This window comes from Lysinibacillus sp. FJAT-14222, assembly GCF_001278875.1.
GTDB classification, from domain to species: Bacteria; Bacillota; Bacilli; order Bacillales_A; family Planococcaceae; genus Lysinibacillus; species Lysinibacillus agricola.
The window spans coordinates 20,538-78,208 of the sequence record NZ_LIYL01000025.1; the positions used below are offsets into that span (position 1 = coordinate 20,538).

General features: G+C 37.5%; 54 protein-coding genes and 2 riboswitches (1 of these 56 only partly in view). Of the genes, 38 read left to right on the plus strand and 16 right to left on the minus strand.

Going from position 1 to position 57,671, the window contains the following annotated elements; genetic code table 11:
* The coding region (locus tag AN161_RS29675; RefSeq protein ID WP_158003025.1) for a hypothetical protein at window positions 1-194 on the minus strand (194 nt) is incomplete at its 3' end.
* Between the two features lie 44 nt (window positions 195-238).
* A complete protein-coding gene (locus tag AN161_RS30150) occupies window positions 239-724 on the minus strand; it encodes a hypothetical protein (RefSeq protein WP_198926882.1) in 486 nt (161 codons plus the stop codon).
* 177 nt (window positions 725-901) lie between these two features.
* On the opposite strand from AN161_RS30150, the gene AN161_RS13205 reads away from it, so the two are divergent.
* The gene (locus AN161_RS13205) at window positions 902-2,239 is read left to right on the plus strand and encodes an AAA family ATPase (protein ID WP_053594828.1); all 1,338 of its coding nucleotides are present in this window, start codon (window positions 902-904) and stop codon (window positions 2,237-2,239) included.
* Window positions 2,232-2,963, plus strand: a complete 732-nt coding sequence (locus tag AN161_RS13210; protein ID WP_053594829.1) for a hypothetical protein — start codon at window positions 2,232-2,234, stop codon at window positions 2,961-2,963. Before AN161_RS13205 ends, AN161_RS13210 begins: the two co-directional genes overlap by 8 nt.
* Before the next feature lie 490 nt (window positions 2,964-3,453).
* Here the strand turns inward: AN161_RS13210 and AN161_RS13215 are convergent, their stop codons facing one another.
* Together AN161_RS13215 and AN161_RS13220 are read right to left on the minus strand one after the other, a co-directional pair.
* Entirely contained in the window at window positions 3,454-8,547 is a 5,094-nt protein-coding gene (locus AN161_RS13215) for a DUF4132 domain-containing protein (RefSeq protein WP_053594830.1), read from the minus strand.
* Window positions 8,548-8,563: 16 nt separating this feature from the next.
* Window positions 8,564-8,980, minus strand: a complete 417-nt coding sequence (locus AN161_RS13220) for a hypothetical protein (RefSeq protein ID WP_053594831.1) — start codon at window positions 8,978-8,980, stop codon at window positions 8,564-8,566.
* A 155-nt stretch (window positions 8,981-9,135) separates the two neighbouring features.
* Here AN161_RS13220 and AN161_RS13225 point away from each other — a divergent pair, with 155 nt between their 5' ends.
* The 9 genes from AN161_RS13225 to AN161_RS13265 all read left to right on the plus strand — a co-directional run bounded on the left by AN161_RS13225 (window position 9,136) and on the right by AN161_RS13265 (window position 17,463).
* Window positions 9,136-9,645, plus strand: coding sequence for an RNA polymerase sigma factor (locus AN161_RS13225; protein WP_053594832.1), 510 nt, complete (start codon window positions 9,136-9,138; stop codon window positions 9,643-9,645).
* A complete protein-coding gene (locus AN161_RS13230) occupies window positions 9,645-10,190 on the plus strand; it encodes a hypothetical protein (RefSeq protein WP_053594833.1) in 546 nt (181 codons plus the stop codon). The genes AN161_RS13225 and AN161_RS13230 overlap by 1 nt, the downstream gene beginning before the upstream one ends.
* On the plus strand, window positions 10,190-10,747 hold the full coding sequence (locus AN161_RS13235; protein WP_053594834.1) for a hypothetical protein: 558 nt from the start codon (window positions 10,190-10,192) through the stop codon (window positions 10,745-10,747). Before AN161_RS13230 ends, AN161_RS13235 begins: the two co-directional genes overlap by 1 nt.
* A 117-nt stretch (window positions 10,748-10,864) precedes the next feature.
* Complete coding sequence (locus AN161_RS13240) at window positions 10,865-12,154, plus strand: glycoside hydrolase family 18 protein (protein WP_075807243.1); 1,290 nt, start codon at window positions 10,865-10,867, stop codon at window positions 12,152-12,154.
* Window positions 12,155-12,290: 136 nt separating this feature from the next.
* The gene (locus AN161_RS13245) at window positions 12,291-14,528 is read left to right on the plus strand and encodes a YcdB/YcdC domain-containing protein (RefSeq protein WP_053594835.1); all 2,238 of its coding nucleotides are present in this window, start codon (window positions 12,291-12,293) and stop codon (window positions 14,526-14,528) included.
* Between the two features lie 152 nt (window positions 14,529-14,680).
* On the plus strand, window positions 14,681-15,115 hold the full coding sequence (locus AN161_RS13250; RefSeq protein ID WP_053594836.1) for a MarR family transcriptional regulator: 435 nt from the start codon (window positions 14,681-14,683) through the stop codon (window positions 15,113-15,115).
* Between the two features lie 50 nt (window positions 15,116-15,165).
* Window positions 15,166-16,149, plus strand: coding sequence for a ring-cleaving dioxygenase (locus AN161_RS13255; RefSeq protein ID WP_053594837.1), 984 nt, complete (start codon window positions 15,166-15,168; stop codon window positions 16,147-16,149).
* A gap of 90 nt (window positions 16,150-16,239) precedes the next feature.
* Window positions 16,240-16,857, plus strand: coding sequence for a nitroreductase family protein (locus tag AN161_RS13260; RefSeq protein ID WP_053594838.1), 618 nt, complete (start codon window positions 16,240-16,242; stop codon window positions 16,855-16,857).
* A 63-nt stretch (window positions 16,858-16,920) separates the two neighbouring features.
* Window positions 16,921-17,463: an NADPH-dependent FMN reductase gene (locus AN161_RS13265; RefSeq protein ID WP_053594839.1), complete on the plus strand. Its 543-nt coding sequence runs from the start codon at window positions 16,921-16,923 to the stop codon at window positions 17,461-17,463.
* Here AN161_RS13265 and AN161_RS28860 read toward each other — a convergent pair.
* Together AN161_RS28860 and AN161_RS13270 are read right to left on the minus strand one after the other, a co-directional pair.
* Entirely contained in the window at window positions 17,460-17,639 is a 180-nt protein-coding gene (locus tag AN161_RS28860; protein ID WP_143114792.1) for a hypothetical protein, read from the minus strand. The genes AN161_RS13265 and AN161_RS28860 overlap by 4 nt on opposite strands.
* Before the next feature lie 196 nt (window positions 17,640-17,835).
* Entirely contained in the window at window positions 17,836-18,432 is a 597-nt protein-coding gene (locus AN161_RS13270) for a biotin transporter BioY (protein ID WP_053594840.1), read from the minus strand.
* A 173-nt stretch (window positions 18,433-18,605) separates the two neighbouring features.
* Window positions 18,606-18,798, plus strand: a riboswitch (cobalamin riboswitch).
* 144 nt (window positions 18,799-18,942) lie between these two features.
* Here AN161_RS13270 and AN161_RS13275 point away from each other — a divergent pair.
* Together AN161_RS13275 and AN161_RS13280 are read left to right on the plus strand one after the other, a co-directional pair.
* Complete coding sequence (locus tag AN161_RS13275; protein WP_053594841.1) at window positions 18,943-19,989, plus strand: iron ABC transporter permease; 1,047 nt, start codon at window positions 18,943-18,945, stop codon at window positions 19,987-19,989.
* 5 nt (window positions 19,990-19,994) lie between these two features.
* Complete coding sequence (locus AN161_RS13280; protein ID WP_053594842.1) at window positions 19,995-20,789, plus strand: heme ABC transporter ATP-binding protein; 795 nt, start codon at window positions 19,995-19,997, stop codon at window positions 20,787-20,789.
* 391 nt (window positions 20,790-21,180) lie between these two features.
* Here the strand turns inward: AN161_RS13280 and AN161_RS13285 are convergent, their stop codons facing one another.
* The 3 genes from AN161_RS13285 to AN161_RS13295 form a co-directional block, all read right to left on the minus strand.
* Window positions 21,181-21,495, minus strand: coding sequence for an SMR family transporter (locus AN161_RS13285; protein ID WP_053594843.1), 315 nt, complete (start codon window positions 21,493-21,495; stop codon window positions 21,181-21,183).
* Window positions 21,495-21,848 carry an SMR family transporter gene (locus tag AN161_RS13290; protein ID WP_053594844.1) on the minus strand — a complete coding sequence of 118 codons (354 nt, stop codon included), beginning with the start codon at window positions 21,846-21,848 and terminating at the stop codon, window positions 21,495-21,497. The genes AN161_RS13285 and AN161_RS13290 overlap by 1 nt, the downstream gene beginning before the upstream one ends.
* Window positions 21,849-21,920: 72 nt before the next feature.
* The gene (locus AN161_RS13295) at window positions 21,921-22,499 is read right to left on the minus strand and encodes a TetR family transcriptional regulator (protein ID WP_053594845.1); all 579 of its coding nucleotides are present in this window, start codon (window positions 22,497-22,499) and stop codon (window positions 21,921-21,923) included.
* 146 nt (window positions 22,500-22,645) lie between these two features.
* On the opposite strand from AN161_RS13295, the gene AN161_RS30155 reads away from it, so the two are divergent.
* The 4 genes from AN161_RS30155 (at window position 22,646) to AN161_RS13310 (ending at window position 26,474) form a co-directional block, all read left to right on the plus strand.
* Window positions 22,646-22,816, plus strand: a complete 171-nt coding sequence (locus AN161_RS30155) for a hypothetical protein (protein WP_198926883.1) — start codon at window positions 22,646-22,648, stop codon at window positions 22,814-22,816.
* A gap of 74 nt (window positions 22,817-22,890) precedes the next feature.
* A complete protein-coding gene (locus AN161_RS13300; RefSeq protein ID WP_053594884.1) occupies window positions 22,891-24,057 on the plus strand; it encodes an endonuclease Q family protein in 1,167 nt (388 codons plus the stop codon).
* 83 nt (window positions 24,058-24,140) lie between these two features.
* On the plus strand, window positions 24,141-25,763 hold the full coding sequence (locus tag AN161_RS13305; RefSeq protein WP_053594846.1) for an S-layer homology domain-containing protein: 1,623 nt from the start codon (window positions 24,141-24,143) through the stop codon (window positions 25,761-25,763).
* Window positions 25,764-26,105: 342 nt separating this feature from the next.
* Complete coding sequence (locus AN161_RS13310; protein ID WP_053594847.1) at window positions 26,106-26,474, plus strand: potassium channel family protein; 369 nt, start codon at window positions 26,106-26,108, stop codon at window positions 26,472-26,474.
* A gap of 53 nt (window positions 26,475-26,527) precedes the next feature.
* Here the strand turns inward: AN161_RS13310 and AN161_RS13315 are convergent, their stop codons facing one another.
* Window positions 26,528-26,815, minus strand: a complete 288-nt coding sequence (locus AN161_RS13315) for a DUF2653 family protein (protein WP_053594848.1) — start codon at window positions 26,813-26,815, stop codon at window positions 26,528-26,530.
* Window positions 26,803-27,276: a hypothetical protein gene (locus AN161_RS13320; protein WP_053594849.1), complete on the minus strand. Its 474-nt coding sequence runs from the start codon at window positions 27,274-27,276 to the stop codon at window positions 26,803-26,805. The genes AN161_RS13315 and AN161_RS13320 overlap by 13 nt, the downstream gene beginning before the upstream one ends.
* Before the next feature lie 322 nt (window positions 27,277-27,598).
* Between AN161_RS13320 and AN161_RS13330 the strand changes: the two genes are divergently transcribed.
* The 11 genes from AN161_RS13330 to AN161_RS13380 all read left to right on the plus strand — a co-directional run bounded on the left by AN161_RS13330 (window position 27,599) and on the right by AN161_RS13380 (window position 44,588).
* Window positions 27,599-28,615, plus strand: coding sequence for a YdcF family protein (locus AN161_RS13330; RefSeq protein ID WP_053594851.1), 1,017 nt, complete (start codon window positions 27,599-27,601; stop codon window positions 28,613-28,615).
* A gap of 167 nt (window positions 28,616-28,782) precedes the next feature.
* Window positions 28,783-30,066, plus strand: coding sequence for a tetratricopeptide repeat protein (locus AN161_RS13335; protein WP_053594852.1), 1,284 nt, complete (start codon window positions 28,783-28,785; stop codon window positions 30,064-30,066).
* A gap of 1,100 nt (window positions 30,067-31,166) precedes the next feature.
* Window positions 31,167-32,453, plus strand: coding sequence for a globin-coupled sensor protein (locus AN161_RS13340; RefSeq protein ID WP_053594853.1), 1,287 nt, complete (start codon window positions 31,167-31,169; stop codon window positions 32,451-32,453).
* 149 nt (window positions 32,454-32,602) lie between these two features.
* Complete coding sequence (locus tag AN161_RS13345) at window positions 32,603-33,991, plus strand: protoporphyrinogen oxidase (RefSeq protein WP_053594854.1); 1,389 nt, start codon at window positions 32,603-32,605, stop codon at window positions 33,989-33,991.
* A gap of 125 nt (window positions 33,992-34,116) precedes the next feature.
* A riboswitch (SAM riboswitch) is annotated at window positions 34,117-34,216 on the plus strand.
* 92 nt (window positions 34,217-34,308) lie between these two features.
* Entirely contained in the window at window positions 34,309-36,156 is a 1,848-nt protein-coding gene (locus tag AN161_RS13350; protein WP_053594885.1) for a bifunctional homocysteine S-methyltransferase/methylenetetrahydrofolate reductase, read from the plus strand.
* Window positions 36,149-39,580 carry a methionine synthase gene (gene metH, locus AN161_RS13355; RefSeq protein ID WP_053594855.1) on the plus strand — a complete coding sequence of 1,144 codons (3,432 nt, stop codon included), beginning with the start codon at window positions 36,149-36,151 and terminating at the stop codon, window positions 39,578-39,580. The genes AN161_RS13350 and metH overlap by 8 nt, the downstream gene beginning before the upstream one ends.
* A 92-nt stretch (window positions 39,581-39,672) precedes the next feature.
* On the plus strand, window positions 39,673-40,173 hold the full coding sequence (locus AN161_RS13360; protein WP_053594856.1) for a GNAT family N-acetyltransferase: 501 nt from the start codon (window positions 39,673-39,675) through the stop codon (window positions 40,171-40,173).
* 505 nt (window positions 40,174-40,678) lie between these two features.
* Window positions 40,679-41,710, plus strand: a complete 1,032-nt coding sequence (locus AN161_RS13365) for a fatty acid desaturase (RefSeq protein WP_053594857.1) — start codon at window positions 40,679-40,681, stop codon at window positions 41,708-41,710.
* 502 nt (window positions 41,711-42,212) lie between these two features.
* Window positions 42,213-43,220 (plus strand): sensor histidine kinase, encoded by a 1,008-nt coding sequence (locus AN161_RS13370; protein WP_198926884.1) that lies wholly within the window; start codon window positions 42,213-42,215, stop codon window positions 43,218-43,220.
* A 16-nt stretch (window positions 43,221-43,236) separates the two neighbouring features.
* Window positions 43,237-43,848 (plus strand): response regulator transcription factor, encoded by a 612-nt coding sequence (locus tag AN161_RS13375; protein WP_053594859.1) that lies wholly within the window; start codon window positions 43,237-43,239, stop codon window positions 43,846-43,848.
* Between the two features lie 185 nt (window positions 43,849-44,033).
* A complete protein-coding gene (locus AN161_RS13380; protein WP_075807240.1) occupies window positions 44,034-44,588 on the plus strand; it encodes a hypothetical protein in 555 nt (184 codons plus the stop codon).
* 342 nt (window positions 44,589-44,930) lie between these two features.
* Here the strand turns inward: AN161_RS13380 and AN161_RS13385 are convergent, their stop codons facing one another.
* The 3 genes from AN161_RS13385 to AN161_RS13395 form a co-directional block, all read right to left on the minus strand.
* The gene (locus AN161_RS13385; protein WP_053594861.1) at window positions 44,931-45,905 is read right to left on the minus strand and encodes a proline dehydrogenase family protein; all 975 of its coding nucleotides are present in this window, start codon (window positions 45,903-45,905) and stop codon (window positions 44,931-44,933) included.
* Between the two features lie 75 nt (window positions 45,906-45,980).
* Window positions 45,981-46,733 (minus strand): iron export ABC transporter permease subunit FetB, encoded by a 753-nt coding sequence (fetB, locus tag AN161_RS13390; protein WP_053594862.1) that lies wholly within the window; start codon window positions 46,731-46,733, stop codon window positions 45,981-45,983.
* A complete protein-coding gene (locus AN161_RS13395) occupies window positions 46,730-47,461 on the minus strand; it encodes a phosphate ABC transporter ATP-binding protein (RefSeq protein WP_053594863.1) in 732 nt (243 codons plus the stop codon). Before AN161_RS13395 ends, fetB begins: the two co-directional genes overlap by 4 nt.
* Before the next feature lie 106 nt (window positions 47,462-47,567).
* Between AN161_RS13395 and AN161_RS13400 the strand changes: the two genes are divergently transcribed.
* Window positions 47,568-48,068 (plus strand): methylated-DNA--[protein]-cysteine S-methyltransferase, encoded by a 501-nt coding sequence (locus AN161_RS13400; RefSeq protein WP_053594864.1) that lies wholly within the window; start codon window positions 47,568-47,570, stop codon window positions 48,066-48,068.
* Between the two features lie 205 nt (window positions 48,069-48,273).
* Here the strand turns inward: AN161_RS13400 and AN161_RS13405 are convergent, their stop codons facing one another.
* Both AN161_RS13405 and AN161_RS13410 read right to left on the minus strand, forming a co-directional pair.
* Complete coding sequence (locus AN161_RS13405) at window positions 48,274-49,569, minus strand: ammonium transporter (RefSeq protein ID WP_053594865.1); 1,296 nt, start codon at window positions 49,567-49,569, stop codon at window positions 48,274-48,276.
* A gap of 13 nt (window positions 49,570-49,582) precedes the next feature.
* The gene (locus AN161_RS13410) at window positions 49,583-49,924 is read right to left on the minus strand and encodes a P-II family nitrogen regulator (RefSeq protein WP_053594866.1); all 342 of its coding nucleotides are present in this window, start codon (window positions 49,922-49,924) and stop codon (window positions 49,583-49,585) included.
* Between the two features lie 312 nt (window positions 49,925-50,236).
* Between AN161_RS13410 and AN161_RS13415 the strand changes: the two genes are divergently transcribed.
* From AN161_RS13415 to AN161_RS13450, 9 genes are all read left to right on the plus strand, one after another.
* Window positions 50,237-51,697 carry a nicotinate phosphoribosyltransferase gene (locus tag AN161_RS13415; protein ID WP_075807241.1) on the plus strand — a complete coding sequence of 487 codons (1,461 nt, stop codon included), beginning with the start codon at window positions 50,237-50,239 and terminating at the stop codon, window positions 51,695-51,697.
* Window positions 51,698-51,718: 21 nt separating this feature from the next.
* Complete coding sequence (nadE, locus tag AN161_RS13420) at window positions 51,719-52,543, plus strand: ammonia-dependent NAD(+) synthetase (protein WP_053594867.1); 825 nt, start codon at window positions 51,719-51,721, stop codon at window positions 52,541-52,543.
* A 170-nt stretch (window positions 52,544-52,713) separates the two neighbouring features.
* Complete coding sequence (locus AN161_RS31040) at window positions 52,714-52,836, plus strand: hypothetical protein (RefSeq protein ID WP_277815943.1); 123 nt, start codon at window positions 52,714-52,716, stop codon at window positions 52,834-52,836.
* Between the two features lie 160 nt (window positions 52,837-52,996).
* Window positions 52,997-53,317 (plus strand): hypothetical protein, encoded by a 321-nt coding sequence (locus AN161_RS13425; RefSeq protein ID WP_053594868.1) that lies wholly within the window; start codon window positions 52,997-52,999, stop codon window positions 53,315-53,317.
* Window positions 53,318-53,899: 582 nt separating this feature from the next.
* Complete coding sequence (locus AN161_RS13430) at window positions 53,900-54,544, plus strand: nitrous oxide reductase accessory protein NosL (RefSeq protein ID WP_053594869.1); 645 nt, start codon at window positions 53,900-53,902, stop codon at window positions 54,542-54,544.
* Between the two features lie 60 nt (window positions 54,545-54,604).
* Window positions 54,605-55,876 carry a NosD domain-containing protein gene (locus tag AN161_RS13435; protein ID WP_241774562.1) on the plus strand — a complete coding sequence of 424 codons (1,272 nt, stop codon included), beginning with the start codon at window positions 54,605-54,607 and terminating at the stop codon, window positions 55,874-55,876.
* Entirely contained in the window at window positions 55,873-56,325 is a 453-nt protein-coding gene (locus AN161_RS13440; protein ID WP_053594870.1) for a nitrous oxide reductase accessory protein NosL, read from the plus strand. The genes AN161_RS13435 and AN161_RS13440 overlap by 4 nt, the downstream gene beginning before the upstream one ends.
* Window positions 56,325-57,134, plus strand: a complete 810-nt coding sequence (locus AN161_RS13445; protein ID WP_241774561.1) for an ABC transporter permease subunit — start codon at window positions 56,325-56,327, stop codon at window positions 57,132-57,134. The genes AN161_RS13440 and AN161_RS13445 overlap by 1 nt, the downstream gene beginning before the upstream one ends.
* On the plus strand, window positions 57,131-57,671 hold the 5' portion of the coding sequence (locus tag AN161_RS13450; protein WP_053594871.1) for an ABC transporter ATP-binding protein. Its footprint extends 140 nt past the window's final position; the window shows 541 of its 681 coding nt (coding positions 1-541); it begins with the start codon at window positions 57,131-57,133; the stop codon falls past the right edge of the window. The genes AN161_RS13445 and AN161_RS13450 overlap by 4 nt, the downstream gene beginning before the upstream one ends.

A 57,671-nucleotide genomic window follows, 5' to 3' on the forward strand; every position in this document is an offset into this window, starting at 1 on the left:
AAAACATTGTACGCTACGCTTTCGCACAGATAAAAGATTGTTGCTGACGCTACGCTTTCGCACAGATAAAACATTGTTGCTGACGCTACGCTTTCGCACAGATAAAACATTGTTGCTGTCGCTTCCCTTTCGCGCAGAGCAAAGCTTCCTGGGGGCGTCCGATGAGCCAAGTAATAGATAAAAAGGCTATCCACTAGTTCGTATTGGAACTTATGGATAGCCTTTTTGTTACGTCTATTTAGCTTGGATTACCAAAGATTCCAGGTAACATATTTGGCATTCCTGGTAGGTTTAAGCCTGGGAAACTAGGATATTGCCCGCCTGGATATGGCATAGGTTGTTGCGGATATGGCTGCATAGGACGCGTTGGATAAGGTTGTTGCGGATAAGGTTGCATAGGACGTGATGGGAATGGTTGTTGCGGATATGGCTGCATAGGACGCGTTGGATAAGGTTGTTGTGGATATGGCTGCATAGGACGTGATGGGTAAGGTTGTTGTGGATATGGCTGCATAGGACGTGATGGGTAAGGTTGTTGTGGATATGGCTGCATAGGACGCGTTGGATAAGGTTGTTGTGGATATGGCTGCATAGGACGCGTTGGGAATGGTTGTTGCGGATATGGCTGCATAGGGCGTGTTGGATACGGGCTACTAGAAGGCATGGTAGGGTGAAACGGAATGTTAACATCTACATCTTCGGGATTTAATCTAGGATTGAACAATGAAACACACCTTTCTTCTTTTTTCTTTTCTAACATATGCCCACTATTATGTTTGTCATAGGCATTAAACTAGCAGAATGATTGATAAGGGTATAATTCATTAAAATAGAAAATGTTATAAAATATATCAAATTTAATTATAATAGAAGTAAATAGCATTAAAGGATGTTTAAATAAATGGCCATTATAAAAATCAAGAAAATAAAAGTACAAAATTTACGAAATGTTCGTCATGGTGAAATTGTGTTAGCGGTGAATTTCGAGACGTTTTTTAAGGCAAATGTTGTTGGTTTATACGGACAAAACGGTTCAGGGAAAACAACTATAGTTGATGCATTTGGCTTATTAAAAGCACTTATCTCCGGCTGGGTCGCTGAAGTTAAATTACCATCTCAAGAAAAGCGATTAATTATGGCAGGGGAGGATACGGCAAGTATTGAGTTCGAGTTTCTAGTAGAAAATCCACTAGGCACATTTTTTCTCAATTATTATGCAGAGTTACAAGAGGATGAAAACAGACTGTACACAACGGTTGAACGTATAGCTTACAGAGAAAACGAGAAAGGGAAGCGTTCGAAGATTCTAGTTTATGTTACAGAGGAAGATATACAGATCCGCAAAGCAAAAATTTCTGAGATGAATGAAAAAACACGTATCCAATTACTAGTCATTCATCAATTAGCAAAAAAACAATATACGTCTTTTGTCTTTCATAAAGATTTAAAGCCATTATTACAGGACAGATTATCAGAGCTAGAAATGCAATTGCTTCATAATTTAGCAATAGATTTTAATCGCGATTTACATGTCGTTAATAATCAAAATATCGCACCATTATTTGAGGAGCGTATCATGCCGTTTAGTATCCATCTAGAAAAAACTCGAGGTTCTATTCCCTATGATTTGAAGGGTCCCGCGTTATTGCCAGAGAATGCGTTTTACGTGTTATGTGAAGTAATTGAGCAAAGTAATCGTGTATTATCAGCAATTATTCCAGGTCTGATTATAAAGATTAATGTGATTACAAAACAAACTATGGATAATGGGGAAAAAGGAATCCGTTTTGAATTTTTATCTCAGCGAGGGGAGCGCGAATTACCACTTCGGACAGAGTCAGAGGGGATATTGAAAATTATTTCTATGCTCAGTGTGCTCATTGCAGTTTATAATAACCCAAATGCTTGCGTAGTAATTGATGAATTAGATTCTGGTGTTTTTGAATACTTACTAGGCGAGTTGTTAACAGTAATTGATGAGGATGGAAAAGGACAGCTTATTTTCACGTCTCATAATTTACGTGTGTTAGAGGTGCTTGCTATTAAAAACTTATGGTTTACGACAACGAATGAGAATCATCGTTATATGCAGCTAAAGGGTATAAAAGAGATAAATAATGCTCGAGATGTTTATTTACGTGCAATTCAGTTGGGCGGACAGGATGAAGAAGTTTATAAGGAAACGAAGATATTTAAAATTAAGCGTGCCTTTAGAAAAGCGGGTGTCCAGCGTGACTAAAAAGGTTCTATTAATAATTGTAGAGGGGCAGACAGAGCAAATTATTTTAGAAGATTATCTAGATGAACATTTTGCAAGTTCCACGATTCGTTTCGATGTACAGCGGGAGGATATTTTAACGAAGTGGGATGCTAAAAAACGAATACCTAATATTAAAAATAGTGTTGCACGAGTGATTCAGAACTATTTGGAGAAATATAAATTTTTAGCGAAGGATTTAACCGCTGTCGTTCATATTACTGATGCAGACGGTTGTTTTATCGCCCCCGAATTTGTCAAGGTGAAGGAAGATATTGAACAAAATTTATATTATACAAAAGAGGCAATATTGGTGAAATCTGAGAAGCGTAAGGAGCAAATCGAGCAACGCAATGAAATGAAGGCAAATAACGCTAAAATCTTAGTGGCGAATGATCATTTTAGCATTCAACGATTAAAAATACCGTATCAGCTATTTTATTTTTCTACAAATTTGGAGCATGTACTATGGAATGAACGCAATGAAGTAGCAACGGAAAAGGTCCAAAAAGCTGATGAATTTATGGAAGGTTTATCGAGCTCTATAGAAGAACATTTAAAAGAATTTCTTCCTGTTAATTCAGAGCTTCCATATAAAGAAAAAATGAAAATGAGCTGGTCATTTTTAATGGAGGACTGTAATTCGTTACAGCGCGGAACGAATGTACCGTTATTATTTGAAATGATTAAATCGGATGTACAATAAAATGCCCTCCGATGCTCAGTGGAGGGCATTGATGTTGACTATCATTTCGATGAAATTAAGGTGTCATAGTATAGCTCTTCGGCAAAACGAGTGGTTGATTTCCGTTCCGACTGGGCGCTTTCCTGGGGGGCGTCCGATGAGCCGCTTCACTCGCGTTGCTCGTTCCAGGGTCTCATCTGTGACGCTGATCCCCAAGGAGTCGCCCAGTCTCCACTCCAATCAACCACTTCACTTAGCATGTCACTCTAATTCATAGGGAACCTCAGTAACAATTTTGTGCGAAAGCGTAGTGCTAGCAACAAAAAATGTACGAGTAGCCTGGGACGGAGTCACCTTTATTTAAAGAGCCACAACATGCACAAAAAACTCTCTAACCATTTTGTTTCTTAACACTATAAATGCCCTCCAATATTAAAACGAAGGGCATTGGAAATTTAACAACTGAGTAGGATCACTAGCGGCCGTTTCCTGCTTTTATGCACAAATGTCTTTAATGCGTTTGTTCATAGTTGCGAATATGTCCTAAAATAGCTGGATCTTTAATTTTTGTATCTTCACTTAACAGTAAAAGCTTTGACATGATTTCAGCTGTGCGTGGGTCGTCATCCACCATAGGTAAGAAAATACGTCCTCGGTGCTGAGATGGTACGGCGATGATTGGAATCATTGAGCCACCCACTTGATGGACAACACCACTGCCTAAGTGTAGTGAATAGCTAGCAAGCTTGCCTTCAATGAGTGCATGTTGTTTTTTCACTTCAACATTTGTTAGCTTTAATAACTTCGTTAATTCCTCTAAAATGACACTACGCATATCAATTGTAGAATGGCTTGCCTCAGGATCGACACCACCAACATGGGCAACACTCACAACGAGGTCAATATCTCGCATCACTTCAGAAAATATCGTTGCAGGAATGTTATCTAATACTAAGTCTTTACCTGTTAGACGATTGTAGAAATAGACGCCCTCAATAGCTGGAGCTTCGATATCTGCTGGCGTAAACCAATCTGCTTGCGCATACAAGGAGGCAACGATGTTTTCCTTATAATACACTTTTCGTGGTCCTTCATCATGACTAATTTGCCATCCTCGTGTTTTTAGGAGGGCAACCGTTTGGGATGGATTTACTTGGTGTCCCGCATAGCGCAATGATCTTTTTTGTCCTTTTTCATCTGCATTCTTCACATACAGCTCGCGGAATATTTGCTTAAATGGCTGTTTTATTTTGTGTTCAAACATATATGCTTGCCATTGTCGCCATTGTCCACTTTCAAGCAGGTGATACGGATGAGCAATTGTTAATGTTGCTGTCGGAGCAAGCGATACTATCTCATCTGATAGTAGCTTTAGACCATCCTTAGTTAGCAATCCGAAATGCTCTTCGCTTTTAAAGACGAGTTTTTGGAGAAGCGGAGCTAAAATCGGGTGCTCTAATAAATTGATTAGCTCTTCGGCAGAGAATCTAGTTTCAAGCTCCATCGCCTGTTCAAGTGCTGGACGTGCCCGTTTATATTGCTCCTGCAATTCTTTTCTTGCCTCTTGTAATGCTAAAACTTGCTCCTGTTTTTTCAGTGCGGCAGGAATATTTTTTAGTCGTTTCCCATCTTTTTCAACGATAATCGTAACATTTGCATCTTCTTCAATTTGTAGATGTGCAGTGATATGTTCGATTTGTTGTGCGTCGAATAAGTGCTTTATGTCTGTAAAGGCTGACAGCTCCATGCGCCATGTGAAGCGCGTTGTTTCACCATCTCCTGCATTTCTCGCTAAATTTTCAAGCGCAATGCTGGCTGCACGTGCTTCACTTGCACGACGCTGTGCTCCAAATTGTTTGCTTTCCTTTAAAAACTGTTGGATGAATTGATAGCGCGTTAGTGCATCCTTTTGATCCGATTGTTTCAGTGGAATAAGTCCGAGTGCGCGTAGTTTATCTTTATTGCGTTTATCACGAATTTCTTCCATTAACGGTTTTGGGCTAAGCTTGCCTATTGCTGTATCTGCATAAAGCTGTGCTCGACGGTGGTTAGCTCCCTCCGATGCATATTTGGCTGCATCATATACGAGCTTGAATTTTTTTGCACCTAGTGTTTGGTACGCGCTTTGGAACCAAGCTAAATCAAATGCACCATCACGGAAATCGTCAGCAGTAATGCCTGAGAAAAGGGCTATTTGATCTTTAGCAAAGTCCGATAAATAGTCGGTTGTATGGGCGATAAAGTACCATGCTGATTCTTTTAATCCTTCCCAGCCAATCACCTCGCTAACAAGGTCTACCCAATGCTGGTTATACATCATTGCTTCAATTAAGCGTTCTTTTGAAATATCTGTTTTTTCCCACGCATCTTTCAATTGCTGCGCAGTTTCATCCTTTTTAGGATAACAGCTTGCGAGTAGGCGAGAAAAAACATCCTTTTTCGTTTCTGCTTGCCAAATATAGCCACGAGCAAGCTTTTCACCATCGAGTGCTTGTAAAATCTTTAAGAAGTAATCAATACCCTCTACATAGGAAATACTACTAGCGAGCTTCGTTACTGCTGTAGGAATATCGCCACGCATAAGCTCTATTTCTAAAATTCGATCAATGGCCTGTTCACGAACAGCAAGGAAATTCGATAAATCCTCAAATGACTGTTGATAACGCTCCGTTAATTTGTTTGGTTCAACAAGTATCTCAGAAGCTAATGTATTCGTGAAGATGGTTTCAAATAAATGATCCTTTGTGAATAAGCCTGCATTAAAAGCATCTAAATATTGGAATAAGTTTAAATTGTATATATTTGGGCTATATTGCTCTTCCTGCATCCTCTTTGTTAACTCTTCATTGACGGCAAGCATTTTGACATATTCGCCGTAAGTTGTATAGTCAGAGAAACATCGATCAACAAAAGCATTGATAACATCTAAATCTACTATAGTTGAAGTAGAGCGATAATAATAATAGTCCATATCTCGTACCTCAAGCTTCCACTGTTCGGCAGATATTTGCGTTAAAAGCTGAAGCATAATACCAATTGCTTGTTCAAAAGCGTTAAACTCTGGAGCATGTTGTTCTAGTAATGCGACAGCCTCTTTATGAAGCTCCTTCTCTCCAGTAATTTTATCTAAATCTTGTGAAAGTACAGTGAAAATTCGTTCCAGTGTTCGCTGATACTTTAATGTTTGGAACTTAGCAATGAGATCTTTTATATCTGCATAATTAAAGAATGGAGCGATTAAGGTTTGTGCTGCTTCGCTAAGCTCATGTGCCGCAGGATATTCAGATAGATTGTTGTAAAAGTTAAAATAAGCTAGATCCTCTGCACTGAATCTTGACGTCTTGATCCACTGGAGAATTTCATCTGGTATTGGATATACATCAAGACTTGCGTTTCGATTATTTTCTGTTTTCGTAGCAACGATGTTAAATGTTTGTCCTAAAGTTGTTGTGATCGGTGTATCATTCCATTGATATGTTTCGTACTCATAGTGAGCATTAGCATCAAGAATTTGAATCAGTTGCTCAAGCTTTAACAAAAGCTTATCTATATCATAATCAAAGAATTTTTCAAGCGGCATTGTTGCCTGTAAATATAAAGGAACAAGCTGCTGCCATGCATCTTCACCATTCATATTAATATCTATATTTGAGATGTTATTGTATTGAATAGGAGGGTGAGGCGTATATAAACCAAAGCCATTTTCCTCGTTATATTCTGGTACATCACTAGTCAACAATTGATTTAACAGCACTTGCTCAGTCTTCGTTATTTTCGGAAGCAGGTCGCATAATGCTGTTATTTGCTCGTTAGTTAGGTGATATTCTTTAGAGGCCTCCAACAACAACTCAAGCCCACCAAGTCGCTTTAACTGTTTCTTGTCCTTTATGAGTCGCTCGGCACTTTGCAATGTTTTCTTCTGCGACTGCAGCTTTAAGAGTGAAATGGCTTCTTTACGAAGTGAGCCTGATTTATTCGCTAAAAGGTCCTCAATTTTTAAAATTTCATTATCTGTAGGTGTTAGTGATTGTATCTTTTTCAATGCAAGAGAACGATTAATGGAGCTTCGATCTCGTAAAGCGCTAAATAGAAATTCGCGCTTCCCTTGTGTAGTATTGTCGAGACAATAAATATTAAGAAGACCGATTCTACTTGTAGGAGAGTAAGAAGAATCTGCATTCGTAATAATACGTTGAAATAGCTCTTCATCTTGTAAATGGTGAGCCAAAATGATTTGTGTTGAAATTAAATCTTCTAATGATAAGTGTGCATATACGAATGATAAAGGCTTTCCTGTAATTGTTATACCATCTTTCGTAAGTTCGCTCTTTACCCATTCAAGCTGTTCAAATAGAGGGTATTCAATGCCTTGTAATTGGGTATTTTCCTGCATGAACTTTTGTAAATCCTTAACCCAATCGTTATCCCTGGCATATTCACTATTAATATAGTTATTTGCATAGAGGAAATTTCCCCAAGCAAATGTAAATAGTTCTATATCCTTTGTTGTTAAAATGAGATCCTTGACAAACTGTGCAGTGAAGGAAGTTTTCCCTAGATTTTTCAAAAACGCGAGTGTGGTAAGTTGGATATGCTTTTCACGTTTTAACAACTCCGGCAAAATAGTACCAAGCTTCGTATAATCCTTTGTAGAAATTGTCCAAAGTGCCACGTAAATATCGATTGTTCGCTCACTTCTTAGTAACTCAAGAGCGAAATGATCGTCTTCAATTGCTTGAATCGCTAACGACAATACTTCCTCTGTTACTTTTTGATTTTCAAAGCTATTATAGCCAAGCCCCATCCATGTATCGACTGCTCGAATAACTGAGGAGAAGCGAGTTAACTGATGCTCCTGAATAAGCTTCATAATGGTAAGCTGTGCATCTAATGTGCCGTGATCAATATTTTCTACAATGGCTTGGCGTAGTCCCTCTTGATGTGCAGCAGCAACTAATAGTTTACCAAGTGCTTCATGTAGACGAGCATTTGTTGATTTGAAAATACCTCTTATTAGTGGATAGCCAAAAAAGCTACCTTGATGCTCGTCAAATAATATATTTTCAACGGCTTCTTCAATAACAGGACTTTGTAATGACAGTTCGTCAGCAAGCATTTGTTCAAAAACATTAAAAGGCATTACCTTCGTATTCTCATTTTTAATGACAAAGGAGTTGTAGTTAGGGTATGTACCATTCTCATATTGACTGTGATTCATCAATAATTCCTGCAGATTCATTTCTTCAAATGTCAGCATCTCTTCCATCAATTGTAAGCATTGAAAAAGGTGGTCCTGTACGGGCTGTGCAGAACGAAATGATCTACGCATAATGCCAGTCTGAAACATTGTTGTATCATAACGTAATGCTAGTTTTTTAATAGTTAGAGCACGCTCTTGTGAGGAGAATAGTGTCAGTACATCAAAAAGTGGCCCGGTCAATAGCTCCTCAAGCGTTGTGATCTTCAAATCAGCAATTTGTTGCTCAATACCATAATCTCGTGTATCCATATATTGAAGTAATGTTGTAGCTAGTGGTTGAATGGCTGTTGGTGCAGTATCTATTTTACTTTGAAAATGTTTTTTTTGATCGTTTGATAGTGTCATGGGAATCCGCTCCTTATCAAATGCGTCCTGCTAGCATTGTCAGTTTAATAAATGTAAAAACATCATCTTCTCGTATTGCTAAAGGTGCAATAAGTGAATTTAACTGCTCCTCGTTCTGTAGTACTAAAAAAAGCTCGTCTTCAAAGGCTTGAAGAACTGTAGATATTGCTTGGTCCACAGACTGCACGGAGGGGCTTTTTTTCTCACCAAAATGTACTTTACCGTGTTGCGCTGCATCCTCTAGCTGCTGATCAGTTATATACATATGAAGCGGAGTATCCATCGCCTTTTCGTTATAATTATGAACCTCTTGTGTTACTAGTTGCATAAGTAAATCTTTCAAAGTATGGACAGGCTCTTCAATCGCAAATGGAATTTTTTGAAGTTTACGCGATTTTTTGCCGATTATTTTTTGTTGGTAAAATAAACGCAATCTAACACCTCCTTACAGTAATTTCATTATACAAGAGAGGTAACAGTGAAAAGAATGAGGCATTTTGCGCTAGTTGTGTAAAAAAAATTGGGAAAAGTGTAACAAATAATTTGATGCGACGACTTATTTGTGAGTGTAGAAGGTGGGGTGAAGTTTTGCATAATGGTAAATTGAAAATAGAACATTTGTACGATTGTTATCACCGTGATGTGTATCATTTTGCGCTTTATTATACAAATAGCAAACAAGAGGCAGAAGATATTACGCAAGAAACGTTTTTTAAAGCGATGAAGCAGTTAGACAATTTACAGGATAAAGATAAAGTAAAAACTTGGATTTTATCAATTGCACGAAATACAGCAGTGGATATACATAGAAGGCAGAAAATAAAGCGTCTATTAACAGAAAAGCTTAGCAGGCAGCCTGTAGTGAAAGAAGTTCCCAAGCCACTAGACATTGTCGAACAACATGAACAATGGCAAATAGTACAGCAGGCATTAACGACATTAAAACCACATGATCGGACAATTATTATTTGCCGAATGTTAAAAGACTACACGATTCAAGAAACAGCTGCGATTTTAGGTATCTCAGAAGTTAAGGTACGTGTTGATTTTCACCGAGCAATGGCAAGACTTCGAAAAAAGGTAGGGAGGGATGAGTGATGGAAGAACGTGATTACGAGTTATTGGACGCATTAAAAAAACGCCCTGATATAGATCCAGATGTAGATTTCTCAAATCAATTACGTCAAAGGCTCCAAACGAGTCATCTAAAGAAAACAAAACGATTTTCTATTACAACCATACTAACCGTTCCAGTGACAATGGCTGTTCTTCTATTTGTATTTATGATTGGAACGGGGCAATCGTTCGAATTGAAAAATGCAGCACAATTAACCACCGAATTGGAAGAAGATCTTACCATTATGGTGTGCATTTTCCTTATGCTTGCGCTCTCATCATTTATTTTGTTCGTTTATTACAAGGGGCTTACGAAGGGAAGACTTGTCTACATGACATTTTCTTTGTCTTTCTTGGCATGGGTAGGGAACTTAGTATATGCAGAGCATCAAAATATTGATGAGCCTATTGTGCTACCAAGCTATAGCGAATCTTACGATTATACGAGCAAGCAAGAGAGTATAGATGAAATTCAACAGAAACAGGATGGCTACTTGATGAAAACAGATGAGGGAGGTATAAAATAATGAAAAATCCTTACGATTATTTATTTAGTGGCATGGGTTTTGTTTTTATAGATTTAAGTTCTTTTGGATTACCTGATATATTACCAGATTTCATTGGCTATCTATTCTTTGCATACGGTATTCATCTGTTGCCGTCTTTTCATAACTTAAAACGTTGGTCGAAAAACTTCGCCATTATTTTAATGGTAATGTCCTTTTTCGTGGAGCTAGATCAATGGCTAGGTTATCAGATACTAGGGGAAATTGGGATACAGTTTATGCAATTTTTATTCATCATCTTTATGTATTATGTTTTTCAGTTATTATTACACATTCATAATAATAAAGCTCTTGAAGTTAAAACATTTAAAACATACCAGAAATTCATGGCATTTATGCTTTGCGGCTTCGTGATACAGGCATTTTCAATAAACTTTGATGCGAGCATGCGGGAAAATGTTCATTTAATAGGTTCTTTATTACAGTTGTTTTCCTTTGTCTTATTTATAAACCTTTGTCGAACGTGTCATGAATATTTTAAGAAAATCAAAGAAAATAAGGTCCATTCGCTAGAATAAGCGATGGATCTTTTTTTGTTTCAGGAAAACTGTTCTTGCTGAGCAATGACATCTTTTCATTTCCTAATTCATAAGCTTTATAGGTGTGATTTTATCAAGCTAGAAGGAGGTACTGACATTCAAATACATGTTGTACGGGCAGGGGAGTCCATATATGGTATTGCGCAGGCTTACGGGACAACAGTTCAAAGTATTGTAGATGCCAATCAAATTCCTGAACCAAATCGATTAGTTGTAGGGCAAGCGCTTGTAATACCGATTGTTGGAAATTTCTATTATGTGCAGTCAGGAGATAGTCTATATTCAATCGGTCAACGCTTTGGCATAAATTATTTAACGCTTGCTCAAGTCAACAATATTAATCCGAGTCAGCCTTTATCGATTGGTATGCGGCTTTATATTCCACCTCAACCGAAAACAAGAGCTGAAACATTGGCATACTTAGAGCCGAGAGGGACATTCGTTAGTGAGGCATTACTGAGTCAAGCAAGAGAAGCGGGTCCATTTTTAACATATCTCGCTCTATTTAGCTATGAGGCAAGGCGAGATGGAACGCTTAAGGTACCACCGAGCCAAGGTGTGGCGCAAATTGCAAATGATACAGGTGCTTCTCTAGCAATGGTTGTCTCAAATTTGGAGAATTTTAGTTTTAGCGGTGATTTAGCGAGAGATATTTTTCAAAGTACAGCCGTACAGGATTTGCTCTTCAATAATATTCTTGAAGAGGCAAAGCGTTTAGGAACCGTTAAAGATATTCATTTTGATTTTGAAAATTTACCAGGCGATCAACGACAGGCGTATAACAATTTTTTAAGGAGAGCTGTAAGTCGATTCCATCCGCAGGGATATACCGTATCGACAGCGCTAGCTCCGAAAACAAGTGCTAGTGAGCGAGGTCCATGGACGGAGGGGCATGATTATAAAGCACATGGAGAAATAGTGGATTTTGTTATGTTAATGACTTATGAATGGGGGTATTCTGCAGGGCCGCCTATGGCAGTATCACCACTTCCAGAGGTAGAAGCGGTTGTTAAATATGCAATAAGTGAGATACCACGTAATAAGATTATACTTGGACAGAATTTATATGGGTATAACTGGACACTACCTTTTGTAAAAGGGGGACCAAATGCAGAAGCAATTAGTCCGCAAAAAGCAATCGAGATTGCTAAGAAATATAATGCTGCTATTCAGTATGATTTGAGATCTCAAGCACCGTTCTTTGAATACTATGATGAGCAAGGTAAAGCACATGTGGTATGGTTCGAGGATGCAAGATCCATTCAAGCGAAGTTTAATTTAATCAAACAGTACAAACTTCGAGGGGTAGGCTATTGGAAGTTAGGTCTACCATTCCCACAAAATTGGTTATTAATTGGTTCGAATTTTGATGTAGTGAAGAAATGAGAAACTTAAAGAGCAATAAAATAGCTCTATGTCCATTCTATTTTCTTATAAACACAAATAATCTGAAAACTCCATTTCTATTTCTGGTAATCTATATTATAATTATGGTAAATGATGATATTTTAGGAGGTATATTTTGGGTAAATTTAAAAAGTTAGGTATCATACTAACGTCTACTGCATTTTCAGTGGGTGTACTTTCGCCAATGGCACAGGCTTCAACAAATGTAAAAGAACCGCAAGAGAGAGTTGCGATCCAAGTTGCTTCAACAGAAACAAAAGTTACAAAAAGTATGCTTATTAAACAATTGAATACATTATTCCCTGACAAGTTCAAATTTGTAACAGAGAAGGATTTCTCAATGGGGGAAGCGCATTACTTTAATGATGATAAAACAATACGCTATAACTTAAGCTTCCACAAGACAATCAACGGCAAAGACGTTTATGGTGATTTTACTTTTAAAGGCGAAGATTTAGAATTAGAATATTTCGACTATCAACCTGCCAATATAGCAGAAGCATTGTATCCAGTGAAGTATTCAGAGAGTGAGGCAAAGAAAATTGCCCAAAACTTCCTAAAGAAATTGCCGAATACTGCGAATTACAAGCTTCGTGAAGACAATTGGTATGGTGATTTTGGTTTTAGTTTTAGTAGACCTTTATCTGAACCAATTACGTATTCATTCGCTTATTCGCCAACACATAATGGTGTACCACTAAGTAATGAGAATCTCAATATTACAGTTCTAGCAAATGGTGAAGTTACAAGTATGTATCGTCATACTGAGTCAACTAGTAAGGCAACATTTGATAACTTAGATCAGAAAAAGAATGAATCAGATATACTTGCACAGGTTCGTGAAAATTTATCAGTTGATTTACGTTTTATGATTGACACTAACTACCAAACAGGTGAATCTATTGCTAAGCTTGTGTATATGCCGCCAACAAGCTTCACTGGTGTACATGCACTAAATGGGCAGTGGCATACAATGAATGGTTTTACTTCTCAAGTACCAACGGCAAAAGGTGTAGAAAAACTGGCATCGCAACCACTTGAACCTAGAAAGAAGGACATTACATTAGCAGAAGTTGAAGAGTTAGCTAAGTCTTTCTTAAAAATTGATTCAGACAAAGTGAAGCTACAAATTGAGTCGGTTGATGAAAGAGAAAACGAAAATGGTGAGACAATTTATTCAGTGAATTATATGTATGAATTAGGAAATGGTAGCGGCTATGGCACATCATTTGAAGTGAACAAGGCAACAGGTGAGATTACAGACTACTGGGATATACGTAGAGATTTCATGGAGACAGATCAGAAAGTAGAACCAATTGCAAAAGATGCTGCGTTAGCAAAAGCGATAGACTACTTAAAAGCGTGGGCTCCGTCCTATCTTCATAACTATTCAAAACCAATAGAAGAAACTATGTATGACAAAGACAGTAAACGGTATTACTTCTCCTTCCCACGTATTGTCAATGGCATTGCTGTACTAGGGGACGAAATTTCTGTTGGTATTAGTGCAGATGGGAAATTAAGTTCTTTAAATATTAGTAATCACAAGATTGATAATTGGCCGGCTGTAAACAAAGCTATTCCTGCGGATAAAGCAAAAGAAACGTTCAATAAGGGGCTAAAATTGGAGCTTCAGTATGCAAAACAGGATGGAGAGGATAATCACCACTATGATTTAGTATACTCTCCAGTTTATAATGGAAGCATATTCAATGGTATTGATGCAACAACTGGTAAATGGATTCAAAATGTTGATGATGCCAAAGAAAAACCAGTTATTTCACATCCAAAAGCTGGAGGAGAATTAACTTATTTACTACACCAAAATGTATTAGAGGTTAAAGACCCAGCAAACTTTAATGCTGATGCAGCGGTAAACAAGGGAGAAGCTTTGAAAATCTTAGTTAAATCATTATCATACGGATATTATGATTTTGGTCCGTATGGAAGAGGCGACGAGAAGCAATCCTTTAATAACATTGACAAAAAGCACCCATTATACGGAATCGTTGAACAAGCTGTAAGCATGGGTATTATAAAACCGGCGGATCAATTTGCAGTAGATAAAGAATTGACTCGTCAAGAGCTTGCAGAATGGTTAGTACGTGTACTAAATTTAGAGAAAGCTGCTAAGCATAGTGACATTTACAAATTAAACTTTGCTGATGCAGGCTCAATTGACAAAGCGTACACAGGTTATATTGCTTTAGTAAGTGCGATGGGCTTAATTGATGGACAGCAAAATAAATTCAATGCTACTGGGAAAGTGACGTATGCAGATTTGGCAATATCTACAGTTCGTCTAGCAAAGGCTGTTTATGAGGAAAACGACGGCCGCCATTACTATTATTAATCAGTAATTGATACATGAAGGGGCATCTCCTGAGTTTAGGGGATGCCTTTTTTGTGAGAAAACAAAAGGATTGCCGTTAATTATTTTATATGTTATTATTATCTCGAATTAAAGATAAATGAATTCGAAGTAAATTAGAAAGAGGGAGTCGTATGAAGGAAGACAATCGTAATTTAAAAGCTTTTACGGTCTTGTTCCGGGCATATCAAACGATTCAAGATGCAACAAAGAGAGATTTACTTCAATATGATTTAAATCAAACCGAATTTTCGGTCCTTGAGTTTTTGTACCACCATGGTGAACAACCCATTCAGGTGATTGGAAAGAAAATATTAATCGCAAGCAGTAGTATTACGTATGTTATTGATAAGCTCGAACAAAAAGGCTTTGTATATCGACGTGCTTGCCCGAAGGATCGTCGTGTCACATATGTTTTATTAACATGTGAAGGACAAACGTTGATGGAAGAAATTTTTCCAAAGCATGAACAAAAAATTAACGAGATTTTTGAAGTATTAGATCAAAAGGAGAAGGACACAATGATTCTGTCTCTGAAAAAGGTTGGTTTAAACGCAGTTAATAAATAAAAAATTTTACGCAAATATCTCGAAATCGAGATAAATTGGAGGAACAGAAAATGAATCATTTAAAAGGAATTCACCACGTTACTGCTATTACAAGCAGTGCTGAAGAGAATTATAAATTTTTTACTTATGTGTTAGGGATGCGATTAGTGAAAAAAACGGTTAATCAAGATGATATCCAAACCTATCATTTATTCTTTGCGGATGACAAAGGTAGCGCTGGTACTGATATGACATTTTTTGATTTCCCCAGCATTCCAAAAGGTGTGCATGGAACAAATGAGATTTCAAAAACTTCATTCCGCGTACCAACAGATGCAGCATTAGACTATTGGGTAGAACGTTTCAATCGATTAAATGTTAAACATACAGGTATTAAAGAGCAGTTTGGCAAAAAAACTTTATCCTTCGTCGACTTTGACGACCAACAATATCAACTTATTTCTGATGAAAACAATACAGGTGTTGCATCAGGCACTCCATGGCAAGATGGACCGATTCCTCTGGAATATGCAATTACAGGCCTAGGCCCGGTTTTTGTGAGAGTTGCTGATTTTAAATATTTCAAAGAAATGCTAGAAAAAGTGATGCTCTTTACAGAAATTGCAGAGGAAGGAGATTTCCACCTATTTGAGGTCGGAGAAGGCGGAAATGGTGCACAAATGGTTGTAGAATTCAACACAGTTTTACCGGTAGCACGTCAAGGTTTCGGTACAGTACATCATGCTGCATTCCGCGTAGAGGATCGGGCTGTATTAGATGAATGGACTGAACGATTTGAAGGCTTTGGCTTCCATACTTCTGGTTATGTAAATCGTCACTTCTTTGAGTCACTTTATGCACGAGTAGCACCACAAATTTTATTTGAGTTAGCTACTGATGGACCAGGATTTATGGGCGATGAGCCTTATGAAACTTTAGGTGAAAAATTATCATTGCCACCATTTTTAGAGCCGAAGCGTGCACAAATTGAAGAACTTGTTCGTCCTATTGACACTGTAAGAAGTACGATTACGTTCGATAAAGAATATGAGTAATATCTTTCATTCCATTCAGCAGAGAAACATAAGTCTCTACTGAATGGAAATTACATACTCTTAACAGAAAAATAATTGGAGGTCAGCTAGATGGAATTTGCAAAGCTAATAGATAAGCGCCGTTCTGCAAATAATTTTATAGAGGGCATCAAGATGAGCGAAGAAGATATACGTCCCATTTTGGAGGATGTTAAGCTTGCTCCTTCAGCCTTTAACTTACAGCATACGAATTACATCATTGTGTTGGATGAAGAAATGAAAGAAAAAATAAGAGAGGCAGCTTTTGGGCAATATAAAGTGCATTCAGCTTCAGGAGTCATCCTTGTATTAGGAGATAAAGAAGCCTATAAAAATACTGCTAATCTTAGTCAAGGGATGGTAGACTTAGGCATTATTAATGCTTGTGAGTTAGAAAATCTTGTTGCTGAAAATACGAAATTTTATGAAGAACGTGGCGAGGAATTTATGAAAGAGGAAGCCATTCGTAACGCTTCACTTTCAGCTATGTTATTTATGCTGGCGGCCAAAAATCGCGGATGGGATACATGTCCAATGATTGGCTTTGATCAGCAACAAATGAGGGCTCTTTTTAATGTGCCAGAAACACATGAAATTGCACTAATGATGACAATAGGTAAGGAAAAAGAAAGCAGTCGCCGCTTCCGTGGTTATCGTAAACCAGTTGAGGAATTTGCAACCTATTATTAGAGCGGTATAAAATAAAGTTGCTTTACAAATAATAAAGTTAATGTACATTTAGGAGGAAACATTGTGAAAGTAGTAGCAATCGTAGGTAGTATCCGTAAAGAATCTTATAATATGCAATTAGCAAAATTTATTCAAAAGCGTTATGCAGAAAAAATTGATCTTGAAGTATTAAGCTTAAAAGATCTACCGATGTATAACCAAGATATTGAAAATGAAGCACCACAACCAGTATTAGATTTTAAGGCAAAAGTCAAAGCGGCAGATGCAGTTCTTTGGTTGACACCAGAATATAATGGTACAGTACCGGGTGTTATGGTTAACGCAATCGATTGGTTATCTCGTATAGACAAAGTAATGATAGGCAAGCCATCATTCATGATGGGGGCATCAATGGGTAACTTAGGTACTGTTAAAGCACAATTACATTTACGAGATATTTTATTCTCACCTGGTGTGAATTCACCATTACTTAGTGGTAATGATGTTTATATTGGAGCAGTACACACTAAATTTGATACAGAAGGCAATTTAACAGATGAAGGTACTATCAAATTCCTAGATGTAGTTATTGATAACTTCTTAAACTGGATGAAAAAATACGTTTAAAAATAAAAAACTGGGATCAGCACCATAAACGTGTGGTTGATTTCCGTTTCGACTAGGCGCTTTCCTGGGGGCGTTTGATGAGCCGCTTTTGTTGCTGCCGCTACGTTAGCACTACGCTTTCGCACAGAAAACATCCGCTTCGCTGCAGGGTCTCGGGCCAACATGATGTTGGTCACGAAGGTGTTATCACAGGACGTGATGGTTTTAGCCTTCGTTCCTCTATTGCTGATCCCCGAGGAGTCGCCCAGTCTCCACTACAATCAACTATTTGCATAGTAAACGTTTTAACAAAAGTCATCCACAACTTTTGGTGATGAACCAAAAACTGTCCAATTAAGTATGCTATATACTTTTGGACAGTTTTTTATCTCTTTATTTAATAGGGATTATTTTTAAAACTTTTTGAAGGCGGTATGCAAAAATACCCGCAAATATAGCTAAAATAATATCCTTTGGCAAAGGAGGCATCATCCAAAGCCATGCTATCTTATAAGTGAAAGCATCAGGAGCACTAGCCCATAGCTTGTAGGCAAAGTACATCCAATTTGTCCCTAGTAAATAATTAATTGCTGTTGCAATTAATGCAGCAACTACATAACTTGTCTTCGTTCCACTGCGTTCTACAATAAGCCCCGCGACAAATGCAGCAACTATAAAAGAGACAATAAAACCAAATGTAGGACTTAAAATTTGTCCAAAGCCTCCGCTGAAACGTGCAAATACAGGTGCACCTGCTAAACCGATACACATATAAACAGTGCAAGCGAGTGCCCCTTTTCTACTACCAAGAATAAGCCCTGCTAAAATAGCAAAAAATGTTTGCAATGTGATAGGTACTCCACCAACCATCATGAAAGGTACAATGGACGTGATATTAGCTCCTATCATTATCAATGTTGAAAATAGTCCAATATAGGCAATATCGACTGTTCTTAATTTGTGATGCGTGTGTTCCGCGACTGTTGTCATTATTTCACCCCTAAAAAGTAATGTTGATAATAATAGTGTAAAAAAATAAAGTTTTTGTGTCAACCTTATAATTTGTTTAGGTTAACACAAAAACTTTTATCCTGCTTAAGTTGATAAATAACTATTAGTTATAGACTAACTATTAAAATATATGATAGAATCGTCATAATTTTAAAATATTAGATACTATTGGTGTGACATCTTATACAATGTGTCACTTAAAAGGGAAGTCGGTGCAAATCCGACGCTGTCCCGCAACTGTAACGAGGAGTTCTATGATGATTTAGCCACTGTTCTAGAATGGGAAGGCCATCATAGTAACATTGATTCGAAGCCAGGAGACCTGCCAATTAGTGATTCCTGTAATGCCCACGAGGATGAAAGCGATTACGGACAATAGTAGAAGGAAATCCTTCTGACTTTGTTTAATCAAGGGTATTTCTATGCGTAATTTGCATGGAATACCCTTTTTTGCTTCATTTATAATGAATGATAGGAGTTAATAAACAAATGAATAAAAAATTTATGCTACTTTCAATGACTCTTCTACTAGTACTTATAATTTCAATGACAATTGCGATTATGGTTGGATCGGTTTCCGTTACGCCACTTTATGTATGGAAGGTCATCCTTTCTAAAATCCCAATTATACAAAATTCAATCGAACAAGATTGGAGTCGCTCACAGGAAATTATCATTTGGCAAATACGAGCTCCGCGTGTATTACTCGCTGCTATCGTTGGAGCGGGCTTGGCAATTGCTGGAGCAGCTATTCAGGCACTTGTTCGTAATTCAATTGCTGAACCATATATTTTAGGGATCTCTTCTGGTGCCACAGTTGGTGCCACAGCTGTCATCATATTAGGTGCTTTTTCATTTCTGGGCGTTTATGCTCTGTCCATATCTGCATTTTTAGGTTCTCTCACAGCGATGGGGTTAGTTTTCTTCTTATCGCGTGTGGGCGGTAGAGTCTCTGTCTTTAGACTTTTACTTTCAGGGATGGCGGTGTCGTTTATTTTATCTGCTATTTCAAATTTTATATTAATGACGTCGAAGCAAGAGGGGGGAATGAAGGCAGTCATGTTTTGGATGCTAGGAAGCCTAGCTGGTGCGAAGTGGAGTAATCTTTTAATTCCTGCAGTTATTTTTATTGTAGTATTTGCCTTGTTATGGCTTCACTATCGAAGCTTAAATTTATTACTTCTTGGGGAAGAAGCAGCTGTCACATTAGGGGTCAACTTACAACAGTTTCGGATACAGCTTATCTTATTAGTATCATTATTAACAGGTGTGCTTGTCGCTGTAAGTGGTTCAATCGGATTTGTCGGCCTAATCATTCCACATATTGTACGGCAGATTGTAGGTTCAAACCATAAATATGTTATACCGATTAGCGCTTTACTAGGGGGGATTTTCTTAGTTTGGGCAGATGCACTTGCCAGAATTTTAATTGCCCCTGAAGAAATGCCAATTGGAATCATCACGGCTTTTTGTGGAGGACCATTTTTCATTTGGCTGCTACGTCGTAACAATTATTCTTTCGGTGAAGGAGATTAAAGCATATGACATTAGAAGCGAAACAAGTATCTTTCTCCATTTCTGATGAACGCATATTACATGAAGTAAGTGTTCAAATAAAGGACAAGCAATTTGTTGGGCTAATCGGTCCTAATGGTAGTGGGAAGTCAACGCTATTAAAGAATATGTATCGTTTATTAAAACCAGAAAGTGGAACAGTATTATTAAATGAACAGGATATTTTAAAGCAATCGAGTAAAGGCATAGCTAAAAATTTAGCAGTTGTAAGTCAAGAAACACCGGTCTTATTCGATTTTACAGTACATGATTTAGTAAGTATGGGGAGAACACCTCATAAAAAACTATTGGAGTTTGATCAAGAACGAGATTTTCAAATTGTAAAAGATGCACTGAACCAAACAGGTATCGCTCATTTAGAGAAACGCAGCTTTAGCTCGCTTTCGGGTGGAGAAAAAAAGCGTGTGATGGTTGCTCGTGCCCTCGCTCAGCAAGCGCAGGTCCTTATTTTAGATGAGCCAACAAATCATCTAGATATTCAGCATCAATTGCAGCTAATGGATCTAATTCAAACTCTACATTTAACAGTTGTTGCTGCAATACATGATTTAAACATTGCAGCTATGTATTGCGATCAAATTTATGTTTTACAGCAAGGCCGAATTGTTTGTTTTGGAACACCAGCAGAAGTGCTTACACCGGCATTATTACAAGATGTTTTTGGCGTTTATGCCGATATTCAAACACATCCACTTACAGGTAAGCCATATTTAATGTATATCCCAGAGCAATTCGCGAAGGAAGATTTAGAAACTACATAAAGTGATTGATATATCAAAGCCTATTATGCCAAAAAATTAAGGTTGTAATTATGGTTTTTGGCAAAGCGAGGGGTTGATTTCCGTTCCGACTGGGCGCTTTGTTGCTGCCGCTACGCTTTCGCACAGAGCAGAGCTTCCTGGGGGCGTCCGATGTGAGCCGCTTTACTCGCTTTGCTCGCTCCAGGGTCTCATCTGTGACGCTGATCCCCAAGGAGTCGCCCAGTCTCCACTCCAATCAACCACTTCATATAATATATATCTTCTGGCCTGTCACTCTAATTAATAGTGATAAAATCCTCAAGATACACTATTTACATAGTTATAAAATAAAGTTTCAACGAAAAAGTTTATTTCAAAAGGCTTATTCACAGTATAAAGAATTGAAGTCAAATTAAGATATTGCTTTTAAACCTGCCACACCAATGATAATGGCGATGATACTAATAATTCGAGTCAGGTTTTTAGATTCTCCAAAGAATATAATATTCACGAGAACAGCACCAACTGTACCAATACCAATCCATACTACATAGGCGATGCTTAACTGTAAATAGTTAAAGGATGCATATAAAAGCACAAAAGACATTCCAAAGCCGCCTACATATATTAATAAATTACGTATAGTTTTTTCCTGACTATAAAAGCGTAAACCTACAACACCTATAATTTCTGAAATTGCAGCTAATAAAACAAGGAACCAACCCATTATGCATGAGCTCCTTTCTTTTCAACAGGATCTTTTGAAGGGTTATCAGATAAATTAAGACCAATAACACCCAGTACTAAAATAAACATGAAAATTCCTTTAATAGCATTAAACTCCCCGTCAAAAATAAAAATGTCCATTAATGTAGTACCAATTGTACCGACCCCAGCAAAAGTCGCATAAACTGTGCCTGTAGGTAGGTTTTCACAAGCTTTCGATAAGAAATGAAAATCCAACGCAATTAAGGACACAATAATAATCCAATGCCACCAAGCATTTGCAACATTAAAACCAAATATCCAAAACAATTCAAACAAACTAGTTAATCCAACATAAATCCAATCTTTTTGCATAGCTAAATTCCTTTCATTTATCCATTATTATGACTGACATTCAGTCATTTTTGGTCTAAAAGAGAACGTCACTTATGTGTGACGTAAACCGAGTGCATGATGTAAAAAGTCGAGGAGCTCAAGCTTTTGAAGTCTAATTGTTTCTTCTTCACTGTCGTCATACAAATAAATTTGTTCAGCGGCAGATTCTACTAGACCAATTATAAGTTTGGAAGAACGTGTAGTATTTAGAGAAGCACGTATCGTTCCTTGGTGTTGAGCCACAGATAAGAAATGATTCATCCATTCGTAATAGGGTGCATATATATTTTCCCATTCTTTCATATGCTCAGTTTGTGTAATACCGGCATAGATAAGTGCAAATACATCTCGATATTCCTCTGTTAGAGAAAAAACAATATCTACTACTTTTTCAAGCTGTTTTACAAAAGGCTCTTGTGTCGAAATACCATCGTTAATAGCAGCAATAATTTTTTCAACCATAACTTTCGCAATGGCTGGCATAACTGAAAGTCGTGATGGGAAATAAAGATAAAATGTTCCTTGTGCAATACCTGCAGCTTTTACGATATCTGAAACCTTTGTCTTTTCTATTCCTTTTTCACGAAAAACTTCAATTGCAGCCTGAATAATTTTCTCTTCCTTTGACATGGAATCCCTCGCTTTTGACCTGCTTATTTAATATGTTACAAAATAGCTGAAATAAAGTCAAAGAAAATGACTGACAGTCAGTCATTATTTTCGTGTATATATGTATCTAAAACGGGGAATTTTATTCGTGAAAGGATTTGATGAAAATGAAAGAGGTAAAGGTTGCGCAATTAGATCAGCAACAGCTTGAAAAAATTAATGAGCTAGAAAAGAAAATTGGAGTAACATTAGTGGCATATGATTCTTCTACAATGTCATCACAGGGCTCGGGTGCCTTTGAGTCGATTAATAGTGCTCACAGCAATCAACCTTCATAATTAAGAGTAAAATACCTTGCAGTAATGTGAGGTTTTTTCATTTTTACGAAAAAATAATAGGAGTGGTTACAATGATGAAAGATTTCTATACAGATTTACATATTCATATTGGACGTACTTCTAGTGGACGCGCTGTCAAAATTACTGGCAGTAAAACGCTAACGTTAACAAGAATTCTAGAGACTTCTAGTACAAGAAAGGGACTAGATATTATTGGGATTATTGATTGTCATTCACCAGAGGTAATGGATGAGATGGCAGAGATGATTGGACAGGGCGAACTAAAGGAGCTAGTGCAAGGAGGGCTTCGTTATCAAGAAACAACCCTTATCCCGGGTACTGAAATTGAGATTTATGATCATCATTGCCTTGGGCCAATCCATGTACTTGCCTATTTTCCAACGCTTTTGCTTATGAGGGAATTTTCAAATTGGATGTCTAATCATATGAAAAATATTCATTTAAGCTCTCAACGAATATATTGTGATGGTCGAACATTGCAACAAAAGGTTCGTGAGTTAGGAGGGCTCTTTATTCCTGCGCATGTTTTTACACCATTTAAAAGCTTGTTTGGTAAAGGTGTGCACCGTAGTTTAACAGAAGTATTTGACCCTCAGCTTATAGATGCAATTGAGCTTGGTTTAAGCTCTGATACCGATATGGTGAGTAGCATTAAAGAGCTTCAATCATATACATTTGTCAGCAATTCCGATGCACATTCACTTGGGAAAATTGCACGTGAGTATCAAAAATTAAGACTATTTGATGCCAATTTTACAGAATTAAAGATGGCGCTTCATGAACAGCAAGGTCGAGCAATAACAAGTAATTATGGCTTAAATCCTTTACTTGGGAAATATCATCAGACTGTCTGTGCAAAATGTGGTGAACAGCTTAGCAATACGGCAACAATCTGTACAAACTGTGAAAGTACGCAAATTATAAAGGGTGTTGCATCACGTATTAATGAGCTCTCAGAGCAAGTTACGGATAAACGTGCTCGACCACCATATATTCATCAAGTACCACTAGATTTTATTCCAGGTTTAGGGCCAAAAATGATGGAAAGATTAGTACAAGCATTCGGTACAGAGATGAACATCTTGCATCGAGTCACGCTAGAACAGCTCGAACAAATCGTGCCACATAAAATTGCCAAGATGATCGATTTAGCAAGAACGGGGCAATTGACAATTGAAGTTGGCGGTGGCGGCATATATGGGAAAATACAGCTTGAATAGAAAAAACAATAGTTTCTTTTTTAGCCCATTTTTATCCTCCTTATATTAAACTAGTGATTAGTAGAAATTGGAGGAGTGAGTGTATGCAATTATCAAAGAAATTTCGATTTTTAGCAGCGAGCGTTCTGGCGTTACAATTAGCAGTACCGATAGGAGCAAATGCTGAGGAACAGAGAGATTATATTGCGCCAAGTTGGGTAACTCAAGCAGATTACGTAGCACTTGGTGATTCCTTGGCACATGGTATGAATGAGATTGGTATGATCGGGTTAGGTTATACAGATTTTGTTGCGCAAGCTCTACAGCAGGACGGTTTAATAACTTCTTATAATAAGGGATTTGCATATTCAGGCTATACAACGAAAAATGTATTGGAGGATATACAAAATAATGTGGAAAAGCCAGTGATAGGATTCGGATATCAAAGTGAGAAGGTAAAGCTTCGCACATCTTTAAAAGAGGCGGAAATTATTACTCTAACCGCTGGTGCCAATGATTTAATACCCATTTTAGAAGAGTCTCAGACAACTGGTCTTAGTGCAGCAGCGATGTTAAAGGCTTCCCAAGGGGCAATAAAAAATATTGCCGCTATTTTGGATGAAATTAAGGAGCTAAATCCGAATGTTCAAGTTTACGTTATGGGCTATTATAATTCTTTCCCATACTATAGTGAGGATTTACAGAAACAATTTAAAGTACTATTAACAGTCATGAATTCAACGATTAAAACAACTGTTGAAAAAGCGGGTGCCATCTTTGTCCCGACATACGATATTGTAGCACAGGATGTTCCAAGCTATTTACCAAATCCTGAAAATATTCATTTAAGTGAAGCAGGCTATTTAGCAGTAGCGAATGAGGCGTTTTTACCAGCGATTAAAGCAAGTGCGTTATGGGATGTATCAAAGGCTATCCAAGCAAATATGAAAGATAGTAAAACTGTAAAAATAAGCTGGCAGGAAGCGATGGATAATGTAGGCGTTACTAATTACAATGTATATGTAAATGGTAAACTAACTTTTACAGAAAACGCTGATACAACGGCTATAACTTTGGATAATTTAACAGAGAATACAACATATACGGTAGCTGTTAAAGCAGTGGATGCAGCTGGCAATGAAAGTGTACAAAGTCCAACAATTACTTTTGCGACAGAAGGAAGAACTTTAAGCTTTACTGATATAGAAAATCATTGGGCAAAGGACTTTATTCAGAAAGCAGCTGAGACAGGTATTATGAAAGGCTACGCAGATGGTACGTTTAGACCAGAGCAAAATGTAACTCGGGCACAGGCTGCTAGTATGCTTGTTAGAAGCCTTGGTTTAACGACGAAGGAACAGGCACCATTTACCGACATTGCAAGCTATGATGACGGAACTCAGTCGGAGATTGCAGCAGCTTATGCATATGGGCTAGTTAAGGGAACGGATGGGAAGTTTAACCCTGGACAGCCAGTTACTCGCGCTCAATTAGCATTAATGATTAATCGTGCCTACGAACATCAGCTAAAGCAACCTTATGCTGTGAAAGGAAAAGTACCATTCTCTGATATTGCTTCTTACAATGAAGAAACTAAACATGCAATCACAATGTTGTATGAGCAAGGCATTATTATAGGTAATGAAGGGAAATTTTCACCAGAGGCTTCGACAAAGCGTAGCCATGCAGCAAAAATATTTGTAAACTTTAATAGTTTATTAAAATAAAGAAGTGCAAGTATTCAAGGTAGAGGCTGTGAATAGAAGCCTCTACCTTTTACGTTTTCAATAAAAAAATATAGTTTTAAATATTTTCAGGCGTGTTGATTAGGGAAAAATAGGTTTATTATTTGAGCGATAAAAGGATTTTTTTGTTGCTATTTTGCTAATATATGCCCATTTTTAACTGATTGTAGCCCGTAGCGGAAATCAGAGCCTTCTAATTAATTAAGATGGATAAAAATGGTTAATCAACATATCTGAAATATTTTATTTTTATTGTTATGAATATCTAGTACAATTTTTAGATGTAAATCATACTGAGGAGAAATTGATCAAAAGGAGAATGCGATGCTGTCATTTATTTTATCTGCAAAAAGATTATTAAAAGGGATATGGAGGTCATTCAAGCGTCCACAGTTTCTATCATTGTTTACAACATTATTTTTAATCATTCTTTCCGGAACAATGTTTTATAAAGGGACAGAGGGTTGGTACTGGCTGGATGCCATGTATTTTGCAGTAGTGAGTTTAATTCCAACAGGTGTTGAGACGGGTCTGTATCCTACCAGTGATTTTTCAAAGATATTTACGATGATTTATTTAATTGTTGGAACAGGCGTCATGTTTATTGCGCTATTGATGCTCGGTCGATCAATTGTCGATTTTTCAATTGAGGAAGATGAAAAAGAACAGGCAAAAAAACGTCTTGAAAATTAACAAAGCAGTTCAATAAATCTTTAAGATTTATTGAACTGCTATACTTTTCTTATTTACGATAATCTAGCAATAATGCCTTCTTCATCGTCTAGGACGAGTTCGATGCCTGTTGAAAATGGATCACTATGTAGGACATCTTTAATCCATACACGAAGTGCACCAATCATAGCTGCTGTATCGAACATTTCGATTTGACCATTAACTTCAACTTCTGCACCAAAGCCTGTGTCATCATCGTATGCTAGTTCTACAAGCACATCCTCAGGGCGAATGTTTTTATAATAGGCTTGTGATAAGCAAATTGCATTTATAATATCTTGCTCATTAATTATTTGTGCCATTGTGCTTCCTCTTTACGTTTTTTATCTTTAAACATATTAACAATTTTTACAACTAGCATTACGATAATAGCAATGGCTGCAACGTTAATTAATAAGCCTAAAATATTACCAAGCATACCCATACCACCGAAAAGACTTCCGAATAATAAGCCAGCTAAGCCACCAAGCATCATACCTTTCATAAGGCCGCCTGAGAAGAAACCACCTTTCTTAGCTGTTGAATCCGTTTTGTTTGTAGAAGTTGTATTGTTTTTATTTGTTGTTGCATTATTTTGGTCTTTAGATTTATCCTGAGATTTTTGGAAATTTGAGCTATTGTTATTATTATTGTTTGAGAAACCTTTTTTACCTGACTTATAGGATTTAGCTTCTGCAGTTGGTGTATCTGAGATGAACAATGTTGCACCTACTGTCGCAAACATAAGTGTCGCTGCAAAAAGAGCGGCAAGAATTTTTTTCATTACTTACATTCCTCCAATATAATTTTTAGTTTTGTTATAAACTAGTTCGTAATAGTTTAATTCTACATGAATCATCTTGAAAAATACAATAATCGCTTTCATTAATTTAGGCATAGCAACAAATTTGAACAAGTAGTGTCGGAAGGAAAGAATATAAAATGGCTCATTACCAAAAGGTGAGATGACATTTCTTAAAACGTAAGCCATGTATATGAGTTGATTGGAGTGAAGGCTGGACACCCCAGGAAGCACCCAGTCGGAACGGAAATCAATCCCGCGTTATGATGGTGAGCCTGAAAAATGATATAAAAGGAGTGAGAGGATGATTACAACGATATTACTATTAATTGCAATTTTTTTATTGTTATATACAACGGAAAAGAGACGTTTCTTCAATGCAGTAGTTCTAGGTTTTTTAGGCTTGTATATTTTGAGCACTATAATCAGTCATTATCCTCTATTGATGCCAAATGAGCAGGGGATTTTGTCGAAGATGGGGATAGTCATTATACTAGGAAGCTTCCCGAGTATTATGTTTATCTTATCGATAGCTACGTTTTTTAATAGTAAAGTTTTACTTGAAAAAGAAGGACGTAAAGTTCGTAATTTATTGTTAGCCGTTTTTGGCTTGAGCTTTTTTATCATGATGATTTGGTATGTTTTTGTTATTTTTACGAATATCGAACATGTAATTTGGCATATTCTTTTCTTCTATGTGTTTTTGGTGTTTGGCTATACAATGTTTTTATACACAAGTGTAATGGCCTATGCCACTCTATATCATTTTACGCCAATCCTTTATGAGCCTAACTATATTATTGCACTAGGATCAGGGCTAATTGGAGATAAAGTGCCACCACTTTTAGCTAGCCGTTTAGATGAGGCCGCAAAGCAATATCAAAAATATGGTGAACGACCATACATTATCGTCTCAGGTGGACAGGGGGATGATGAAAAAGTATCAGAAGCATATGCGATGAAAAAATATATCGTTGACGTACATCAAATACCAGCTCAAAAAGTAATAATGGAAGATCAATCGACAAATACTGAACAGAATATGGCATTCTCTAAAAAAATCATGGATAAACTTGCACAAGGAAAAAAATATCGATCCTTATTTGTGACGAATAATTTTCATGTTTTTCGTGCCAGTATTTATGCCAATAAAGCGAAACTTGATGCACAAGGTGTTGGTTCAAAAACAGCCTTTTATTATGTACCTAATGCTTTTACTCGTGAATTTATCGGTTTATTAGAAATGTATAAATGGATTCATGTCACTGTCTTTTTATTCATTACATTGTTCATTGGATTAATATTGAGAGCATATGTGTAACCATTTTTAAACTGTCTTCCATATAATAGTGGTAAGACAGTTTTTATCTTCATTCAGCAAATGTTTTTTGTAGCGACAGCAACAAAATGTTTTCTGTGCGAAAGCGAAGCGACAGCAACAATTACGCCAAGGCGAAATTGATAGAGTGCAAGGGGGGAAACTAATGTATGGGCAATTTTTTAGCAAAACAAAATAAAGAGCGAATTGAATCCCTACAAAAGCTCACGCAAACACAAGGTACATGGTTTGCACAAAACGGTAAATTGATAACAGTCGGAGAAGTGCAATTAACAGCCTTGCACAAAATATTACATGAAGTTGTGCGAGGACTTTTGAAAAAAAAACAACAAAGACATTTACAAATTATACATCCAGAGCAGGCACAGTCAGTACAGGAAAATGTGTTAACGCTTTTAGCTGAATATGATGATTTACTGCGTGAAGCAATTCCACTCCCTATCTATATTTTGATTTGGCAAATTTCTTCACTGGAGAAGTTAGCCAATTGCGTTGAAGTTGTTGATGATGTACTTGATATATTGGAATGGTATTTTATCCACCAAGATGAGCAGGTTGAGGCGTTTGACGAAGAAGATCTAGATCATGAAGTAATAATTGATTTATACAAAGATGCCATCGAGGAACAGGATGCAGATGCACAATTTCAGCTTGGAGAATATTATAGTGCAATTGATGGCACGCATTTCCAACCTGAAAAATCAATAAAGTGGTTTAAGTTAGCAGCAACACAGGGTAATGCTGACGCACAATATGCACTTGGTAATTTTTATTTTGAAGGTATAGGTGTTCAAGAAAACTATAACCGAGCTTTTTCATTGTATGAGTCTGCAGCAAAGCAGGGTCATCCAGATGCCTCAAATAATTTAGCAGATATGTACTTTAACGGTGAGGGTGTACCAGAAAATCTGGTACTTGCGAAGAAGTGGTTCGACGTCGCTGCACAACAAGGTGTGGCAGAGGCTATGTTTACACTCGGAATTATTTACGAGCAGGGATTAGGAATCGACAATGATGAGGAGCAAGCATGTAGCTGCTATAAAAAATCTGCTGAAGCAGGCTATGTTGAGGCACAATACCGACTTGGAGGAATTTATTTAGAGGGGCGTTTAGGTCAAACTAAAGATGTAAACCGCGGATTATATTGGTATGAAAGAGCTGCGGAGCAATATCACGTCGATGCCTTTTATGATTTGGGCTTTATTTGGAGCCAAGGATTAACAGGTATACGAAATATTGAAAAGGGTATTCATTGGTTTAAACAGGCTGCTCTTCAAGGGGATTCGGAAGCTAAATTACAACTAGGACACATATACAATAAAGGGGAAGGAATAGCTAGAAATATAAAAGAGGCTATAAAATGGTACGGACTTGCAGCAGATGCAGGAAACGAAGAGGCAGCTATTTTACTGCAAGAATTAAAAGGAATGTAAATTTTAATTAAAAAAATGTAGGTATTTAGATTTGATTATTACTCTCTTTTGTTTGGGTCTTAAGTTTTTGTTTTGATGTATTGCATAGGTATATAATATCCATATTCTCTAATTGTAAAAATATTAATATAATGAAGGGGCAATTACTACAAACAAAAACAAGGGAAAAATAAGCATAAAAAACAAGAGATGATGTAAATTGGCTACCAAAAAGTATTTTGGTAGCTTTTTTACTGCTTTGAACAATTAGTTAAGTCACAGGGACTTTTCATACATTTTTTAGAAAAAAATGTATATCTGGAAATTGACAGTTATTTATAAAATGTATAAGGTATATGAGTGATTTTGAAAGAGTAGTTAGTAGCTATAGCTAATTAATGTTATTCCGTTAAACTATTTTTTTGCAATATTATCGAAAATAATGGTACTTTTTCTTATTAGGCGTGTTGATTGGGAAAGTATAGGGTTATTATTGACCGGTAAAAGGATTTTTTGTTGGTATTTTGTTTATGTATGCCCATTTTTAGCTGATTGTTGCCCGTAGCAGAAATCAGCGTCTTTAAAATGGTTAACCAACATCCTGAGGGCTTATCACTAAAAGTTGAGGATAGCATTTATTAAAACATATGCCATGATATAAGTTGATTGGAATGGAGGCTGGGCGACTCCTTGGGAAGTAGCAATAAAGGAACGAAGGCTAAAAGCATCACGTCCTGTGATAACGCCTTCGTGACCTACATCGTGTAGGCCCAAGCGGCTCATCGGACGCCCGCAGGAAGCTCTGCTCTGCGTGAAAGCGAAGCGACAGCGGCAAATGTTTTCTGCGCGAAAGCGAAGCGACAGCAACAAAGTTTTATCTGTGCGAAAGCGAAGCGACAGCAACAAAGTTTTATCTGTGCGAAGCGAANNNNTGTGCGAAAGCGACAGCAACAAAGTTTTATCTGTGCGAAAGCGAAGCGACAGCAACAAAGCGCCCAGTCGGAACGGAAATCAACCCCGCGTGATGGTGATGAGCCTTCCTGATTTATTATATTTTTAGTGGACGGAATTAGATTTTTCTCAGCTTTGCAAAAGTACACGGCATGAAAGAGGGTAAATGTGTGATTTTTCAAAAACAGAGAAAGACAATGGCGTTAGATTTACAACAATACATTGTAAAAATGGATGTAACTAATCGCTATTCAATGAAAAAGCAAATTGAAATGCTCAAATTGACAAAGAGAGATTTACAATATTTAAAAGCCTTCCAACCTATTGTAGAAGGCAATATTGAACACATTGTTAATCGATTTTATGAAATGATTGGAACTGAACATAATTTAGTGGATATTATCAATAGACATAGTTCTGTGGAGAAGTTGAAAATCACATTACGACGTCATATTATTGAAATGTTTAATGGTACGATTGATGATGAGTTTTATCAAAGGCGAGTTAAAATTGCTAAGGTACATGTCCACATCGGACTTAAAACACAATGGTATATCTGTGCTTTTCAAGATTTGACAGCGTCACTTATTGACTTGGTTGAAGAGTGTATTAATCATCCAATGGATCAGTTCAATACAATTCGAGCTATTTCAAAAATTTCTAATTTTGAACAACAATTGGTTTTAGAAGCATTTGAGAATACGGTTGAGCAACTTCATGAAAATCTAGAACGTGGTAAAGAAGTGGTAGAGAAAAAGGTCGTAGAGTCTTCGGAAGGTCTTGCCACAATATCTCAGGAAACGAATAGCTCATTTCATCGCTTAAGTGGACAATCTGATGAAATTAAACAACTAGCGAAAAAATCACTTCAAGTGTCGACTATGGCTGAGAGTCAGGCATTAGAAGGTCGAGAAAGATTAAAGAGTCAATCACAAAATATGAGTAATATTATTTACTCACTTAATGATATAACTGAAAACATTGTACAGTTGACAGATATGTCAAAGGAAATGGAATCAATTATGAATGTTGTTACAAATATTGCTAATCAAACAAACTTGTTGGCTTTAAATGCGGCAATAGAAGCCGCTCGTGCTGGAGAAGCGGGTAAAGGCTTTAGTGTTGTTGCAGATGAAGTGAGAAAACTATCGATTCAAACGAAGGAATCTGTCACATCGGTAGCGATGTTACTACATAAAACAAATGAGCGGACAGATAAACTTGTTCAATCGCTTAGTAATATACAAGAAAAGGTAGCTTCTGGTGAGGAAAATATGGTAAAAACGGAAGGGCAATTTACTAACATATTGGAAGCTATGACAGAAGCCAAAGATCAAAATGGCCAGATGGAAAAAGAAATACAAACAATAGTAGAAACACTAAGTGAATTAGGTATTGCCTTTAATGAGGTTAAAAATTCTGCTGAAAAATTAGCTAGCTTTGCACAAAATCTCTAGAGGATATATGCTATTTGAACATAGAAAAAAATGGAGCTATCCAATGCGCTGGATAGCTCCATTTTTGCTAAATTTGTAAAGGGTTTAGCGTAATTTTCAGGTAAAAAAGTTTATACTGAATAAAGAACTAAAAATAGGGGCGATTTAATATGAAAACAGTTGTTGTATTAGGTGGCGGAATTACAGGATTGTGTACGATGCATTATTTGCAACGCCAAGTTCAGGAGAAAAACTTAGAAGTAAAGCTTGTGCTTGTAGAAAAAAATACATACCTTGGTGGCAAGCTTCACTCTGCATATGAACAAGGCTTCATCCTGGAAACAGGAGCAGATTCCATTGTAGCGCGTCATAAAGGTGTTATTGAATTAGTAGAGGAACTTAAATTTGAACAAAATCTTGTGTACAACGAAACAGGTATTTCGTATATTTACACAAATAATGAACTACATGCCATTCCAGCAGACTCAACGTTCGGTATTCCAATGAACTTACAATCTCTTGAGGAAAGCACACTTGTCTCACAAGAGGGTAAAGAAGCAGCATTAAAGGATTTAACAATGCCAAATGAAGGGTTTACAAAGGAAAGCTCTATTGGGGAATTTTTAACGTATTATTTAGGCGAGGAGCTTGTTCAAAACCAAATAGCGCCCGTACTTGCAGGTGTATATTCAGGAGATTTAAATCAACTTTCAATTGCTTCCACTTTACCGTATCTAATCGATTACAAAAATGATTTCGGTAGTATTATTAAAGGTTTCGATGCAAACAGGGAACAATTTGTGCAAGCTGCAAATAAAAAATTTATTTCCTTTAAAAATGGTTTATCATCACTAATTGATCGACTTGAAGAAACATTAACGGATGTAGAAATTATTAAGGGAATTGCCACTACTAGTGTTAAAAAGCAGGAGAATCAATACTCCGTTACATTAGCAAACGGTAAAATGATTGAAGCAAATCATGTTGTATTGGCACTTCCGAATGAATCGGTACAAAGCATATTGCAGGATGAATCTTTGAACCGCTATTTTGAACAATTCAATACTGCCTCCGCAATTACGATTTATTTAGGATTTGATGTACCCGATAATAGATTACCTGCAGATGGAACAGGCTATATTGTGTCACATAATTCGGATGTTATATGTAATGCAGCAACTTGGACAAGTCGCAAGTGGAAGCACACCTCAGCAGAAGGGAAATTACTTGTGCGACTTTTTTATAAGAGCATTAACCCTGAGTATGAGAGATTACGTTTAATGACAGATGAAGAGTTGGCAGCTGTTGCCCTAGAGGATGTAAGAAAAAGCTTGGGGATTGAGGAAAAACCAACTGTTGTTGATGTGACAAAATGGATCGACCAAATGCCGAAGTATGACTTGGCACATCGTGAAGCGTTGCAAGGTCTAGTACAAGAGCTTGAGAAAAACTATCCAAATCTATCAATAGCGGGATGCTCTTATTTTGGAGTAGGCATAGGTGCTTGTATTCAAAATGGTAAAAAAATTGGTGAGGAGCTTGCTGGAAAACTATCGTAATTGTTTGATTTAAAGCAAAATATAGTATTTCAGGTGGAAATTATCCTCTGTTCAGTGAAATAGTCTTGACTCAATCGTTCGTTAACGATATGATTCTTTTAATTATTTAAAAAATTCATACTACATTCTTATCAAGAGAAGCTGAGGGACTGGCCCTATGAAGCTTCAGCAACCAACTTATTGTCAGGTGCTAAATCCAGAAGACCATTGTGTCGAAGATGAGAAGGAAAAACAATTACGAAACGACGTAAAAGCCTTCTTTTTTTTTGAAAGAAGGCTTTTTTTATTTTAAAGATAAGGGAAGCGAGGCTAGTTTTATGGGATTGCTTGAAAAGTTAAAAACGCATGTTCTTACAGCAGATGGTGCAATTGGTACAGTATTATACGGCTATGGCTTGGAGTACTGTCATGAAGAAATGAATGTTCATAGACCTGAATTAATTGAAAAGATTCATAGAGAATATATAGCAGCTGGAGCCGATATTATTCAAACGAACACTTACGGAGCTAATGCCATAAAGTTAGCCCGCTATGGATTAGAATCACGTGTGCAGCAGTTTAATGAAGCCGCTATGACGATTGCCAAACGAGCAGCGGCAGATGGTGGACAATTTGTCTTGGGTACTATTGGGGGGATCCGTGGTATTCGAAAGAGTGACGCAACATTAGAGGAAATTTTAGCAACGGTTGAAGAGCAAGCAACTGTTTTACTTGCAGGAGTTCCAGACGGCCTTTTACTTGAAACATATTATGATTTTGAAGAGCTAACAGCAACTTTGACAATGCTACGAGCTAAAACAACATTACCGATTATTGCTCAAGTTTCTATGCATGAACCAGGAGTTTTGCAAAATGGAATGAGTTTAAATAACGCTTTACATGAACTTGAAGCGCTAGGTGCTGATATCGTAGGTGTTAACTGTCGCTTAGGTCCTCACCATACTATACAAGCATTTGAAGGTGTAGAGCTTCCTGAAAAGGCATTTATGTCAACGTATCCGAACGCATCTCTTCTTGATTTGGAGGATGGCCGTGTTGTTTATGAATCAGAAGCAGATTATTTTGGTCGAGCAGCTGTAGAGCTTCGAGATCAGGGGGTACGTTTAATCGGTGGCTGCTGTGGTACGACACCGAAGCATATTGCCGCGGCGAAAAAATACTTAGAGGAGCTATCTCCAGTAGAGGAAAAGCACGCGAAGCCAGAAAAAGTAGAGGTTGTACGTGAGGCAGAGCCACCAAATTATGAGCCATTACATGTAAAAGTAAAACGTGAACGCTCAGTTATAGTGGAGTTAGATACACCAAGACATTTAGAAATTGAAGGCTTTATTGAAGGTGCCCAAAAATTATATGAAGCAGGCGCAGATGTAGTCATGATGGCTGATAATTCACTTGCATCCCCAAGAATTAGTAATGTTGCAATGGGTGCCTTACTAAAAGAAACACATGGGGTACGCCCGTTGACACATATAACATGCCGAGATCGTAATTTAATTGGTCTTCAATCACATTTAATGGGATTAAATGCACTAGGCATTCATGATATTTTAGCAGTTACTGGAGATCCGACAAAGGTAGGCGATTTCCCAGGGGCGACTAGCGTTTATGACGTATCTTCAATGGAGCTAATCCAGTTAATAAAACAGTTAAATGAAGGAGTATCATTCTCAGGGAAACCTCTTCGTAAAAAGGCGAATTTCTCTGTAGCGGCTGCGTTTAATCCCAATGTACGTGTATTAGACCGAGCTGTAGCACGATTAGAAAAGAAGATTGAGCATGGGGCAGATTATTTTATTTCACAGCCTGTTTATTCAAAGGAAAAAATCGTGGAAATTTACGAGGCGACAAAGCATTTAGAAACACCAATTTATCTAGGCATTATGCCAGTAACGAGCTATAAAAGTGCGGAGTTCTTACATCATGAAGTGCCGGGCATCAAACTATCTGATGATGCGTTAGCCCGCATGAAGGCTTGTGGTGATGATAAAGAACGCGCAACACTAGAAGGAATTGCAATTGCCAAGGAGTTAGTAGAAGTAGCAGCGGAATATTTCAATGGTATTTACCTCATCACACCATTTTTGCGCTATGATATGACACTAGAATTGATGGAATTTATTGAGCAATTGGATGAACAGAAAAAAGGGGTAAGTATAAATGGCTAAGCACTTGATTGAAGAACAATTAGAAAAACGAATTTTAATTCTTGATGGCGCAATGGGTACAATGCTACAAAATGAAAATTTATCAGCAGAGGATTTTGGCGGCGAGGAATATGATGGCTGTAATGAAAATCTTGTGCTAACTAGACCAGATGTGCTTGAAAAAATTCATGGAAAATATTTAGAGGCTGGAGCAGATATTATTTGTACAAATACATTTGGAAGTACTCCACTTGTATTAAATGAATATGATCTTGGTACGAAAGCAGAAGAGATTAATAAACGCGCTGTAGAAATTGCACGCAAAGTAGTGGATGAGTTTTCAACGTCCGATTGGCCTCGTTTTGTAGCGGGGGCTATGGGACCAACTACAAAAACTTTGTCAGTTACAGGTGGTATTACATTTGAAGAGTTAGAGGAAAACTTTTATGTTCAGGCGAAGGCACTAATCGAAGCTGGAGCCGATGTTCTGTTGTTGGAAACGAGTCAGGATATGTTGAATGTTAAGGCAGGTACACTGGGTGTATCTCGTGCTTTTGAAACAACTGGAAAAGAGCTACCTGTGATGATATCAGGAACAATTGAACCTATGGGTACGACACTTGCTGGTCAAACAATTGATGCTTTTTACATTTCCATCGAGCATATTAAGCCATTGTCAGTTGGCCTAAACTGTGCGACTGGGCCAGAGTTTATGACTGATCATATTCGTTCACTAGCAGAGCTTTCAACAGGCTATATTAGCTGTTATCCGAATGCAGGCTTACCTGACGAGGAGGGCTGCTATCATGAGTCGCCTGAATCATTGTCACGGAAGCTAAAAGGCTTTGCTGAAAAGGGCTGGCTGAATATTGTCGGAGGCTGCTGTGGTACAACGCCAGCGCATATTGCTGCTATTCGAGAGGTGCTAAAGGACGAAAAGCCTCGACAATTACCAGATGCAACACATGGTCATGTAGTATCAGGTATCGAGCCATTGGTGTATGACGACTCTATGCGTCCATTATTTATTGGAGAACGGACAAATGTAATCGGCTCTCGTAAATTTAAAAATTTAATTATTGATGGGAAGTTTGAGGAAGCAGCAGAAATCGCGCGTGCTCAGGTGAAAAATGGAGCACATGTTATCGATATTTGTTTAGCAAATCCTGACCGTGATGAACTAGCCGATATACGTGGCTTTATGCAGGAGGTTGTAAAAAAAGTAAAAGTACCTCTTGTAATTGACTCAACAGATGAAAAAGTAATTGAGGAAGCACTTAAGTTTTCTCAAGGGAAAACCATCATTAATTCGATTAACTTAGAGGATGGCGAAGAGCGTTTTGACGCAGTTTTACCGCTAGTGAAAAAATATGGTGCCTCTTTAGTTGTGGGTACGATTGATGAGCAAGGTATGGCGGTTGACCGACATCGCAAGCTAGAGATTGCTGAGCGTTCCTATAAATTGTTAACAGAAAAGTGGGGTATTGCTCCTGAAGATATTATCTTTGATCCACTAATGTTCCCAGTAGGTACGGGAGATGAACAGTATATTGGCTCGGCACTCGAAACGGTGGAAGGAATTCGCCTGATTAAAGAAAAAATGCCTCGTACATTAACGGTGCTTGGTGTAAGTAATATTTCATTCGGATTACCACCCGTAGGTCGTGAAGTATTGAATGCCGTGTATTTATATCATTGTACACAGGCTGGTTTAGATTATGCAATTGTGAATACGGAGAAGTTAGAACGTTATGCATCGATTCCAGAGGCAGAGATTAAGCTAGCAAATGATTTACTCTTTCATACAAATGATGAAACATTAGCTGTCTTCACGGATTTCTATCGTGATAAAAAGAAGGAAAAAACAGAGGCAGATATTCCGAAAACAGTAGAAGGTCGCTTAGCTTACTATATTTTAGAGGGTACAAAAGAAGGGCTTATTGAAGATTTAGAGGCTGCTCGTGAAATTTTCGAAACACCGCTTGCTATTATTAATGGACCATTAATGGATGGAATGGCAGAGGTTGGCCGCTTATTTAACGATAATCAGCTGATCGTAGCAGAAGTATTACAATCAGCAGGGGTTATGAAGGCAGCGGTGGCACATTTAGAGCAATTTATGGAGAAAGATGAAGAGAGTGCTGGCAAGGGGAAGATGGTACTTGCAACTGTAAAAGGCGATGTGCATGATATTGGGAAAAACCTTGTTGATATTATTTTAAGTAATAATGGCTATAGGGTGATTGATCTTGGCATCAAAGTAACACCTGCCCAGTTAATAGAAGCGATTCGCAAGGAAAAGCCAGATTTCATCGGGCTTTCAGGCTTACTTGTAAAATCAGCGCAGCAAATGGTTATTACAGCTCAAGATTTCAAGGAAGCAGGTATTGACGTACCTATTTTAGTAGGGGGAGCGGCATTATCCCGTCGCTTTACTGAAACAAAAATTGCCGGCGAATATAATGGACCTGTCATTTATTCAAAGGATGCGATGCAAGGATTAGAGCAGGCAAATAGGTTAATGGGGACAGATACACGTGCAGATTTCTTAGCTGAAATTAAGGAATCGCGTGAAAAACGCTTAGAGGCAGACGAAAAAAGAGCGGCTCGCCCTATAAAAGAAGTAACTATAAAGCCTGTACGCACAATAAAGGAAGCGTCTGTCTTTCTACCAGCAGATGTGCGCCGCCATGTAAAGAGAGAATATGCTGTTTCGCATTTATATCCATATGTTAATATGCGGACATTACTTGGACATCACCTAGGTTTAAAGGGTCAAGTACAGCAATTACTTGATGCTGGCGATGCAAGAGCAACGGAGTTAAAAGATTTAGTTGACGATTATTTACAAAGGGACCTATTGAAACCATCAGGTATGTATCAGTTTTTCCCTGCACAAGCAGATGGGGATGATGTAGTTGTTTATGATCCAGCAGATAGCAAAACAGAAATTGAACGATTTACCTTCCCGCGTCAGCAAGTTGAACCGTTTTTATGTCTTGCAGATTTCCTAAAAACAGTTGAAAGCGATGAAATGGACTATATTGCCTTAATGGTGGTAACGGCAGGACAAGGGGTTATGGCAAAGGCTCGTCAGCTAAAAGAGGAAGGGAAATTCCTTGAAAGTCATGCATTACAATCTACAGCCCTTGAACTTGCAGAAGGCTTTGCGGAGCGTATGCACCAAGAGATTCGTGACCAGTGGGGCTTCCCAGATGCGACAGATTTTACAATGCGTGATCGTTTCGCGGCAAAATATCAAGGACAGCGCTTCTCATTCGGCTATCCTGCATGTCCAAACTTAGAGGATCAAGAGAAATTGTTCGGTTTATTAAAACCAGAGGACATTGGTGTTCATTTAACGGAAGGCTTTATGATGGAGCCAGAAGCTTCTGTTTCAGCAATTGTCTTTGCACATCCAGATGCTCGATATTTTAATGTGTAATGTTGAAAAAAGTGGTATAACATTATGTAATGAATCAAATGTGATAGTTTAGTTTTAGTGATAAACCCTATTATGGTTGGGACGTGAGCATGATGATTCGATTAATGGAAGAGAGAGATTTACCCGAGGTTTTAGACATCTATAATGACATTATTTTAACGAGCAAGGCCGTTTATCGATATGAAACACAGTCGTTGGAAGAAAAAAGGCAATGGTACAAGGAGCAACAAGCAACTGGTAATCCACTGCTGGTTTTCGACGAAAATGGCACTGTAGCCGGCTTTGCAACATATAGTCAGTTCCGTCCATATCCTGGTTATAGGTACACAATGGAGCACTCTGTGTATGTGCATAAGGATCATTATCAAAAGGGAATAGCTACACAGTTAATGCATGAGCTTATTCGAATTGCGGAAGAGCAAGGTGTGAAAACACTAGTAGCAGGCATTGATGGTGAAAACATCGGAAGTATTAAAGTACATGAAAAACTAGGCTTTGAATATGCGGGTACAATTAAAAACGCAGGCTATAAATTTGGACAGTGGCTAGATCTTGTATTTTATCAACTACAGTTAACTGGACCAAAAGCATAGAAAGGGTATGGCATGTCAAATCCTTCAGGCTGAAGACAAACTCTATTTTATTTGCATAAAGCAGTATAGTAATTTAATCGTGAGACCTCGACATTCAGTATTTTGTGAGGAACGTCGAAAAGTATTGTTTTCCTCCATAGTGGATTTTTATGATATTTTAATAAATAGTTATATTCTTTTGGATTAGCTTGTCTACTTATGCTAATGATGAGGAGTTGTTGATTTTTCACGGAGAGTGGCGACTCCTGCGGGATTAGCTTGCGCTGAAAGCCCCGCAGGAACGCAGTGACGAGGAGATTGAAGCCGAGCCCGCGGAAAGCGCCAACTCGGAGTGAACATCAACCTTTGTTTATTGATACAAATTATTTAATGTTTATTCTTTTGACGAAAAGATAAAAGGATATGACAAATGTCATATCCTTTTTATGATGTTTGCTTCTGTTACAGATTATACTCTTGTTTTATGATGAGGTCATAAGGAAAAGGAAACGAGGGAGTAAAAACAATGGCAACAGATCGAGAAAAAACAAAAAAACTGCGCCAGGATGTAGCACCATTTGCGAAATCTGATACAGTTAAAAGTATTTTTCAAATGGTGAATACGATTGTACCTTTAATCGCTTTATGGGTAGCTGGCTATATGTTAGTGGATGTTTCACCATGGTTAACAGCTGGATTAAGTGTAATTTCTGCTGGCTTTGTCGTACGAACATTTATTATTTTCCATGACTGTACACACGGTTCATTTTTCAAAAGTAAAAAAGCAAACGACTGGGTTGGTTTTGTAACTGGGGTGTTCACATCATTCCCGTATGAAAAATGGAAGCGTGAGCATACAATTCACCACGCAACTAGCTCGAACTTAGACAAGCGTGGTATTGGTGATATTGATATGATGACAGTGGAAGAGTATTTAGAAGCATCTAAAGGACAACGTTTATGGTATCGTTTTTACCGTAATCCGTTAGTAATGTTCGGCTTAGGCCCATTATATATGGTATTAGTGTTAAACCGTTTTAATCGTAAGGACGCTAAACAGAAGGAACGCTTTAACACATATTTAACAAATGTCGTTATTGTGGGAATTTGTGTAGCTTTAATTTACTTTATGGGTTGGCAAGCATTTTTATTAGTACAGGGTGTAACATTATTTATTGCTGGTTCTCTTGGTATTTGGTTATTCTATATTCAACATACGTACGAGGATTCTTATTTTGAACATGACTCAGAATGGGATTATGTAAAGGCTGCTGTTGAAGGTAGCTCGTATTATAAATTACCAAAGCTATTACAATGGGCTACAGGTAATATTGGCTTTCACCATGTACATCATTTAGCCCCTCGCGTACCAAACTATAACCTTGAAAAAGTGCATAATGAAACACCGCCATTACACACGGCGACAACAATTACATTACGTAAAAGTTTAGAATCGTTACGCTACAAGTTATATGATGAAGAACAAGGTAAGTTTGTAACTTTTAAAGAAGTTAGTGAAATAATCAAACGAAAAGCAAGAGGCAGTTTCGCTGCTTAGTAGAATTTTTTCAGCCATCTCATTAAGGGGTGGCTGTTTTATATATTTTACTGTCAGGTGTGTTGGCCAGGGAAATATTAGTTTATCGTGTTATAAAAGGCTCATCACCAAAAGTTGTGGATGACATTTTTAAGACGTAGCTTGTATATAAGTTGATTGGAGTGGGGGCTGGGCGACTCCTTGGGGCTCATCGGATGCCCCAGGAAAGCGCCCAGTAGGAACGGAAATCAACCCCATGTTATGAAAATGAGCCAATTACTACAGGGATGTAATTATATGGATAGTGCATTAAAAACCATGTTCAGGCACAAAATTAATTTTCTTGTTATAATAAGGGAAAAGTAGGAAAGAGCGTGAGATTATGATGAGGAAATGGCACAGTATTATTCCGAATAGTCCAATGCTCAGTATATATTTATGGATTATTTTCTGTTTCCTACCGTTTTTCTTCATTTTTAGAAAATCATCCTATATAGAAATATCAATTGGTATTACATTTTTAATGCTATATTTTATCTTCTATCGGTTTTCCATGAATTCGAAAAGCGGTCTTGTTTATATGTGGATTAGCTTTGAAATGGTCATTAATATCGTCATGACCATATTGTATGGCTATGTGTATTTATCAATTTTCACAGCTTTCTTCATTGGGAATATTCGTAAACCTGTTGGCTTCTATATTATGTACGGGCTACATATTGGCTTCACGGTTATTTCGACAGGTGTTGGCTTCTTTGTTGAGCTACACTTATTTTTATCACAACTACCGTTCGTTGTTTTAACGATTCTAGCAGTTGTACTTATGCCACTAACGATTTATTCAAAAAATAAACGTGAAAATTTAGAGGGGCAGCTTGAGACTGCTAATGAACGAATAGCTGAGTTAATTATTTTTGAGGAACGACAACGTATTGCTCGTGACTTACATGATACTCTCGGTCAAAAGTTATCAATGATAGGACTAAAAAGTGACTTAGCTTCAAGATTAATTGAACGAGATCCACAGCAGGCTCTAACGGAGATTAAGGATATTCGTCAAACAGCGAGCATCGCATTAAAAGAGGTACGTGAATTAGTATCAGGTATGCGAACAGCTAGGTTTGAAGACGAGCTTATGCGTATTTCTCAAATATTAAAGGCAGCCGAAATGGAATTCGTATTTCATGGTGATAAAGATTCATTGCAAGTACCACCACTTGTAGAAAATGTATTATCCATGTGCTTAAAAGAGGCGGTTAATAATGTCGTTAAGCATAGTGGCGCTACAAAATGCGAAATTGCCTTCCATCAAAATTTTAAGGAAGTATATTTAATAGTCCGTGATAATGGACAAGGAATCACGAAAAAGCAAGCATGGAAAACTGGTAATGGATTAAAGGGAATGCGTGAACGCTTAGAGTTTATAAACGGTTCCTTTAAAATCGAAAGTGAAGAGGGCACTACATTAACAGTGTCGATTCCAGTGGCGATTACGCATCAGAAGGTCAAAGAAAATCTGAAGAACATATAGAAAAGAGGATTGTGACATGATACGAATTGTAATTGCTGAAGATCAGGGGATGCTATTAGGCGCACTTCGTTCTTTACTTAGTATGGAAGATGATATGGAGGTCGTCGGCTTAGCAAAAAATGGTGAGGAAGCATTGGCGCTTGTAGAAGAGCATCAGCCTGATATTTGTATTATGGATATTGAAATGCCGGTGAAAACTGGACTGGATACTGCCGAGGAACTGCATTGCTTAGGTTCGGATTGTAAAGTGATTATATTAACGACATTTGCAAGGCCAGGTTATTTTGAACGTGCAAGAAAGGCTAGTGTTCGTGGCTATCTACTAAAGGATAGTCCGATCGAAGAATTGGTCAGTGCCATTCGCACAATTATGGATGGCAAAAGAATTTATGCGCCTGAACTCGTTGACTTTGTCTATGAGGATGATAGTGAAAATCCATTAACAGACCGTGAGAGCCAAGTACTGACACTTGTTGCAGAGGGGAAGACGACAAAAGAAATTGCTGCAGAATTATTTTTATCGGCAGGAACTGTCCGCAACTATATCTCAACTATTTTAGAAAAATTAAATGTAGGGAATCGTATTGAAGCTATTGCACGCTTTAAAGAAAAAGGGTGGAATAAATAAAGAAAAGCATTAATACCCTTATACCTAAGAAAGGGTATGGGTTAAAAATAGACTTAAGGCATTGGATAATTTAAATTCAGTGCCTTTTGTCATTTTAAAAAGATATTAGGATATTGTATATTTTGACTATTAATGATAAGATTTAGTAAACTTTAAACATTTTAATGGGAAGGATGGAAGTAATTATGAGAAAAATTATAAAAGTTACTTCAACAGCATTATTAGCAACAACATTCGCTGTAACTAGCGCATATCCTTCAGCCGTTTCTGCTGCAAGCAACGATATGGTGGATCCAGTAGTTGAGACGGAGACATCTATCCCATTACAAAGTAGTATGGATCTAGCTGTTCAGGCGGCATTAGTCGGTCCTGAAATCAAAAAATTAAATGTACTAGGTCATGAATTTAATGTAAAACCAGCTTCTATTTCGAAAAAGAATGATCTAACAGTTGTAAATGGACAAATCTCCCATCACTTAAGCTGGCGTCCGGATGATCAGTTATACTACCGTATTGATATAGAAAATGGAGAAGTAAAGCAAGTGGAGATTAAAATTGACCGAGGAGGTTGGACAAGTTTATCTGCTCCATTTATTGCTACATTAGCACAAAAAAATGATATTCCGATTACGCTCGAAATGATCCAAGAGCTTGGGCAAAAATTGGGTAGTTTTATTGATGGTAAATGGGAGTATGCAGCAGAAGCAATTGTTTCAACTATTGCTTTACATGTTGAATAATTTTAACTTCTTAAGTCTCCTACCTCTATTAGTGATGAGATGAATGAAGGTTTAAGAACTTTTCAACGGTGTCCAAACATCCGATGAAAGAAGTTAAGGCTCCGGACGCAATTATGCCGAGGCGTAATTGATTCAGTGTCAGTGGGGCTTTTCTTCATCCCCACTGATTATTTTTATTACACATTTTTTACGAACTCTCAATGATTGGAATTACTCTTATGGGAACAACAAATAAACTGAGAATCTGAAATCAAGCAGTGAGGGAAGCAGCTTAGTGCCTGTGGAAAGTAATTAAAGCCAGAAGCTTATTCAATTAAGCTTCTGGCTTCTTTATGTGGGACCTTATTTTTTACGTTTTGTTAAACGTCCAAGAACGAATGCACCTGCTGCTACAGCAAGGACGGTGTTCGTTTTTTTCGTAAATACTTGCTTTGTAACAAGATTAAGATTTTGGGGACGCTCCGCTAAACGGCGCATAAAGTAGCCGTACCAATCTTCGCCGAATGGCACATATACACAGAAGTTATAGCCTTCTTTAGCAAGCTCTTTTTGCATGTCTGTACGGAAACCGTAAAGCATTTGGAACTCGAATTTATCGAGTGGAATATTATTGTCAGCTACAAAGCGTTTTACGTGTGCAATAACATTATGGTCATGTGTTGCTATAGACGTAAATTTACCGTGTAGTAAATGATATTCGATTAGCTCAATGAAGTTTAAATCAATATCTAATTTATCTTGGAAAGCAACATCCACAGGTTCCTTATAAGCACCTTTTACGATACGTAGACGATAGTCTTTGAATTTCTCAATATCGTCTTTCGCGCGGTAAAAGTAAGATTGGATAACAGTGCCTACATTATTAAATGTTTTGGATAGCTCTTCAACCATATCAAAGGATGTTTGCAAACGACCGTAGTCTTCCATATCAAAATTAACAAATATATCATATGCTGCTGCTTTCTCTACAATCTCATATAAATTGTCGTAGCAAAAATCAACATCAATATCTAAGCCTAATTGAGAGGGCTTTAACGAAATATGCGCATCAACGCTGTTTTCATGAATAGCTTCAATAACAGCAAGGATTTGTTCTTTAGCTTTAGTTGCTTCTTCTTCAGTTGAAACAAACTCCCCTAAATTATCTACTGTGCAAGAGATATTTTGTGCGTTAAGCTCTTTGATGCTCGCAATCGTTTCTTCAATATTTGTACCAGCTACTACACTTTGCGCTCCTAATTTTAGACCGTATTTTTTTGCAGTACTATTTAATAGTTGGTTTTCAGATAAATGGATGAAAAAATCGCGTAATAACATGGTCATTCTCCTCACTGCATTTTTCTTTTTAGTATAACATAATTTAGAAAATATATATTGTTTTCAATATAACAATTATTTCATTTCAAGTATTTGCATGCGTTCGTTAAAAAGTGCAGGATAGCTTAAAAAACCTATCATTATGCTCGATAATGTCGCAGTCGTTAGAAGGGCGAAAATGATTAATAGCTGAAATTGCACCGCTTGAATAGGGTCTGCACCACCGATAATTTGACCGCTCATCATACCTGGCAATTGAACGAGTCCAATAGTTTTCTGGCTCTCAATTGTAGGGATCATACTTGCTTTTACCGCATTGATTAGTTGTTGATGAATTGCCTGTTTTGGTGTGCCTCCCAACGATAAAATTAACTCAATTTCATTATGGTGACTAGTGATTTCTGCTGTAAAACGATTTAAAAATAGGATGGATAAAACCATAGAATTACCAATCAGCATGCCGCTAATCGGAATAATATACTGCGCAGTTGCTGGTATAATATTAAAACCGAGCAAAACACCTTGAGTAACAACTTCTATCACGATAAGAGTTAACGCTATTTTCCACGTAATCCCTTTTATACCTTTCCCTTTTTTACGAGCATTTAATGTCGCTACTAAAATCATTAAAGCAATCATAAGGAAAATATAAATATAGCTTTGGGCATCAAAGACAAATTTTAAAATATAACCTACTGCAAGCAGTTGAATAATAGAACGAATAGTAGCTATGATTGTATCTTTTTCGAGTCCAAGCTTTAAAGTTTTTGATAGTATAATTGGTATTAATACAAAAATTAATGTTAGAGATAGTGTTGTATATGTCATGCATTCACCCCCTGTACAAATTCTAAGACACGTGGATTTGTAGGGGCGCTAAGTAAGGAACTTTTTCCTGTTTCAATAAGCTCACCATCCATCATAACCCATGTATAGTGCCCGATTGACAGTGCTTGCTGTAAATTATGAGTTATCCAGATCATTGTAACATTGTATTTTTTATTAATTGTAGCAATTAGTGTCTCAATTTCCTGAACGGATTGACGATCTAGTGCAGATGTGATTTCATCTAATAATAAAATGGAGGATTGATTGATAAGTGTTCGTGCAATAGAGACTTTTTGTCGTTGTCCACCTGATAATTTATTTGTAGGGCGTTGTAAAAAGCTTTGATCAAGTCCAACATCTTGTAAATATTGGATAGCCTCTTGCTCCGTCAGCTTTTTTCCTTGTAACGAACGAGGAAGTGCAAGATTTTCAAATACAGTTCCTGCTATCATGGGTGCTGCTTGAAGAGCCATACTTACATGTCTTCTTAAAGCGGTTGGCTCGTATGTAGAAATATGTTGGTTATCAATTAATATTTGACCATCTGTAGGTGATAATAGTCCATTGCACAATTTAAGTAGAGTTGTTTTACCAGCACCTGAAGGGCCGACTAATGTTGTGATTTTTCCTTTAGGGAATGATCCAGTAATCAAATTTAATATCGTCTTGTCATTCGCTGAAAAGCTAACCTGTTGAAAGTGAATAGCAGGCTCGTATGACGTATTCATATAGTGAAAACTCCTTTATAATAATAAGTAAAATAACTGTAGCATGAAACGAATGGAAGCTAAAGTTATTTAACATTTTTCAGGCTATAATTAAGGGGGATAGAGAATGGATGTATTATATGTAGACACACTAACATATGTACAAGGCAATATGTATATCGTTGCATCAGATGAAGGTCTTGTATATATCGGAACACCGAATGCGCCATTTGAAGAGGTGGAAGTGTGGGCGAAAAAGCCTTTTAAAGGCTATCGATTTGAAGAGAATAAAGAAAAGTTACAGGGCTATGTTAAGCAATTTACTGCCTATTTTAATAAAGAACTTACTGAATTTAATTTGCCAATACATGTAAAAGGAACACCGTTTCAACTAGCGGTATGGGATGCGTTGAAGGAGCTACCATATGGTGCAACTACAACGTATTCAGATATTGCACACCGCATCGGTAATCCGAAAGCAGTAAGAGCTGTAGGTAGTGCAATTGGTGCTAATCCAATATTAGCAATTATTCCTTGTCATCGTGTGATTGGAAAGAATGGTAAGCTAACAGGTTTTCGTAGTGGACTAGCTATGAAAGAATTTTTACTTGAACTAGAAAAAGTCTAAAGACAGGCGATTTGTCTAAAGTGGTTTAAACATCGTATTGAGTAGATTCCTCTCTGACAGGCAATTGCGCAGAGTTTCTCTTAAATTGATCAATACGCCTATCCAGGTGAGTAAACTGTTCTTGGATGATAATCAAATTGGAAAAGAATCTGCATGACATATATAGGATGCCGAGCAGATTCTTGTTTTTGAAGGAAAATCGACACTAGACATGTTCTTCGTGAACATTGTTATGTGCTTTACCGAAGTGAGTTAAACGATGAGCAAATGTTTCTCCTCGTACGGCAGAGCCTTTGAAAATATCTTGAAATTCATAAGCTGGAGCACCATGTTCGATGACATCTAAGCCGGCGACTTCTTCTTCAGCAGAAACACGTAATGGCACAATTGCTTTTATAATAAACAAACCAGCTGCTACTGAAACGCTAACCCAGGCAATTGTAGCAATAACCCCAATGGCTTGCACGCCTAATAGACTGAAGCCTCCTCCATAAAATAATCCTTGACCACCAATATCGAACAAGCCGACTGCAAGAGTACCCCAAACACCACAAATACCATGAACAGCAATCGCGCCAACAGGATCATCGACTTTTAATTTCCATTCAATGAAGCGGACGCCCTCGACCAATAATGGAGCAGCAATTAATCCAATCATCATTGAACCGACAATACTAACATTAGCAGCACCAGCGGTAATACCTACGAGCCCTGCTAAAGCACCGTTTAATGTAAGTGAGCCATCGATATGACCATATCGAAACTTCGTATAAAAGGCAGTAGCCACAACCCCAGCAGCAGCTGCGAAAAATGTATTTGCAATTACACTAGGAACAAGTTCAGGATCAGCCGCTAATGTAGAAGCCCCGTTGAAGCCAAACCAGCCAAACCAAAGTAAAAATACCCCTAAAGCTCCTAATGGAATACTATGTCCTGTAATAACGTTAACATGACCATTTTCATATTTACCAAGACGTGGACCAACCATTACCGCTGCTACAAATGCCGCTATAGCACCTGTTAAGTGAACAACGGTAGATCCAGCGAAGTCGATAAAACCAAGATCTGTTAACCAACCTTGACCACTCCAGACCCAATGGCCAACAACGGGATAAACGAGAAGCGACATGAGAATAATAACGCCGACGTAAGCAAAAATATTAGTACGTTCTGCCACTGCTCCAGATAAAATCGTTGCGCCAGTTGCTGCAAACATTGTTTGGAAAATAAAGAAGGAAAGATCATCTACACCATGTAAGGCAAAGCCACTTGTACCGAAGATGCCGCCAGCTGTATCACCAAACATAATAGCGTAACCACATAGAAAATAGACAATACCGCCAAGTGAAATAGTAAGGAAGTTTTTCATTATAATATTGACTGCGTTTTTTGAACGCGTAAAGCCAGCTTCGACCATCGCAAACCCTGCATGCATAAAGAATACTAAAATAGTACCGAGCATCACCCAAACTAAATTTACAGATAATATTATTTCATCCATATATATCGCCCCCTTATTCTACTGCAATCGATCCGACTTCTTTTGTGCGGATACGAATTGCTTGTTCTACCGGGTAAATAAAGATTTTACCGTCTCCAACCTTACCGGTTGCTGCATCACGTAATAAAACTTTCACGATAGGATCTACTTTTTCGTCATCAACAATCATTTCTAATTTCAACTTAGGTAAAAATTCAATTTCATAGGTATTTCCGCGAAATAACCCTGTACGTCCTAATTGGCGACCGCAGCCAGCAATTTCAGAAACACTGAGCCCTGCAATTCCTTCTTGAGCAAGACCGTCCCTGACGGCGCCGAAAACTTCGGGACGAATGATTGCTTCTAATTTTTTCATCAATACCAGCTCCTTGTGTAAGTTTAATTTACATGTTAAAGCGGTATGAAAAACAGTGCAATTGTTTTTTGAATATCTATGTTATGTTTTGTTACATAGTATATTACGGAATTCGTAATAGTTTGCTGAAAAGGTTTTTATAAGGGGAATGAAAGCGGTACTAAAAAATGTGTCTAATTTGTGTGCGGTTCTAAATTTTCTGATTATTCATGTGAGGAAATCTAACATTAAAGTAGAAGGATGTAATACGCAAGAATTTGGGTATATAGTGTATACTAGGACTAATTATCAAAGCGGAAGAAGGGGTTTCTTGTGAGATCAAACTATGCAGATGATAGCTTAGCGCTACACACAGACTTGTACCAAATCAATATGGCAGAATCGTATTGGGCGGATGGTATACATAATAGAAAAGCAGTTTTCGAATTATATTTTAGAAAATTACCTTTTGGCAATGGTTATGCTATTTTTGCGGGCTTAGAGAGAATGCTTGAATATTTACGTGATTTTCGTTTCAGTGATTCGGACATTGCGTATTTGCGTGAAGAGGTTGGGTATAAAGAGGATTTTATCGAGTATTTAAAAAATATTCGATTTACTGGGGATATGTATTCTATGGTGGAAGGAGAGCTTGTTTTCGCTAATGAACCAATTGTCCGTATTGAAGCACCGTTAGTAGAGGCGCAGCTAATTGAAACCGCATTACTTAACATTGTGAACTACCAAACCTTAATTGCAACAAAGGCTAGTCGTATTAAACAAATTATAAAAAATGAAGCGGCGATGGAGTTCGGTACGCGACGTGCTCAAGAGATGGATGCAGCAATTTGGGGAACGCGTGCAGCATTTATAGGTGGGTTTGCTTCAACTAGTAATGTTCGTGCAGGTAAACTCTTTAATATACCGGTATCAGGTACTCATGCACATGCACTTGTTCAAGCCTATAAAAATGATTATGATGCGTTTCATGCCTATGCGAAACGTCATCGCGATTGTGTATTTCTTGTGGATACTTACAATACGTTAAAATCAGGTGTGCCAACAGCCATTAAAGTGGCGAAGGAGCTTGGTGACAAAATTAATTTTATTGGAATTCGTTTAGATAGTGGAGATATAGCTTTCTTGTCAAAAGAAGCTCGTCGCATGTTAGATGAAGCGGGTTTTAAGAATGCTAAAATTATCGTATCGAATGACTTAGATGAATATACGATCTTAAACTTAAAGGCTCAAGGTGCAAAAGTTGATGTGTGGGGAATAGGCACAAAGCTTATTACAGCTTACGACCAACCAGCTTTAGGCGCTGTTTATAAAATGGTCGCTATTGAAAATAATGAAGGGCATTTAGAAGATACGATTAAAATTTCTGCGAATGCCGAAAAGGTATCGACGCCAGGTCTAAAAAATGTATATCGCATTATTGATAGAAAGAATGGTAAGGCAGAGGGAGATTACATTACGATGCAAGATGAAAATCCTCAATCAGAGGAGCGCATTAAAATGTTCCACCCTGTTCATACATTCGTATCAAAATTTGTAACGAACTTTGAAGCAAAGAATTTACAGCAGCTTGTGATTAAAAATGGTGAAATTAATTATCAAAATCCGACTTTGGAAGAAATGCGCGACTATGCAGCTGATAATTTAGAGTTGTTATGGGATGAATATAAACGTGCCATGAATCCTGAAGAATACCCAGTCGATTTAAGTCAAAAATGCTGGAATAATAAAATGCGCAATATTGAAGAAGTACGTGAAATGGTCAATCGATTGTAAAACGTAAGGAGTGAAGGCAAAATGACATTACAGCAAGAAATCATTAAGGAATTACGTGTATTACCGACTATTGATGTACAAGAGGAAATTCGCAAATCCATTGATTTTTTAAAGGAATATGCGCGTCATTATAGCTTTGTAAAAGGATTTGTTCTTGGGATATCAGGTGGACAAGACTCCACATTAACTGGTAAGCTAGCGCAGCTCGCGGTTGACGAGTTAAATGCTGAGGTGGGCGAAGCGAAGTATTCATTTTGGGCTGTTCGCTTACCATATGGTGTGCAAGCTGATGAAAAGGACTGTCAGGATGCGATTGACTATATAAAACCTACAAAAACTTATACGGTAAACATAAAAGATGCCGTCGATGCTAGTATTCAAGCATTAGTAAATGCAGGTATTAAGGTAAGTGATTTTGTAAAAGGTAATGAAAAGGCACGTGAACGAATGAAGGTGCAGTATTCTATTGCTGCTATGAATAATGCTGTTGTGCTAGGGACAGATCATGCTGCCGAGGCAATTACAGGTTTTTACACGAAGTTTGGGGATGGTGGTGCAGATTTAATGCCAATCTTCCGTCTTAATAAGCACCAGGGTAAGCAGTTATTAGCTGCACTTGATTGCCCGGAGCATTTATATTTAAAGATACCAACTGCGGACTTAGAGGAAAATCGACCTTCATTACCAGACGAAGCAGCCCTTGGTGTAACATATGACCAAATTGATGATTATTTAGAAGGGAAGGAAATCCCTGACGGAGCTCGTAAAACGTTAGAAGGACACTATTTACGTTCTCAGCATAAACGTCACATGCCAATTACAATATTTGATGATTTTTGGAAGTAATGTATATATGAGTCTCATTATCGATAGTTGGGGATGATTTGTTAAAACGTATGCCATATATATAAGTTGATCTTCGTTACGGCTGGGCGACTCCTCCGGGATCAGCAATAGAGGAACGAAGGCTAAAACCATCACGTCCTGTGATAACGCCTTCGTGACCAACATCGGCAATGTTTTATCTGTGCGAAAGCGAAGCGACAGCAACAATGTATTATCTGTGCGAAAGCGAAGCGACAGCAACAACAAAGCGCCAGTCGGAACGGAAATCAACCCCACGTTATGATGATGAGTAATATTTGAGAAAAGAGTTATAAGAAAAAGTGATAAACACTTTTGAAGATAGCTCTTTTCTCTTATTTTTATGTAATTTGGTTCTACGTTATTAAATCCTAGCATATAATGTCGATATAAATACCTATATAGTTGATAAAAAGTAAAGGAGGGTAATTATTTATGAGGACTTCTAGAGTGAGTGCAACGACTAGTAGTATATTTCGAAACGAACAACAGTATCTACATGCGGGAGATTTAAGCCACAATTTCGGACAAAATCCGAAACAACAATTTAAAAATAGTATGCAAAAAAATAAAGATAAAAAGCATATGAGTAACACTGGACAATTTCAGCAGCAACGTCCCAATAACATAGAGGCAAGTTATTTGGACAGTGCATACGATTTAGAAATACGCAATGAATTAAATGAAACTGCCGTTAAACTAAGTCTTGTCAGTAAGCAAAAGAAGCTTCTCAATAGTTACCGCTCTTCTATATAACATCATATATCGAACTCTCTACATCATTCTGGGTGTAGAGAGTTTTTTTATGTTGAAAAACAAAATGGTGTCAATGAAATCTTTAAGAATGTTGTGGACTTTAAATGAAGATAATTTCTGTTCCAAGTTACTCGCTTTCCTGTAGATCAAGAAAACATTTGTGCTATCGCTTTGTTTTCGCACAGACAAAACCATTTGTTGCTGAAGTTTCGCTTTATCACTATAAATAGAATGACATGCTAGAAGATACATGCCTTGGCGAAGTGGGTGATCTTCATTCCAACAGGGTGACTCCTTGGGGATCAGCGTCACAGATGAGACATTGGAGCGAAGCGGCTCGACGCTCGCTCGCAGGAAAGCGAGTAGCCCGTAGCGGAAATCAGAGCCTTCTAATTAATCATAATGGATAAAAATGGTTAATCAACACGCATATATTTTTTATTCAAAATATTTGAAGTCGAGATGTTCAATGAATATTCAAGGTAATTTTTCCAATACTTCACAGCTATTTTTAACTTATTTCACAACTTACCTGTAAAGTATGTAATAGAAACAGAAAAAAAGAAATTGGGGGAAGCAGTTGTGAAAAAATTATGGTTACCTGTACTAGCAGTATTACTTTTACTCGCGGCTTGTGGTACAGAAAAAGAGCAAGTTAAGGATGAAGAATCGAAGCAAGATGTTGCGGCAAATGAAGCAGAAGTAAAGGATAAATCTGTGCAAGTCGCTTCTTTAGTTGATCCACGTTTACAAGAGCCAAAAGAAGATACAGTGTGTGAAATGTGTAATATGAAAGTATATATGAAGGACGAAGAGATGGGTGAATTCTCTACCCAAGCAATAAAAGAGGATGGAACAATTGCTTTTTATGATGACATAGGCTGTTTAGTAAATGCTGAGGTTGCAAATGAGGAAAAGAATGAAAAATTTGTGCGTGATTATATTACGAAGGATTGGACGAAGGTTGATGATGTGACAATCGTCAAAACAGACCTAAAGTCTCCAATGAACTGGGGATATATTTATTTCATCAATAAAGCCGATGCAGACAAATATATAGCTGATAATCCAAATGCACATGTAGAGGAATTACAAAAAATTAAAGATGAAGCATTAGAGCGTCGTAAAAAGAAAATGCAAGAAAAAGCTGAAAAAGAAGCCAATGGTGAATCTGATTCTATGCATATGGAAGAGATGAATCAGGATAGTCAAGGTCATAGTCATTAGTCGAATGGACTAGGGGGAATTCCTCTAGTCTTTTCGTGCTGAACTGGGAGGTAAGGATTGGTGAAAAAAATAGGGTTTGCCTTATTGTTTTTTCTGTTCATGAGCCAGACAGTATATGCCGATTTTGATATGCAGGCTGCAATTGATGCAGCGAGGCCTGGTGAGATCGTTCATATTCCTGCTGGTCGTTACCAAGGTAATTTTATTGTGACAAAACCGATAACGTTACAAGGTGAAGAGGGAACTGAACTTATTGGTGAAAGAGACAAGCCGGCACTTCGAATTGAAAATACTGCCAAAGTCACTGTAGAAAATATAACATTATCAGGAAAAAACAAAGCTATTGTTGCTAGTGATGTAGATGGACTTGAGCTACGTAAATTACAAATTAAAGATGTTCATACAGGCGTTCATATACAACGCTCCAAAAATGTGCGTATACATGAAGTTAATGTGGCTGGTAGTGAGGCGCATTATTCCCAAAAAGGTAATGGGGTGGCTGTTTTTAAGAGTGAGGACATCACTATCGAAGGTAATACGATTGAGCGAGTGCAGGATGGAATTTATGTAGAGGAGGTAACGCGTGTCGTTGTTCAACGAAATAAGGTGACGAGCAGCCGTTACGGTACGCATTTTATGTATACGAGTGATGCTGAAGCACTTTTTAATACATATCTTCATAATGTTACTGGCCTTATGATTATGATGACAACAGACATTCTCCTTGAAAATAATACAGTAGCTAATCATTTTGATTTTAATGGCTACGGTATGCTGCTGTATGATGTACAGCAAGCAAAAATTAAGCTTAACACCATCAAGAATAATCGAACTGGTGTAGCTTTGCAGAAAAGTTCAAATATCCAAATTGAAACAAATGATTTTCAGATGAATCAAACAGCACTTGAGGGCACAAAAGTAAATGGCGACACGACGGCTAGTAGTAATAACTTTACAGGTAATATATTAACGGCACGCTCCGATAAGCAAGGCTTTCAACTAGTAAGTAACTATTATGATGATTATTCGGGGATTGATTTAAAAGACAATGGTTTCGGCGATATCCCGTATGTGGCTGTGTCAAGCTTTGGTCAATGGATGGTACGTCAGCCTGTTTACCAATATTTCGTGGCATCTCCGAGTGTCATTTTACTGACATCACTTGATCAGCAAATTAATAAAACTGAAAAGAATATGCTCATTGATAATACTCCGAGGTTGGTAATGAAAGATACGAAGGAAAAGAACAAGGTGAATATGGTGCAAATGCTAGTAGGTCTATTCTTGACATTAAGTAGTTTATGGCTATGGAAAAGAGGAATAACAGAATGAAGAAATGGATAATGATTGTAATGTTATGTTGTGCTGTGCTGATGGGCTGTAGTGAAAAAACATATGAGCCACGTGAAATAGTTAGTGAAACTGATGTTTGTAAAATATGCAATATGAGTATAGTTCACAATGAATATGCTGGTCAGATTGCATTGAAGAATGGTGATTATGAAATTTTTGATGATATTGGCTGTCTTATGGAATATATTGAAGCAAATGGAGAAGATGAGGTTGGAGCAGCCTATATTAAAGATGCAGCAAAAAATGAATGGATTGACGTTATTAAAGCTGTATATGTGTACAACAAGGATTATTGGACGCCGATGAATTATGGGGTAGTTGCATTCGATACGAAGGAAGCGGCACAGGAGTGGATGGTTTCTGAGGGGGAAGGTCAGCTACTTGCTTATACAGATTTACATGATTTTAAATGGGGGATCCATAAGTAATGTATAGTATGCTTATCAAACTTGAATTGAAGCAAATGCTTAGAAGTCGTTGGATGCAATTGGTCGGTATACTTTTCACATTCGTTTTTACAGCTATCATTGTCATTCAGCAAATGGCACTACCAGATGTAGAGGGCTTTACACGACAAACAGCCTCGTTTTTAAATGTATTGCTGTTTTTATTACCACTGTTTATATTAACAATCGGAAGTATGAGTGTAGCTGGTGACGTGGAATCAGGTTGGTTTTCTTTATTAAAGACATATCCGATGACACGTACGCAGTATATTGCAGGAAAGTATATTGCATCCGTACTGGCCTTTTTATTGGTCGTTGCAGTGGCGTTTGGAGCTATATTAGCACTTGGTGGATTTTTAGGTGGAGTACGTTTACCGTTTATTTTCATTATCCTAACACTGCTATGTATATTCATTTTTGTGTCATTGGCCATTGCAGTTGGAGCATTTGCGAAAACAAGATTATTTTCATTGTCGTTATCACTTGTTTTTTGGTCAATTTTTTTATTGCTTATTTCTTACGCTTTAATGGCTATTGGAACCGTCGTGGCGGGGCACGTTCTACAAAAGCTGACAGTTTTGGCGATACACATTAATCCTGTGGAGTGGCTACGCTTTGGCTACTTCATTTTTACAGATCAGGCTAGCGTACTTGGACCAGCATTTTATAAAGTAACGCAGTTTTATTCGTCACCACTAGGCTACGCAGTGTACGTGGCGGTGACATTACTTTGGATAACATGTCCATTAGCTTACGCTAGTATGCTTTTGAAGAAAGGGGATAGAAGATGATGCTATTAGAAACAAAGAAGTTATCGAATATCTATGATAATAATAGAGGTCTTCAAGAAGCCTCCTTTTCTTTGCGGGCAGGGCGTATTTTAGCACTTGTAGGAGGAAATGGTGCTGGAAAGAGTACTTTAATTCGCTTGCTAACTGGGCAGGAAAAACAAAAATCGGGAGAAATAATATGGCATAAACCACAAGCTATTCGATACATGCCTGATGATGTGGATTTTCCTTCTATGTTAACAGCAACAGAAATTTTGCAGCTACTAGCTTCTTTAAAGCAAATTGGTAAAAGCGAACAGGAAGATGTACTGAGACGCGTTGCTTTATGGGATGTTCGAAAGCAAAGAGTGAAGCAATTCTCAAAGGGAATGCGTCAACGGCTTAATCTCGCTCAAAGCTTACTTGGCGATGGCTCCTTGCTTATTTTAGATGAGCCGACTAATGGTCTTGATCCGTTTTGGATTGCAGAGCTGAAAAAAATGATGCTAGAGGAAAAAGCAAGGGGTTGTACTGTAATATTTTCCACACATTTGCTTG

Excerpts from the sequence above, each read along its gene's own strand:
- nadE (WP_053594867.1), top strand. The coding sequence starts at position 51,719 with ATGACATTACAGCAAGAAATCATTAAGGAATTACGTGTATTACCGACT.
- AN161_RS13360 (WP_053594856.1), top strand. The coding sequence starts at position 39,673 with ATGATTCGATTAATGGAAGAGAGAGATTTACCCGAGGTTTTAGACATC.
- AN161_RS13380 (WP_075807240.1), top strand. The coding sequence starts at position 44,034 with ATGAGAAAAATTATAAAAGTTACTTCAACAGCATTATTAGCAACAACA.
- AN161_RS30155 (WP_198926883.1), top strand. The coding sequence starts at position 22,646 with ATGAAAGAGGTAAAGGTTGCGCAATTAGATCAGCAACAGCTTGAAAAA.
- AN161_RS13445 (WP_241774561.1), top strand. The coding sequence starts at position 56,325 with ATGTATAGTATGCTTATCAAACTTGAATTGAAGCAAATGCTTAGAAGT.
- AN161_RS13305 (WP_053594846.1), top strand. The coding sequence starts at position 24,141 with ATGCAATTATCAAAGAAATTTCGATTTTTAGCAGCGAGCGTTCTGGCG.
- AN161_RS13270 (WP_053594840.1), bottom strand. The coding sequence starts at position 18,432 with ATGACAACAGTCGCGGAACACACGCATCACAAATTAAGAACAGTCGAT.
- AN161_RS13205 (WP_053594828.1), top strand. The coding sequence starts at position 902 with ATGGCCATTATAAAAATCAAGAAAATAAAAGTACAAAATTTACGAAAT.
- AN161_RS13440 (WP_053594870.1), top strand. The coding sequence starts at position 55,873 with ATGAAGAAATGGATAATGATTGTAATGTTATGTTGTGCTGTGCTGATG.
- AN161_RS13255 (WP_053594837.1), top strand. The coding sequence starts at position 15,166 with ATGAATCATTTAAAAGGAATTCACCACGTTACTGCTATTACAAGCAGT.
- fetB (WP_053594862.1), bottom strand. The coding sequence starts at position 46,733 with ATGACATATACAACACTATCTCTAACATTAATTTTTGTATTAATACCA.
- AN161_RS13370 (WP_198926884.1), top strand. The coding sequence starts at position 42,213 with ATGCTATATTTTATCTTCTATCGGTTTTCCATGAATTCGAAAAGCGGT.
- AN161_RS13335 (WP_053594852.1), top strand. The coding sequence starts at position 28,783 with ATGGGCAATTTTTTAGCAAAACAAAATAAAGAGCGAATTGAATCCCTA.
- AN161_RS13280 (WP_053594842.1), top strand. The coding sequence starts at position 19,995 with ATGACATTAGAAGCGAAACAAGTATCTTTCTCCATTTCTGATGAACGC.
- AN161_RS13410 (WP_053594866.1), bottom strand. The coding sequence starts at position 49,924 with ATGAAAAAATTAGAAGCAATCATTCGTCCCGAAGTTTTCGGCGCCGTC.
- AN161_RS13320 (WP_053594849.1), bottom strand. The coding sequence starts at position 27,276 with ATGAAAAAAATTCTTGCCGCTCTTTTTGCAGCGACACTTATGTTTGCG.
- AN161_RS13330 (WP_053594851.1), top strand. The coding sequence starts at position 27,599 with ATGATTACAACGATATTACTATTAATTGCAATTTTTTTATTGTTATAT.
- AN161_RS13285 (WP_053594843.1), bottom strand. The coding sequence starts at position 21,495 with ATGGGTTGGTTCCTTGTTTTATTAGCTGCAATTTCAGAAATTATAGGT.
- AN161_RS13260 (WP_053594838.1), top strand. The coding sequence starts at position 16,240 with ATGGAATTTGCAAAGCTAATAGATAAGCGCCGTTCTGCAAATAATTTT.
- AN161_RS13375 (WP_053594859.1), top strand. The coding sequence starts at position 43,237 with ATGATACGAATTGTAATTGCTGAAGATCAGGGGATGCTATTAGGCGCA.
- AN161_RS13235 (WP_053594834.1), top strand. The coding sequence starts at position 10,190 with ATGAAAAATCCTTACGATTATTTATTTAGTGGCATGGGTTTTGTTTTT.
- AN161_RS13215 (WP_053594830.1), bottom strand. The coding sequence starts at position 8,547 with ATGACACTATCAAACGATCAAAAAAAACATTTTCAAAGTAAAATAGAT.
- AN161_RS13400 (WP_053594864.1), top strand. The coding sequence starts at position 47,568 with ATGGATGTATTATATGTAGACACACTAACATATGTACAAGGCAATATG.
- AN161_RS13395 (WP_053594863.1), bottom strand. The coding sequence starts at position 47,461 with ATGAATACGTCATACGAGCCTGCTATTCACTTTCAACAGGTTAGCTTT.
- AN161_RS13365 (WP_053594857.1), top strand. The coding sequence starts at position 40,679 with ATGGCAACAGATCGAGAAAAAACAAAAAAACTGCGCCAGGATGTAGCA.
- AN161_RS13425 (WP_053594868.1), top strand. The coding sequence starts at position 52,997 with ATGAGGACTTCTAGAGTGAGTGCAACGACTAGTAGTATATTTCGAAAC.
- AN161_RS13315 (WP_053594848.1), bottom strand. The coding sequence starts at position 26,815 with ATGGCACAAATAATTAATGAGCAAGATATTATAAATGCAATTTGCTTA.
- AN161_RS13250 (WP_053594836.1), top strand. The coding sequence starts at position 14,681 with ATGAAGGAAGACAATCGTAATTTAAAAGCTTTTACGGTCTTGTTCCGG.
- AN161_RS13275 (WP_053594841.1), top strand. The coding sequence starts at position 18,943 with ATGAATAAAAAATTTATGCTACTTTCAATGACTCTTCTACTAGTACTT.
- AN161_RS13300 (WP_053594884.1), top strand. The coding sequence starts at position 22,891 with ATGAAAGATTTCTATACAGATTTACATATTCATATTGGACGTACTTCT.
- AN161_RS13295 (WP_053594845.1), bottom strand. The coding sequence starts at position 22,499 with ATGTCAAAGGAAGAGAAAATTATTCAGGCTGCAATTGAAGTTTTTCGT.
- AN161_RS13345 (WP_053594854.1), top strand. The coding sequence starts at position 32,603 with ATGAAAACAGTTGTTGTATTAGGTGGCGGAATTACAGGATTGTGTACG.
- metH (WP_053594855.1), top strand. The coding sequence starts at position 36,149 with ATGGCTAAGCACTTGATTGAAGAACAATTAGAAAAACGAATTTTAATT.
- AN161_RS13385 (WP_053594861.1), bottom strand. The coding sequence starts at position 45,905 with ATGTTATTACGCGATTTTTTCATCCATTTATCTGAAAACCAACTATTA.
- AN161_RS13350 (WP_053594885.1), top strand. The coding sequence starts at position 34,309 with ATGGGATTGCTTGAAAAGTTAAAAACGCATGTTCTTACAGCAGATGGT.
- AN161_RS31040 (WP_277815943.1), top strand. The coding sequence starts at position 52,714 with ATGTTTTATCTGTGCGAAAGCGAAGCGACAGCAACAATGTATTATCTG.
- AN161_RS13290 (WP_053594844.1), bottom strand. The coding sequence starts at position 21,848 with ATGCAAAAAGATTGGATTTATGTTGGATTAACTAGTTTGTTTGAATTG.
- AN161_RS13310 (WP_053594847.1), top strand. The coding sequence starts at position 26,106 with ATGCTGTCATTTATTTTATCTGCAAAAAGATTATTAAAAGGGATATGG.
- AN161_RS13405 (WP_053594865.1), bottom strand. The coding sequence starts at position 49,569 with ATGGATGAAATAATATTATCTGTAAATTTAGTTTGGGTGATGCTCGGT.
- AN161_RS13230 (WP_053594833.1), top strand. The coding sequence starts at position 9,645 with ATGGAAGAACGTGATTACGAGTTATTGGACGCATTAAAAAAACGCCCT.